The 57671-nt window shown below is 74.1% G+C and carries 46 protein-coding genes and 1 pseudogene (2 of these 47 running past the window's edge); 11 read left to right on the plus strand and 36 right to left on the minus strand.

Features of this window, described 5'->3' with window-relative positions:
• From ACZ3J7_RS30255 to nrdR, 9 genes are all read right to left on the minus strand, one after another.
• A protein-coding gene (locus ACZ3J7_RS30255) for an Ig-like domain-containing protein (protein ID WP_465626578.1) crosses the window boundary here: on the minus strand, positions 1-2766 show its 5' portion. 345 nt of this gene lie to the left of the window's left edge; only the first 2766 of its 3111 coding nucleotides appear in the window; the start codon lies at positions 2764-2766; its stop codon lies beyond the left edge, outside the window.
• Between the two features lie 205 nt (positions 2767-2971).
• Positions 2972-3952, minus strand: a complete 981-nt coding sequence (locus ACZ3J7_RS30260) for a carbohydrate ABC transporter permease (protein ID WP_465626580.1) — start codon at positions 3950-3952, stop codon at positions 2972-2974.
• Positions 3949-4974 carry a carbohydrate ABC transporter permease gene (locus ACZ3J7_RS30265; protein ID WP_465626582.1) on the minus strand — a complete coding sequence of 342 codons (1026 nt, stop codon included), beginning with the start codon at positions 4972-4974 and terminating at the stop codon, positions 3949-3951. The genes ACZ3J7_RS30260 and ACZ3J7_RS30265 overlap by 4 nt, the downstream gene beginning before the upstream one ends.
• Positions 4975-5071: 97 nt before the next feature.
• Positions 5072-6454 (minus strand): ABC transporter substrate-binding protein, encoded by a 1383-nt coding sequence (locus tag ACZ3J7_RS30270; RefSeq protein WP_465626584.1) that lies wholly within the window; start codon positions 6452-6454, stop codon positions 5072-5074.
• Positions 6455-6635: 181 nt separating this feature from the next.
• Positions 6636-7202: a Clp protease N-terminal domain-containing protein gene (locus tag ACZ3J7_RS30275; protein ID WP_465626586.1), complete on the minus strand. Its 567-nt coding sequence runs from the start codon at positions 7200-7202 to the stop codon at positions 6636-6638.
• A gap of 1 nt (position 7203) precedes the next feature.
• Positions 7204-7434 carry an RNA polymerase subunit sigma-70 gene (locus ACZ3J7_RS30280; RefSeq protein ID WP_465626588.1) on the minus strand — a complete coding sequence of 77 codons (231 nt, stop codon included), beginning with the start codon at positions 7432-7434 and terminating at the stop codon, positions 7204-7206.
• Between the two features lie 60 nt (positions 7435-7494).
• The gene (locus ACZ3J7_RS30285) at positions 7495-8253 is read right to left on the minus strand and encodes an SDR family oxidoreductase (protein ID WP_465626590.1); all 759 of its coding nucleotides are present in this window, start codon (positions 8251-8253) and stop codon (positions 7495-7497) included.
• Between the two features lie 371 nt (positions 8254-8624).
• A complete protein-coding gene (locus tag ACZ3J7_RS30290) occupies positions 8625-11513 on the minus strand; it encodes a vitamin B12-dependent ribonucleotide reductase (protein ID WP_465626592.1) in 2889 nt (962 codons plus the stop codon).
• A gap of 216 nt (positions 11514-11729) precedes the next feature.
• Entirely contained in the window at positions 11730-12212 is a 483-nt protein-coding gene (gene nrdR, locus ACZ3J7_RS30295; RefSeq protein ID WP_465626594.1) for a transcriptional regulator NrdR, read from the minus strand.
• Between the two features lie 492 nt (positions 12213-12704).
• Between nrdR and lexA the strand changes: the two are divergent.
• Positions 12705-13376: pseudogene (gene lexA, locus ACZ3J7_RS30300) on the plus strand (transcriptional repressor LexA); the annotation flags it as partial.
• 52 nt (positions 13377-13428) lie between these two features.
• Here lexA and ACZ3J7_RS30305 read toward each other — a convergent pair.
• The 5 genes from ACZ3J7_RS30305 to ACZ3J7_RS30325 are packed head-to-tail and all read right to left on the minus strand — an operon-like array spanning position 13429 to position 21078.
• A complete protein-coding gene (locus tag ACZ3J7_RS30305; RefSeq protein WP_465626596.1) occupies positions 13429-15519 on the minus strand; it encodes an ATP-dependent DNA helicase in 2091 nt (696 codons plus the stop codon).
• 12 nt (positions 15520-15531) lie between these two features.
• Positions 15532-17310, minus strand: coding sequence for an IucA/IucC family protein (locus ACZ3J7_RS30310; RefSeq protein ID WP_465626598.1), 1779 nt, complete (start codon positions 17308-17310; stop codon positions 15532-15534).
• Entirely contained in the window at positions 17291-18667 is a 1377-nt protein-coding gene (locus tag ACZ3J7_RS30315) for a lysine N(6)-hydroxylase/L-ornithine N(5)-oxygenase family protein (RefSeq protein WP_465626600.1), read from the minus strand. Before ACZ3J7_RS30315 ends, ACZ3J7_RS30310 begins: the two co-directional genes overlap by 20 nt.
• Positions 18668-18673: 6 nt before the next feature.
• Positions 18674-19210, minus strand: coding sequence for a GNAT family N-acetyltransferase (locus ACZ3J7_RS30320; RefSeq protein WP_465626602.1), 537 nt, complete (start codon positions 19208-19210; stop codon positions 18674-18676).
• Positions 19211-19227: 17 nt separating this feature from the next.
• Positions 19228-21078, minus strand: a complete 1851-nt coding sequence (locus ACZ3J7_RS30325) for an IucA/IucC family protein (protein ID WP_465626604.1) — start codon at positions 21076-21078, stop codon at positions 19228-19230.
• Between the two features lie 180 nt (positions 21079-21258).
• Between ACZ3J7_RS30325 and ACZ3J7_RS30330 the strand changes: the two genes are divergently transcribed.
• Positions 21259-22395, plus strand: coding sequence for a trypsin-like serine peptidase (locus ACZ3J7_RS30330; protein ID WP_465626606.1), 1137 nt, complete (start codon positions 21259-21261; stop codon positions 22393-22395).
• A 73-nt stretch (positions 22396-22468) separates the two neighbouring features.
• Positions 22469-23620 carry a trypsin-like serine peptidase gene (locus ACZ3J7_RS30335; protein ID WP_465626608.1) on the plus strand — a complete coding sequence of 384 codons (1152 nt, stop codon included), beginning with the start codon at positions 22469-22471 and terminating at the stop codon, positions 23618-23620.
• A gap of 88 nt (positions 23621-23708) precedes the next feature.
• Here the strand turns inward: ACZ3J7_RS30335 and hflX are convergent, their stop codons facing one another.
• From hflX to miaA, 5 genes are all read right to left on the minus strand, one after another.
• Positions 23709-25208 carry a GTPase HflX gene (hflX, locus tag ACZ3J7_RS30340; RefSeq protein WP_465626610.1) on the minus strand — a complete coding sequence of 500 codons (1500 nt, stop codon included), beginning with the start codon at positions 25206-25208 and terminating at the stop codon, positions 23709-23711.
• A gap of 1 nt (position 25209) precedes the next feature.
• On the minus strand, positions 25210-27492 hold the full coding sequence (locus ACZ3J7_RS30345) for a RelA/SpoT family protein (RefSeq protein WP_465626612.1): 2283 nt from the start codon (positions 27490-27492) through the stop codon (positions 25210-25212).
• 176 nt (positions 27493-27668) lie between these two features.
• Positions 27669-28556 carry a diaminopimelate epimerase gene (gene dapF / locus ACZ3J7_RS30350; RefSeq protein ID WP_465626614.1) on the minus strand — a complete coding sequence of 296 codons (888 nt, stop codon included), beginning with the start codon at positions 28554-28556 and terminating at the stop codon, positions 27669-27671.
• Positions 28557-28598: 42 nt separating this feature from the next.
• The gene (locus ACZ3J7_RS30355) at positions 28599-29084 is read right to left on the minus strand and encodes a hypothetical protein (protein ID WP_465626616.1); all 486 of its coding nucleotides are present in this window, start codon (positions 29082-29084) and stop codon (positions 28599-28601) included.
• Between the two features lie 252 nt (positions 29085-29336).
• Positions 29337-30317, minus strand: coding sequence for a tRNA (adenosine(37)-N6)-dimethylallyltransferase MiaA (gene miaA, locus ACZ3J7_RS30360; protein ID WP_465626618.1), 981 nt, complete (start codon positions 30315-30317; stop codon positions 29337-29339).
• A 107-nt stretch (positions 30318-30424) separates the two neighbouring features.
• Between miaA and ACZ3J7_RS30365 the strand changes: the two genes are divergently transcribed.
• On the plus strand, positions 30425-30646 hold the full coding sequence (locus tag ACZ3J7_RS30365; protein WP_014138444.1) for an antitoxin: 222 nt from the start codon (positions 30425-30427) through the stop codon (positions 30644-30646).
• Positions 30647-30701: 55 nt separating this feature from the next.
• On the opposite strand, the gene ACZ3J7_RS30370 is transcribed toward ACZ3J7_RS30365, so the two are convergent.
• Both ACZ3J7_RS30370 and miaB read right to left on the minus strand, forming a co-directional pair.
• Positions 30702-31394, minus strand: a complete 693-nt coding sequence (locus ACZ3J7_RS30370) for a class III extradiol ring-cleavage dioxygenase family protein (RefSeq protein WP_465626620.1) — start codon at positions 31392-31394, stop codon at positions 30702-30704.
• Between the two features lie 63 nt (positions 31395-31457).
• Positions 31458-32948, minus strand: coding sequence for a tRNA (N6-isopentenyl adenosine(37)-C2)-methylthiotransferase MiaB (miaB, locus tag ACZ3J7_RS30375; RefSeq protein WP_465626622.1), 1491 nt, complete (start codon positions 32946-32948; stop codon positions 31458-31460).
• A 73-nt stretch (positions 32949-33021) separates the two neighbouring features.
• Between miaB and ACZ3J7_RS30380 the strand changes: the two genes are divergently transcribed.
• Positions 33022-34047 (plus strand): TAXI family TRAP transporter solute-binding subunit, encoded by a 1026-nt coding sequence (locus tag ACZ3J7_RS30380; RefSeq protein ID WP_465626624.1) that lies wholly within the window; start codon positions 33022-33024, stop codon positions 34045-34047.
• A 29-nt stretch (positions 34048-34076) separates the two neighbouring features.
• On the opposite strand, the gene ACZ3J7_RS30385 is transcribed toward ACZ3J7_RS30380, so the two are convergent.
• Entirely contained in the window at positions 34077-35510 is a 1434-nt protein-coding gene (locus tag ACZ3J7_RS30385) for a sensor histidine kinase (protein ID WP_465626626.1), read from the minus strand.
• Between the two features lie 6 nt (positions 35511-35516).
• Positions 35517-36269 carry a response regulator transcription factor gene (locus ACZ3J7_RS30390; protein ID WP_465626628.1) on the minus strand — a complete coding sequence of 251 codons (753 nt, stop codon included), beginning with the start codon at positions 36267-36269 and terminating at the stop codon, positions 35517-35519.
• A 407-nt stretch (positions 36270-36676) separates the two neighbouring features.
• Here ACZ3J7_RS30390 and ACZ3J7_RS30395 point away from each other — a divergent pair, with 407 nt between their 5' ends.
• The 5 genes from ACZ3J7_RS30395 (at position 36677) to ACZ3J7_RS30415 (ending at position 41758) form a co-directional block, all read left to right on the plus strand.
• Positions 36677-37459 (plus strand): amino acid ABC transporter ATP-binding protein, encoded by a 783-nt coding sequence (locus tag ACZ3J7_RS30395; RefSeq protein ID WP_465626630.1) that lies wholly within the window; start codon positions 36677-36679, stop codon positions 37457-37459.
• A gap of 75 nt (positions 37460-37534) precedes the next feature.
• On the plus strand, positions 37535-38446 hold the full coding sequence (locus ACZ3J7_RS30400; RefSeq protein WP_465626632.1) for a glutamate ABC transporter substrate-binding protein: 912 nt from the start codon (positions 37535-37537) through the stop codon (positions 38444-38446).
• 56 nt (positions 38447-38502) lie between these two features.
• A complete protein-coding gene (locus tag ACZ3J7_RS30405) occupies positions 38503-39153 on the plus strand; it encodes an amino acid ABC transporter permease (RefSeq protein WP_465626634.1) in 651 nt (216 codons plus the stop codon).
• On the plus strand, positions 39150-39977 hold the full coding sequence (locus tag ACZ3J7_RS30410) for an amino acid ABC transporter permease (RefSeq protein ID WP_465626636.1): 828 nt from the start codon (positions 39150-39152) through the stop codon (positions 39975-39977). Before ACZ3J7_RS30405 ends, ACZ3J7_RS30410 begins: the two co-directional genes overlap by 4 nt.
• Before the next feature lie 107 nt (positions 39978-40084).
• Complete coding sequence (locus tag ACZ3J7_RS30415; protein WP_465626638.1) at positions 40085-41758, plus strand: FAD-dependent monooxygenase; 1674 nt, start codon at positions 40085-40087, stop codon at positions 41756-41758.
• Between the two features lie 38 nt (positions 41759-41796).
• Here ACZ3J7_RS30415 and rny read toward each other — a convergent pair whose 3' ends face one another.
• The 8 genes from rny to ACZ3J7_RS30455 form a co-directional block, all read right to left on the minus strand.
• Entirely contained in the window at positions 41797-43200 is a 1404-nt protein-coding gene (gene rny / locus ACZ3J7_RS30420) for a ribonuclease Y (protein WP_465626640.1), read from the minus strand.
• Positions 43201-43364: 164 nt separating this feature from the next.
• Complete coding sequence (locus ACZ3J7_RS30425; RefSeq protein ID WP_465626642.1) at positions 43365-44363, minus strand: regulatory protein RecX; 999 nt, start codon at positions 44361-44363, stop codon at positions 43365-43367.
• A gap of 4 nt (positions 44364-44367) precedes the next feature.
• Complete coding sequence (gene recA, locus ACZ3J7_RS30430; RefSeq protein ID WP_465626644.1) at positions 44368-45468, minus strand: recombinase RecA; 1101 nt, start codon at positions 45466-45468, stop codon at positions 44368-44370.
• 276 nt (positions 45469-45744) lie between these two features.
• Positions 45745-46614 (minus strand): hypothetical protein, encoded by an 870-nt coding sequence (locus ACZ3J7_RS30435; RefSeq protein WP_465626646.1) that lies wholly within the window; start codon positions 46612-46614, stop codon positions 45745-45747.
• A gap of 35 nt (positions 46615-46649) precedes the next feature.
• The gene (locus ACZ3J7_RS30440) at positions 46650-47183 is read right to left on the minus strand and encodes a SigE family RNA polymerase sigma factor (RefSeq protein WP_465626648.1); all 534 of its coding nucleotides are present in this window, start codon (positions 47181-47183) and stop codon (positions 46650-46652) included.
• A 46-nt stretch (positions 47184-47229) separates the two neighbouring features.
• The gene (locus tag ACZ3J7_RS30445; protein WP_465626650.1) at positions 47230-48654 is read right to left on the minus strand and encodes an AI-2E family transporter; all 1425 of its coding nucleotides are present in this window, start codon (positions 48652-48654) and stop codon (positions 47230-47232) included.
• A gap of 34 nt (positions 48655-48688) precedes the next feature.
• A complete protein-coding gene (locus ACZ3J7_RS30450; protein WP_465626652.1) occupies positions 48689-48883 on the minus strand; it encodes a DUF3046 domain-containing protein in 195 nt (64 codons plus the stop codon).
• Between the two features lie 38 nt (positions 48884-48921).
• Positions 48922-50517 carry a S8 family peptidase gene (locus tag ACZ3J7_RS30455; protein ID WP_465626654.1) on the minus strand — a complete coding sequence of 532 codons (1596 nt, stop codon included), beginning with the start codon at positions 50515-50517 and terminating at the stop codon, positions 48922-48924.
• Between the two features lie 149 nt (positions 50518-50666).
• On the opposite strand from ACZ3J7_RS30455, the gene ACZ3J7_RS30460 reads away from it, so the two are divergent.
• Positions 50667-55268 carry an ATP-dependent helicase gene (locus tag ACZ3J7_RS30460; RefSeq protein WP_465626656.1) on the plus strand — a complete coding sequence of 1534 codons (4602 nt, stop codon included), beginning with the start codon at positions 50667-50669 and terminating at the stop codon, positions 55266-55268.
• 12 nt (positions 55269-55280) lie between these two features.
• On the opposite strand, the gene ACZ3J7_RS30465 is transcribed toward ACZ3J7_RS30460, so the two are convergent.
• From ACZ3J7_RS30465 to rimO, 5 genes are all read right to left on the minus strand, one after another.
• Positions 55281-55523: a hypothetical protein gene (locus tag ACZ3J7_RS30465; RefSeq protein WP_465626658.1), complete on the minus strand. Its 243-nt coding sequence runs from the start codon at positions 55521-55523 to the stop codon at positions 55281-55283.
• A gap of 52 nt (positions 55524-55575) precedes the next feature.
• Complete coding sequence (locus ACZ3J7_RS30470; RefSeq protein WP_030457965.1) at positions 55576-55944, minus strand: helix-turn-helix domain-containing protein; 369 nt, start codon at positions 55942-55944, stop codon at positions 55576-55578.
• Between the two features lie 305 nt (positions 55945-56249).
• On the minus strand, positions 56250-56735 hold the full coding sequence (locus tag ACZ3J7_RS30475) for a CinA family protein (RefSeq protein ID WP_465626660.1): 486 nt from the start codon (positions 56733-56735) through the stop codon (positions 56250-56252).
• Complete coding sequence (gene pgsA, locus ACZ3J7_RS30480) at positions 56728-57360, minus strand: CDP-diacylglycerol--glycerol-3-phosphate 3-phosphatidyltransferase (RefSeq protein ID WP_465626662.1); 633 nt, start codon at positions 57358-57360, stop codon at positions 56728-56730. The genes ACZ3J7_RS30475 and pgsA overlap by 8 nt, the downstream gene beginning before the upstream one ends.
• Positions 57357-57671 carry the 3' portion of a 30S ribosomal protein S12 methylthiotransferase RimO gene (rimO, locus tag ACZ3J7_RS30485; RefSeq protein ID WP_465626664.1) on the minus strand. 1167 nt of this gene lie beyond the right edge of the window, so the window shows 315 of its 1482 coding nt (coding positions 1168-1482); its start codon lies beyond the right edge, outside the window; the stop codon is at positions 57357-57359. Before rimO ends, pgsA begins: the two co-directional genes overlap by 4 nt.

Below are 57671 nucleotides of genomic sequence, written 5' to 3' on the forward strand. Positions count from 1 at the left end.
GTGCACGTTGAGCGAGGTCAGCGCGATGCCGGAGGCCCCGGTGGTGATCTTGGAGCCGTTGAGGTGGTTGGAGTCGGTGTCGTCGAGCTGGCTGCCGACGGCGCTGTTGCCGATGGTCTGCGGCGGCGCGCCGGCGGTGGTGAAGGCGGCGGTGTAGGCGGCCGTCTGGGTGTTGCCCGCCAGGTCCTTCACGTTGGCGATGCTCAGCGTGTAGCCGGTGCTGAGCGAGAGCGCGGCGCTCGGGGTGAAGGTGACGGTGTTGGTGGCGGCGTCCAGCGAGACGGTGCCGGCCACCGCGACGGCGCCGGTGGTGGTCTTCAGCGTGACGTTGGTGGCGTTGACGGTGCTCGCCTGGACGGGCTCGCCGAACGAGGCCTTCACCGGGGCCGTGGCCGAGACGCCGGTGGCGCCGTTGGCCGGCACCGAGCCGGTGACCGTCGGCGGGGTGGTGTCGGTGCCGTAGGTCGCGGTGTAGGAGGCGACGTTGCCGTCGAAGAAGGCGTACGCGACGCCGTGGATGGTCTCGATGCGGTAGCTGACGTTGGTGGTGCCCTGCTTGATGCCGGTGAGCGTGCCGCCCGCCGAGTTGACCGGGACCATGGCGCGCAGGCCGTTGGCGCCGCCGGTGATGCTGAAGCTGAGCGTGTTGGCGCTCCAGCTCAGGCCGGAGAACGCGGAGCCGTTGCGGGTGTCCAGCCAGGTGAGCAGCTGGCGGCCGGAGACGACGGGGGCGCCGTGCGCCTTGGCCGAGGCGATGACCTGGTCCGAGGCGGTGGAGGCGGCGTAGTCGGTGTGGATGTTGGCGGTGAGGACGGTGTAGTAGCCCTTGGAGTTGTAGGCGTTGTCCAGCAGCGTGTTGACGGTGCCCGGCATGGACTGCCCGGACTCGTCGGTGAGCTGGGTGGTGGCCTGGTACTCGTTGATGGTGCTGCCGTCGCTGTCCGCGTACTTCATCGGCAGGCCGGTGCCGTTGAAGTAGCCGGGCCGGTCCTGCACGAAGCTGGCCGGGTAGTAGTAGTAGTCGGTGTCCAGCCGGATGCCGTTGGCCAGTTTGGTCTTGGCCTGGGTCGCCCAGTCGTCCCACTCGACGCAGTGGGTGCGGGTGCTGTCCGGGTTGGGCAGCGAGGTGTACTTGGCCTTCCAGGCGCCGATCTGGGTGGCGTAGACGTTCTGCAGGTCGGTGGGGGTGCCCCACGGCGTGCAGTTGGTGGTGACGTGCGTGCCGATCTCGAAGCCCTGGTCGGAGTAGGCCTTGGCCTGGGCGTCAGTCAGCGGGTCGTTGGTGTAGATGTAGGACGAGGCGCGCACGCACTCCCAGTTGGCGACGTTGCAGCCGACCGGGCTCTGCGCGACGTAGCCGTCGAAGCGGCCGCCGGTGCCGCCGATGCCGTGGTCGTCACCGGTCATCACCACGACGGCCTTGACGTCCCGCGGGAAGTACCAGAACTTCGGCAGCGGCTTCTTGGCGGCGTCCATGCTGGTGATCAGGTTGGCGAGCAGGCGCTGCTGCTCGTCGGCGATCGGGATCTGCGCCTTGTCGAGGTTGTTCCAGTTGAGCTGTCCGCCGGTGCCGAAGAACATCTCGCTGGCCTCGATGCCGTCGACGTTGTCGCGCTGCTGGCCGCCCCAGGCGATGTTGCCCTGGCGGGTCTGCACGACGGACTTGGCGAGGTCGAAGGTGAACGCGGCGGCCTGGCCGGTGCCGACGGTGCGCAGCGTGACGGCCGGGTTGGTGGTGGCCACGGCGACGTCGCTGTACAGGGTGGCGACGGCGGTGGCGCCGTTCAGCGCGTACTTGTCCGCGGTGCCGTGGAAGCCGATGGTGTCCGGGGTCAGCCCGGCGCCGGGGGCCGCGGTGGTGTCGATCTTCAGGTAGGCGTCGGCCAGCGTGTCGGTGCTGCTGGTGAGGCCGAGCAGCCCGGCGAGCTGCTTGTCGGGCCGCATCGCGACGAGCCGGCCGCCGCCGTTCACCCAGGTGGTGAACATGGTGGTCTGGGCGGCGGTGAGCTGGTTCTCCGCGAGCAGGACCACGTCGTACGAGTTGAGCGTGGTCGCGGTGACGGTGCTCAGGTCGGCGGTCTTGTAGTAGTTCAGGCCCTCGGCCTTGAGGATCTCGCCGTAGTAGGTGCTGTACGGGTTGGCCGAGTTGGTGACCAGCAGGATCGGGCCCTCGTTGCCGGGTCCGCTGCCGGGGGTGCCGCCACCGCCGCCGGACGGCGTGTAGGTGGCGTAGATCGAGTAGTTCAGGTTGCCGGTGGAGACGGCGCCGAAGCTGCTGGGCCAGGTGCCGTAGGCCGTGCCGCCGGTGGAGTAGCCGCTCTGGCCGCCGGTGGAGTAGTTCAGGTTGTTGACCGCGGCGGAGACGCCGTTGGAGTTGTACGCCAGCCAGTACGGCGTGTTCGGCGCGAGCGTCGCGGCGACCGGCAGGGTGTTCCAGGAGTGCGCGGTGAGCGTGCCGGCGGCCGATGAGCCGAGCAGCGGACCGGGCTTGCCGGCCACGTCGCCGTAGACCGCCACCTGGTACTGGTCGTTGGGCGTGGAGCCGACGGCCCCGACGTACACGCTGACGCTGTTGACGGTGCCGCCGCTGGCGCCCGTCACGAAGCGCGAGGTGTTGATGTAGTTGGAGTCACCGGAGTCGGTGGCGGTACCGACGGTGTTGTTGCCGAGGACGGCGGTGACCGCGTGCGCCGCGGGTGCCACCATCAGTCCGCTCGCCGCGAGCATGCCCACGAGCAGCCCGGCGATTCGTTTTCTGAGCCTCACGCCAACCCCCCAAGGTCGGATGACCGGATCAACGGCAGAAGTTGCCGCCCTCCGTCCTACCGGCTCCGACCCCGGCGCGTCCCCAGAACCCTCACATCACAGCCACGACTTCCGGCCAACTAGGAGCCGAACGCTCCGCATCCGACCTGTTTGTCCGCGCTCGTTCAAGGAGGGCGGGCGGCCGGACCGCCCCTCCGCGGTCCCGTCAGCCCTTGACCGACCCGGCCAGCAGGCCGCGGACGAAGTAGCGCTGCAGGGCGAAGAACACCGCCAGCGGGATCAGCATCGACAGGAAGGCGCCCGCGCTGAGCAGCTCCCAGCGGCTGCCGTTGGAGCCGGAGAGCTGGGCCAGCTTGGAGGTCATCGGCGCGACGGTCGGGTTGCCGCCGGCGAAGGTGAGCGCCACCAGCAGGTCGTTCCACACCCACAGGAACTGGAAGATGGCGAACGAGGCCAGCGCGGGCGCGCTCAGCGGCAGCACGATCGACCGGAAGATCTTGAAGTGCGAGGCCCCGTCCACCACCGCCGCCTCCATCAGGTCGCGCGGCAGCTGAGCGATGAAGTTGTGCAGCAGGAAGATCGCCAGCGGCAACGCGAACATGGTGTGCGTCAGCCAGACCGGCAGGTAGGTGTCCTTCAGACTGAGCGCCGGGATCACCGTCACCGACCCCAGGTGCGCGCCGCCGGAGAACAGCCGCAGCAGCGGGATCAGCGACATCTGCAGCGGCACCACCTGCAGCGCGAAGACCACGAAGAAGATCGTGTCGCTGCCCCTGAACCGCACCCAGGCCAGCGCGTACGCCGCCATCGCGGCCAGCACCAGCGGGAAGACCGTGGCCGGGACGGCGATCGCCACCGAGTTGACCAGGTACGGCATCAGGCCGCCGGAGGTGCCGAAGGAGTTGTCGAACAGCACCGCCCGGTAGTTCTCCAGGCCGAGGTCCGGGTGGACGAAGGCCTCCCACCAGCCGGAGGAGACCACGTCCTGCTTCGGGCGCAGCGAGGTGACCAGCAGGCCGACGGTCGGGATGGTCCACAGCACCGCGACGGCGATCACCAGGGCGCTCGCCAGCGGCGAGCCGAACGCCCGGCGGACGGCCTTGACGGGCGGCAGGTCGGGTCGGGGCGCCTTGCCGGGGGCCGGTTCCCCGGCGAGCGCGGGGGCGTCGGTGGGCTCGGTGCTCATCGGGTCGCACGCTCCTTGCGCAGCAGGGCGATGTTGTAGACCACCAGGGGGGCCACCGCGAGGAAGAGGATCACCGCGAGGGCGCTGCCGCGGCCGGTGTTGTACTGCTCGAAGCTCTGCGAGTACATCTCGTTGGCCAGCACCTGGGTGCCGAAGTTGCCGCCGGTCATGGTGCGGACGATGTCGAAGGCCTTCAGCGTGATGATCATGATGGTGGTGAGCACCACCACCAGCGTGGTGCGGATCATCGGCACGGTGACGTGCAGGAACAGCCGCAGGCCGGTGGCGCCGTCGAGCCGGGCCGCCTCGGTGATCTCGTCCGGGATGGCCTTGATCGCGGCGGACAGCACCACCATGGCGAAGCCGGTCTGCACCCAGACCATCGCGGACATCAGCAGGAAGTCGTTCAGCGGCTGGCTGAGGATCCAGTTCGGCGGGTCGTCCCAGCCGAGCGCGACCACGACCTGGCTGAGCAGGCCGACCTGGTTCTGCCCGCTGCCGCGCGACTCGTACAGCAGCTTGAAGATGAGCGAGGCGGCCACCAGCGAGACCGCCATCGGCATGAAGATCAGCGACTTGTAGACCGCCTGACCACGCATCCGGTCGACCAGCATGGCCAGCAGCAGGCCCAGCCCGGTGGCGGCGAGCGGGGCCACCACCAGCCAGAGCAGGGTGTTCAGCAGCACCTCGTGGATCGGCGAACTGGTCGCCGCCCAGCCGTAGTTCCTCCCGCCGACGAACGTGGTCGAGTCCGCGTCGTAGAAGCTCAGGTAGACGGTGCGCAGCAGCGGCACCACCAGGCCGGTGAGCAGCAGGACGGCGGCGGGGCCGAGCATCAGGGCGATCGCCAGCGGGCGGGAGAAGCGTCCGGTGGCGCGGCCGGCCGCGAAGAAGACGACGAGCAGGATGCCGAGGAAGCCCAGCACGGCGCCCGCGGTGTTGCCGAACTTGATCGCCGCGTCCTGCCACAGCGAGTCGGCGAGGTGGAGCGCCGGCCCGGCGGACCGGGGGTCGGTGGGCATGGCGGTGGGTCCTTCCTCGGGGCACGGGAAGGGCAGCGCGGGCGGACCCGCGCTGCCCGGTGGCGTCCGGCTGCCGTCGTCGGCCGCCGCCGTCGGCCTACGGCCAGGCCGCGTCGATGTCGGCGGCCGTCTTCTGGATCGACTGGCCCTCGGCGAACCAGGCGGTCAGCGCCTTCCACTCGGCGCCCGAGCCGACGGCGGCGGGCATCAGGTCGGAGCCGTCGAACCGGAAGGTGGCCGCGGGGTCGGTGAGCGACTCGGCGGACAGCTTGTCGATCGGGTCGGTGTACAGGCTCTTGTCCACGCCCTGGTTGGCGGAGACCCAGCCCGGCGAGACCTTGACCCGGCTGCTCGCCCACTCGGAGCTGGACAGGTAGTTCTGCACGGCCTGCACCTCGGGCCGGTCGGAGAACGCGGCCAGGAACTCGCCGCCGCCCTCGACCGGGCTGTTGACCTGCGGGTTGACCGCGGGCAGCTGGAAGGCGAAGACGTCGCCGTCCGGCCCGATGCTGGTGCCCTTGGGCCACTGCGCGCGGTAGAAGGAGGCCTGCTGGAGCATCCCGCACTTGCCGCTGAGGATCGGGGTGCCGGCGTCCTGGAAGGTGGTGGTGGCGATCGTCTTGACGTCGCCGAAGCCCGCGTTGACCCAGGCCGGGTTCTGCATCCAGTCGGCGACGGTCTTCATCGCGGTGGTGATCTTCTCGTCGGAGAACTTCACCTTGTGGCTGACCCACTGGTCGTAGACGTCGCCGCCGTACGAGCCGAGCACGACCTCCTCCAGCCAGTCGGTGGCCGGCCAGCCGGTGGCGGTGCCCGAGCCGATGCCGCCGCACCAGGGCTTCATCTGGCCGCCGGCCCGGGCGATCCTGTCACTGAGCGCGACCAGTTCGGCCCAGGTCTTCGGGACCTCGTAGCCGGCTGCCTTGAACGCCTTGGGCGAGTACCAGACCAGCGACTTCATGTTGGCGCTCATCGGCGCCGCGTAGAAGGTGCCGTTGACCGAGCCGTACTCCTTCCAGACCGGCGACCACTTGTTCTCGTTCTCGACGGTCTGCTGCGGCGGCTTGACCACCTTGCCGGACTTCACCATCTGGGCGAGCAGGCCGGGCTGCGGGACGATCGCCAGGTCGGGGGCGTTGCCGCCGGCCACCCGGACCGGGAGCTGCGACTCGAAGTCGTTGGAACCCTCGTAGCCGATCTTGATGCCGGTACAGGTAGTGAACTCGGCCCAGGACTTCTCCAGCGAGTCGGACTCGGGCGAGAGGATCGAGGCGTACATCGTGACCGTGGTCCCGGAGTGCCCCGCGTACGCCTGGTACTTGGCGCAGTCACCGGTCAGCGCGGCGCTGGAGCCGCCCCCGCCGCCACCGCCGCCCCCGCCGTCGGAGGAGCTGTTCGAACAGGCGGCCGTCAACGCCAGTGCCAGCACGGCCGGTACGGCGAGCAGCCGACGGCGACGGGCGGTCACGGGGGTGGTCAATGCGGTCCTCCTTGCCAGGGCATGGGCATGCCAGCCATACGACAGAAACACTGCGCTGTACCGGAGATGTGGATCTGTACCCAGCGATCGCTGGCTCAAAGACGTTAACTCACCGGTACCCCCAGGCCAAGGAGCGCGTTCGACCTTCATCGGGCAGCGCCCCAGTTGTGACCACTCCGTGCTATGAGGCCTCCCGGAGCCCGCCCACCAGCGAAGCTTCCGTCGCGCGCTCCAGTTCGGCCAGGTCGACGCCCTGTTCGCGCAGCACCCGGACGGCCGTTCCGCCGCCCTCGCGGAGCAGGCCGAGCAGCAGGTGGCCGGTCTCGATCCGGCGGGCCCCCAGCCCGGTGGCCGCGCGCAGGGTCAGCACCATCGCCCGCCGGCCGTGCCCGGTGAACCGGGGTCCGCTCCAGCGGGAGCGGCGGGCCGGCGGCGGGGCGTCCAGCGCGCCGGTGCCGAAGGTGTGCTCGACGGCCGCGCGGACCGCGTCCAGGTCGATGCCGATCGCGGCCAGCGCGGCGGCGTCGCGCTCCGGCCCGGAGCCGCCCAGCACGCGGAGCACCGCGCGCCGCCCGCCGTCCAGGTCGAGCCCCGCGTCGCCGAGCAGCCGGGCGACCGGGTCCTGCGGCCGGGCGAGCAGGCCGAGCAGCAGGTGCTCGGTGCCCAGGTGGTCGTGGCGCATCCGCCGGGCCTCCTGGCCGGCCAGGGTGACCGCCCGGCGGGCCTCCTCCGCGAACCGTTCGAACATGTCAGTCCCCTCCCCGTCCGGCCGCCCGTCGGGCGTGCTTCTTGTGCACGGCCTGCCGGGTGACCCCCAGGCAGACCGCGATCTCGTGCCAGGACCAGCCCCTGCTCCGGGCGTTGCCGACCTGCAGGTCCTCCAGTCGGTCGGCCAGGTCCCGCAGGGCCCGGACCGCGCGCAGGCCGGTGGCCGGATCGCCGCCGCTCGCGTCGGCCGCGAGCCGTGTCGTCTCGCTCATGGTGTCAACATAGGTTGACGCGAGGGGGTGTGTCAACCACGGTTGACACACCGGCCGGGGTCAGGCCGGGTAGCGCTCCGCGAGGAACTCGGCGAAGGTGATCCGGCCCGCCCGGCGCTCCGGCACCAGGTTCCCGCCCGCCCGCAGCGCCTTCACCGACCGGCCGGGCAGCGGCGCCCGCAGCACCGGCCGCCGCCGGCCCCGGGCTCGCAGGAACTCCGCCGCCAACGCCTCCACCGGACGCGCCTCGGGCCCGCCGAAGTCGTCCGCCCGCCCGGCCGGGGCCGCCTCGGCGAGCTGCGCCAGCCGCTCCGCGACGTCCCGCACGTCGACCGGCTGGAACGCCACCCCGCGCGGCACCACCAGCACCGGGGCCTTCGACAACCCCTCCAGCATCCGCGCCAGCAGGTCGTGGAACTGGGTGGCCCGCAGCACCGTCCACCCCAGGCCGGAGCCGGCGACCAGTCGCTCGCACTCCGCCTTCGCCCGGTAGTAGCCGAGCGGCACCCGGTCCACCCCGACGATCGACACGTACAGCAGGTGCGGCACCCCGGCGCCGCGGGCCGCCTCCACCAGGCGGCGGGTGGCCTCGACGTCCCGCCCGCCGTTGGTGGTCGCGCAGTGCACCACCGTCCCGGCGCCGGCCAGCGCCGCCTCCAGCCCGCGGCCGGTCACCAGGTCGCCCACCGCCCAGCCGTGCTCCCCCGGCGTGTGCGCCTGCCGGCTCAGCACCCGCACCGGGCAGCCGCGCGACAGCAGCCGGCCCACCACGGCGCTCCCCAGGGTTCCCGTCCCGCCCGTCACGAGTATCGGCCGCATCGCGTTCACCCCTCTGCTCCGCCACTCCCCCCAGCGTGCCCGGCACCGGCGCACCCGGCAGCCCGGCCCGCGCGGCCGGGGGAACGGCGGTTCGGAGCTCACGGCCCTCGGCGAGCTCCTCCTGGGACGGCCCGGCCGGGCCCGGCAGCCGCTCCCCCGGGCCCCTCCCCCCTGGCGCCCGCCCTCCGGACGCTCCCGCGCCGGCTCCCCCGGGTGCACCGGCAGCGACGGGTGCGGTCGGGCGGCGGCGCCTCGCGGCCGCCCGACGTCCCGGTCGTCGACCCGGCGGCACGGGCGGCCCTCCGGCACGGCGCGGGGCGCCCACCGCAGTGCGGTGGACGCCCCGGGCGTCGGTCGGTGCCGGCGGTGCGTCAGCTGCAGCCGCTGGTGGAGCCGCAGCCCTCGCAGAGGTAGCAGCTGCCCGCGCGGCGCATCTTGGTGCCGCAGGAGAAGCAGAGCGGGGCGTCGGCGTTCAGGCCGAGCCGGATCTCGGCGAGTTCGGTGGAGTTGTGCGCGGCCGGGGCCGCCTTGGGCTGCTCGACGAGCGGGAGGGCGACGTGCGGCCTCTCCGCGGCGAGCGGGGCGGACTGGGCGAGCGACTCGATCTCGACCTCGTCGTCCTCGGTCGGCTCGTAGGAGCCGGTCTCCAGGTGCCGGGTGCGCTCCTCGACGGAGTGGATGCCCAGCGCGGAGCGGGTCTCGAAGGGCAGGAAGTCGAGGGCGAGGCGGCGGAAGATGTAGTCGACGATCGACTGGGCCATCCGCACGTCCGGGTCGTCGGTCAGGCCGGCCGGTTCGAAGCGCATGTTGGTGAACTTGGCGACGTACGTCTCCAGCGGGACGCCGTACTGCAGGCCGACCGAGACGGCGATGGAGAAGGCGTCCATCATGCCCGCGAGGGTCGAGCCCTGCTTGGACATCTTCAGGAAGACCTCACCGAGGCCGTCGTCCGGGTAGGAGTTGGCGGTCATGTAGCCCTCGGCGCCGCCGACCGTGAAGGAGGTGGTGATGCCGGGGCGGCCCTTGGGCAGGCGCTTGCGGGTCGGCCGGTACTCGACGACCTTCTCGACCGCGGGGGCCGGGGCGGCGACCGGGGCCGCGGCGGTGGTCGCCGCCGGGGTCTTGGTCTTGGCGGAGAGCGGCTGGCCGACCTTGCAGTTGTCGCGGTAGATGGCCAGCGCCTTGACGCCGAGCTTCCACGCCTCGAAGTAGATCTCCTCGACGTCCTCGACGGTGGCGTTCTCCGGCATGTTGACGGTCTTGGAGATGGCGCCGGAGATCCACGGCTGGATCGCGGCCATCATCCGGACGTGGCCCATCGGGGAGATCGACCGCTCGCCCATGGCGCAGTCGAACACCTCGTAGTGGGCGGCCTTGAGGCCGGGCGCGTCGATGACGTTGCCGTGCTCGGCGATGTGCGCGACGACCGCCTCGACCTGCTCGTCCTGGTAGCCCAGGCGCTTGAGGGCGCGCGGGACGGTGCCGTTGACGATCTGCATCGAGCCGCCGCCGACCAGCTTCTTGAACTTGACCAGGGCGAGGTCCGGCTCGACGCCGGTGGTGTCGCAGTCCATCATCAGGCCGATGGTGCCGGTCGGGGCGAGCACCGAGGCCTGCGCGTTGCGGAAACCGTTCTGCGCGCCCAGGCGGACCACGTCGGCCCAGGTGTCGTTGGCGACCGCCCACACCGGGGTGTCCAGGTCGTCCAGCGGGGCGACGGCGGCCGAGGCGTCCGCGTGCTGCTTCATGACCCGCTGGTGCGGGGCGGCGTTGCGGGCGTAGCCGTCGTACGGGCCGACCACGGCGGCGAGTTCGGCCGAGCGGCGGTAGGCGGTGCCGGTCATCAGCGAGGTGATCGCGCCGGCCAGGGCGCGGCCGCCGGCCGAGTCGTAGGCGTGGCCGGTGGCCATCAGCAGGGCGCCGAGGTTGGCGTAGCCGATGCCGAGCTGCCGGTAGGCGCGGGTGGTCTCGCCGATCTTCTCGGTCGGGAAGTCGGCGAAGCAGATCGAGATGTCCATCGCGGTGATGACCAGCTCGACGACCTTGGCGAAGTTCACCGCGTCGAAGGAGTCGTCGTCGCGGAGGAACTTCATCAGGTTGAGCGAGGCCAGGTTGCAGCTGGAGTTGTCCAGGTGCATGTACTCGGAGCACGGGTTGGAGGCGTTGATCCGGCCGGACTCGGGGCAGGTGTGCCAGTGGTTGATCACCGAGTCGTACTGGATGCCCGGGTCGGCGCAGGCCCACGCGGCCTCGGCCATCTTGCGGAACAGGCCCTTGGCGTCGACGGTCTCGATGACCTCGCCGGTCATCCGGGCGCGCAGGCCGAAGGTGCCGCCGTTCTCCACCGCGGTCATGAACTCGTCGTTGACGCGGACCGAGTTGTTGGCGTTCTGGTACTGGACGGAGGTGATGTCGTCGCCGCCCAGGTCCATGTCGAACCCGGCGTCGCGCAGCGCGCGGATCTTCTCCTCCTCCTTCACCTTGGTCTCGATGAAGGCCTCGACGTCCGGGTGGTCGACGTCCAGCACGACCATCTTGGCGGCCCGGCGGGTCGCCCCGCCGGACTTGATGGTGCCGGCCGAGGCGTCGGCGCCGCGCATGAAGGAGACCGGGCCGGAGGCGTTGCCGCCGGAGGAGAGCAGTTCCTTGGAGGAGCGGATCCGGGACAGGTTCAGGCCCGCGCCCGAACCGCCCTTGAAGATCATGCCCTCTTCCTTGTACCAGTCGAGGATCGAGTCCATCGAGTCGTCGACGGCCAGGATGAAGCAGGCCGAGACCTGCTGCGGCTGCTGGGTGCCGACGTTGAACCAGACCGGCGAGTTGAAGCTGAACACCTGGTGGAGGAGGGCGTGGGTCAGCTCGTGCTCGAAGGTCTCGGCGTCGTCCGGGGTGGCGAAGTAGCCGTGCTTCTCGCCGGCGGCGCGGTAGGTGAGCACCACCCGGTCGATGATCTGCTTGAGGCTCCACTCGCGCTGCGGGGTGCCGACCGCGCCGCGGAAGTACTTGCTGGTGACGATGTTCACGGCGTTGACCGACCAGAAGTCGGGGAACTCGACGCCGCGCTGCTCGAAGTTGATCGACCCGTCGCGCCAGTTGGTCATCACCACATCGCGGCGCTCCCAGGTGACCGCGTCGTAGGGGTGCGTCCCGGGGGTGGTGTAGATGCGCTCCAGCCGCAGCCCGGCCTTGGGGCCCTTGGCTCCCTTGGCGGCCTTGTCCGACTTCGACCCTCGTGCGGACCCGCTCGTGGTGTCTGTCACTGCTCCTGCTCCTCCTCCTGGGCAAACGCCCGAAGTGCCCGGAAAAGTCCGGGCACGACTGGTTCGTTCCGTCCGTGCGCGGGCATGGGGGAACCCCACCTCGACGCACGGGCACTACCGGTGACTACTGGTGACTGCTGGAAAACGTTGAAACGTTGAAACGCTGAAAGGCTGAAACGTCGAAATGCGGGACGGGACGTCCGGCGCGGGCGTCGGCTAGGACACCGGCACCGGCACCGACTCGGGGACCGCGGGCCGGCCGGAACGCAGCTCCGCGATCGCGGCCTCGAAGTCCTCGAGGTTGTCGAACGCGCGGTAGACGGAGGCGAACCGCAGGTACGCCACCACGTCCAGTTCCTTCAGGGGGCCGAGTATGGCCAACCCGACGTCGTGCGTCGAGAGTTCCGCGCTGCCGTTGGCCCGCACGCACTCCTCGACCCGCTGGCCGAGCTGGGCCAGCGCGTCCTCGGTGACCGGGCGGCCCTGGCAGGCCTTGCGGACGCCGGAGATCACCTTCTCGCGGGAGAAGGGCTCGGTGACGCCGCTGCGCTTGATCACCATCAGGGTGGCGGTCTCGACGGTGGTGAACCGGCGGCCGCAGTCGGGACACTGCCGGCGGCGGCGGATCGAGCTCCCGTCGTCGCTGGCCCGACTGTCCACGACTCTGCTGTCCGGATGCCGGCAGAAGGGGCAGTGCACCTGGAACTCCCTCCCTGCGACCTGACGGCGAACAACTCGCAACACTCTACCCGAACACAACACCTGTGCCCGATCGAGGAGACTAGCCACTAGATCTAGTAGCTGGCGCGGCGCCACGCCGAGTGAACGAGCGGTTTCGAGGACAGGTCACGGGGCGACGCCATAGACTGTCCGAGTCGAACAAGCAATCGACTTACACCCGGAGTCTTGATCAAGTCAGCCAACCTCGAATAAATTCACTCGAACGTGTGTTTGGCGCAACCTTTCGATAGAGGGGCCAGTTGAGCTGGGCAGATGGAGCACCAGCCCGACGAGAGGGTCGCCGCGATGTCCACCCCCAGCGCCACCGGCGTCATGCACACCGCCGAAGCCAAGACCGCCATCCCGGTGCAGGAGCGTTCCGCGCGCACCACTGACCAGGAGAGCATGGACCAGCCCATGAGCCGTAGTCAGCCGATCGAGGAGACCCCGCTCGGTGCGCCCGTCCCCGTCGCCCGCTCGCTCCCCGGCCGCCCCCCCGGCATCCGCACCGACGAGGCCGGCTTGACCGAGCGGCAGCGCCGGGTGATCGAGGTCATCCGGGACTCCGTGCAGCGGCGCGGCTACCCGCCGTCCATGCGCGAGATCGGCCAGGCCGTCGGCCTGTCCTCGACCTCCTCGGTCGCGCACCAGCTGATGGCCCTGGAGCGCAAGGGCTTCCTGCGCCGCGACCCGCACCGTCCGCGCGCCTACGAGGTGCGCGGCGTCGAGGTGGCCCGTCCGGCGGCGACCGAGACCTCGGGCCGGCCGTCCACCTCGTACGTGCCGCTGGTCGGCCGGATCGCGGCGGGCGGGCCGATCCTGGCCGAGCAGACCGTCGAGGACGTGTTCCCGCTGCCGCGCCAACTGGTCGGCGAGGGCGAGCTGTTCGCGCTGACGGTGAAGGGCGACAGCATGGTCGAGGCCGCGATCTGCGACGGCGACTGGGTGACCGTCCGCAAGCAGCCGGTCGCCGAGAACGGCGACATCGTCGCCGCGATGATCGACGGCGAGGCGACGGTCAAGCGGCTGAAGCGCGAGGACGGCAAGATCTGGCTGATGCCGCACAACGCCTCGTACGAGCCGATCCCGGGCGACAACGCGACGATCCTGGGCAAGGTGGTGGCGGTGCTGCGCCGCCTCTGAACGACGGCGCGCGAGGGGGCCGGTCCCGGGCGGGACCGGCCCCCTCGCGCGCTCAGCGCGGCTTGACCGGCGGGGCGGCGGCGTCGATCGCGGCGAGCGAGCGACGGACCTGGTTGCGGTCGGTGGTGTACCAGAAGTCCGGCATGGAGGCGCGGAAGAAGCCGCCGTAGCGGGCGGTGGCCAGCCGCGGGTCGAGGACGGCGACGATGCCCTTGTCGTCGGCGGCCCGGACCAGCCGGCCGGCGCCCTGCGCCATCAGCAGCGCGGCGTGGGTGGCGGCGACCGCCATGAAGCCGTTGCCGCCGCGGGCCTCGACGTCCTTCTGCCGGGCGCTCATCAGCGGGTCGTCGGGGCGCGGGAAGGGGATCCGGTCCATCACGACGAGCTGGCAGGCGGAGCCGGGCACGTCGACGCCCTGCCAGAGCGAGAGGGTGCCGAACAGGCAGGTCTCGGCGTCGGCGGCGAAGGCCTTGATCAGCTCGCCCAGGGTGTCCTCGCCCTGCAGCAGGATCGGCACGTCGAGCCGGTCGCGGAGCTTCTCCGCGGCGGTCTGGGCGGCCCGCATCGAGGAGAACAGGCCGAGGGTGCGCCCGCCGGCCGCGCCGATCAGCTCGGTGAGCTCGTCCAGCATCTCGGGCCGGTCGGGCTCCCGGCCGGGCGGCGGCAGGTGCTTGGCGACGTAGAGGATGCCCTGCTTGGGGTAGGTGAACGGGGAGCCGACGTCGAGGCCGCGCCAGTACGGCGGGGCGTCCTCGCCGCTCTCGGCGGCGGGGCCGTCGGGGGTGCGGTGGTCGGGGAGCCGGGTCTCGCCGGGCAGGCCGAGCGAGGCGGCGACGCCGTTGAAGTCGCCGCCGAGCTTGAGGGTGGCGGAGGTGAGGACGACCGAGCGGTCCCGGTAGAGGTTCTCCCGGAGCAGGCCGGAGACCGACAGCGGGGCGACCCGCAGCGAGGCGGTGCCCGGGCCGAAGCGGTCGGAGCGCTCGATCCAGATCACGTCGTACTCGGAGCCGGTGAGCAGCCGGTCGGCGGTCTCGTGCAGCGTCTCGGCGGAGGCCATCGCCTGCTTGCGGACGGCGTCCTCGTCGGTGAGGCCCTTGTCCCGGGTCTCGCCGAGCGAGGTGATCACCTGGCGGCAGGCGTCCCGGATCCCGGCGACGGCGTAGCCGAGGTACTCGGGCAGTTCGTCGACCTGGCCGGGCTGGGCGGTCTCCATCAGGCCGTGGAAGTTCTCGGCGGCGGCCTGGAGCGCGTCCACCGCCTTCTCGTTGGCCAGCTTGGCGGCGCGCTTGACGGCCCGGTTGACCGCGCCGACGGTGAGTTCGGCGGTGGCGGCGCCGGTGACCCGGTTCACCAGCTCGTGCGCCTCGTCGATGATCAGCAGGCCGTGCTCGGGCAGCACGGGGGCGCCCTCGATCGCGTCGATCGCGAGCATCGCGTGGTTGGTGACCACGACGTCGGCGAGCTTGGCGCGCTCGCGGGCCTGCTCGGCGAAGCACTCCTCGCCGTAGGCGCAGCGGGAGGCGCCCAGGCACTCCTTGGAGGTGACGGCGAGCTGGGCCCAGGCCCGGTCGGAGACGCCGGGGGTGAGGTCGTCGCGGTCGCCGGTCTCGGTCTCCTCGGCCCAGTCGCGCAGCCGGAGCACGTCCTGTCCGAGCTTGCCGGTGGGGCCGCCGAGCGCGTCGACCGGGTCGAACAGGCCCTCGCCCTCGTCGCTCGGGGTGCCCTCGTTGGCGCGGTGCAGGCACAGGTAGTTGGAGCGGCCCTTGAGCATGGCGAACAGCGGGCGGCGGCGCAGCACCGGGTGCAGCGCCTCGACGGTGCGCGGCAGGTCGCGCTCGACGAGCTGGCGCTGCAGGGCGAGCGTCGCGGTGGCGACGACCACCCGGTCGCCGTGGGCGAGCGCGGGCACCAGGTAGGCGAGGGACTTGCCGGTGCCGGTGCCGGCCTGGACGAGCAGGTGCTCGCCCTCGTCGACGGCGGCGGAGACCGCCTCGGCCATCCGGACCTGCCCGGGCCGTTCTATGCCGCCGACGGCGGCGACGGCGGCGTGCAGCAGCTCGGGGAGGCGGGAGGCGGGGGCCGGCGCGGGGGGCTCGGCCGTCTCCGGGCCGCCGGGCGGGGGTGCGGTGGTGTCGTTCGTCATGACGCCCCCAGCCTACGGGGCGGGACTGACAACCCGGGACGCCTGGGCGGGTAGCCGGACGGCCGCGTGCAGCGGGTTGTCGACCCGGCCGTGCACCGCGGCGTGCGGGCGGTCGGGGCGGTCCCGGTAGCCGTCCAGCAGCAGCCGGTTGCGGTTCAGGCAGAGCCGGTCGATCCGGGGCGCGAACAGGTCGAACAGCTCGTGCCGGTCGGCGAGTTCGGGGAAGCGGCGCTGGCAGGCGCGGATCCGGTCGGCCAGCAGCTCCCAGAACTCCCGCTCGGGCAGGCCGAGCTGGGACTCCATGAGCGGGGCGAGGTAGCGGTAGACGCCGATGAACAGGCCGGAGTGCAGGAACTGGCAGAGGTAGTCCGGCCCCTCCCGGTTGAGCACCCCGGCGACGTCGGCGGGCAGGTCGGCGAGTTCGGGCAGCGGCTGGTCGCTGAGGTTGACGTCGTCGACGAAGTCCTTGACCGCGAGCCGGACCGGCACGTCGTCCCGGTCGAAGACCACGATGGCGTTCTCGCCGTGCGGGGAGAACACCAGGCCGTACCGGTACAGGAAGTGCAGCAGCGGCGGCAGCATCGCGGCGAACAGCCGGTCGGCCCACTCCCGGGGGGCCAGGCCGGAGCGGGTGACGAGTTCGGCGGTCAGCGCCCGCCCGTCCGAGCCGGTCTGCAGCAGCGCGGCGAGGGTGCGGGCGCGCTCGCCGGGCTCCAGGTGGCGGCCGAGGGGTTCGCGCCAGATCGCGCCGAGCAGTTCCTTGTACTGGTAGGGCGCGTCGGGCAGGTCGCGGTACAGCGGGTGCTCGACGGTGACGGAGGCGATCTCGCCGAGCAGCACCACCCGGCACTCGTCGCGCAGGTAGGGGTCCTCGTCGCGCAGCCGGTGGATCCAGGCGGTGACGGCGGGCGCGGCGAGCGCGCGCTCGGTGGGCAGGCCGCGCCAGACCAGGGTGTTGAGGACGGAGAGCGGCAGCTTGACGGTGCACCGGTCGGGGCGGCTGAGGTTGAAGAAGGAGCGGATCGACTGCTGCGGCAGCCGCAGGTCGCCGTCGGTGGGCAGCGGGACGATCCGGCCGTCGGCGATCCACGGCGCGAACAGGCCGACCACGGTCTCGTCCCACTGCCAGGGGTGCACCGGCAGCAGGTGGAACTCGTCGGCGCGCTCGCCGAGCTGGGCCCGGAAGGCGGGGTCGAGCTCGGTGTCGTAGATGGTCGGGTCGCCGCGGAACTCGGCCAGGCTGCGGTGCACGGCGAGCCAGGGCAGGGTGCGCGGCAGCCGGGCCTCCGGGGTCCAGCCGGCCGCGTCGGTGGCGGAGAAGCCGAGGCGGCCCTTGTTGGCGACGATCCACGGGTGGCCGGTCTGCCGGCCCTCCAGGGCGACGTGGTCGAGGTCGGCGAGTTCGGCGGCGGTCAGCGCGGTGGCCCGCAGGTGGGCGTCGGCGATCAGGGTGGCGGTGAGCTCGCGGACCAGGTGGCCGGTGGTGTCGCCGCCCAGGCCGAGCACGTGCCGGGCCTGCTGGAGGAAGCGCAGCGGGTCGTCGCCGCCCTCGATCGACGCCGCCTCGACCCGCCAGCCGCCGTACGCGCCCCGGCGGGCGGTGAAGCGGTAGTCGGCGTCGGGCAGCCGCAGCAGGTAGCGGCCGCCGCCCTCGGCCCGCGGCTCCAGCAGCTCCTCGTAGGAGAACTCGCCGAGCAGTTTGGCGAGCAGGTCGCGCCCGGCGGCCCGCCAGTGCTCGGTGGTGAGCTGCGGCGGCAGGTGGAGGACGGGGTCAGCTGCTGGCTGCGGCACGCTCGGTTCCTTCCTGGGGTCGCGGGAGCGCCACGGGGGCGGGTGGTGCGAAGGTGGTCCAGGCGGTGCGGTGGGGCAGCGGGTGCAGGGTCTTCCCCGCGACGGCGTTCAGGATCACGGCGGCGCGGTGCGCGCCGAGCCCGAGGTCCGGGGTCCCGACACCGTGAGTGTGCAGCTCGGCGTTCTGGACGTACAGACCGCCGGTGAGTTCCGGCCGGGTGGCGACCCGGTGGTCGAGGTCGACCCGGTAGCGGCCCTGCTCGTCCCAGTCGACCAGGTCGGCGATCGGGTCGAGCGCGGCGGGGCGGACCGCCCGGTAGCCGGTGGCCAGCACCACGGCGTCGGTGCGGACCAGGTGGCGGCGGCCGGAGTCGGTGTGCCGGCAGTGCAGTTCGAGGCCGCCGCAGGGGCCCCGGCCGGCCTCGGTGACGGCGGTGCCGGGGAGGATCTCGACCGGTTCGGCGTCGATCGGGCGGCCCACGGTGCGCTCGTACAGGTGGTCGTGGATCTCGGCCAGGGTCTCGGCGCTGGCGGCCTTGTGCAGCTGCCACTGGGCGGGGACGAGGGCGTCGCGGACGTCGGCGGGCAGGCCGTGGAAGTACCGGGTGTAGTCGGGGGTGAACTGCTCCAGGCCGAGTTTGGAGTACTCCATCGGGGCGAGCGCCCGGCTGCGGGTGAGCCAGCGCAGCCGGGTGCCGTCGCCGGCCCGGTGGCGCAGCAGGTCGAGGAAGACCTCGGCGCCGGACTGGCCGGATCCGACCACCGTGACGTCCCGGGCCGCGTCCAGCTCGTGGCGCCGGGTCAGGTAGTCGGCGGAGTGCAGCACGGCGGGGTGGCGGCGCAGCGGGGCGAAGGCCTCGGGGCGGGCGGGTTCGGTGCCGGTGCCGAGGACGAGGTTGCGGGCGCGGTGCGTGCGGCCGGCCGCGTGCACCAGGTAGTGCCGCTCCTCGGCGTCCCAGTGGACGGCGGTGACGGAGCTGCCGAAGCGGCAGGCGGGGATCCGGTGGGCGGCCCACCGGCAGTAGTCCTCGTACTCGCGGCGGGGCAGCTGGAAGCGCTCGCTGAAGTAGAACGGGAACAGCCGCTGCTTCTCGCGCAGGTAGTTGAGGAAGGACCACGGGTTGGTGGGGTCGACCAGGGTGACCAGGTCGGCCAGGAACGGGACCTGCATCCGGGCGCCGTCGACGAGCATGCCGGGGTGCCAGCGGAACTCGGGCCGGGCGTCGAGGAACAGCGCGCTGACGGTCTCGGCCCGGTCGGCGAGCGCGGCCAGCGAGAGGTTGAACGGGCCGATGCCGACGCCGATCAGGTCGTACGGCTCGGGCGGCCGGCCCGCCGTGTCGTCGTGGGAGGTCATGTCGTCCTAGGTGGCGGCGGGGGTGTCGGCGCGTCGGCGGATCATCAGGGCGGCGCGCTTGTCGGGCAGGTCGAGGTCGGCGGCGCGGGTGAACCCGGCCCGGGCGAAGGCCCGGACGGAGGGCGTGTTGCGGACGTCGGGTTCGGCGAGCACCCGGGTGCAGCGGGGTTCGCGCTCCAGCAGCCGGGCGGCGGTGGCAGCGAGCAGCGGGGCGGCCAGGCCCCGGCCGCGGGCGGCGGGGGCCAGCAGCAGGTGCACGCCGAGGTCGTGCGGGCGGGCGGGGTAGTGCGCGGCCAGCGGGTCGAGGTCGGCCCGGTAGAGCTCGAAGTAGCCGGTGGGCACCGAGTCGAGCAGGGCCAGCACGGGGCGGCTGCGGCCGTCGCCGTCGAGCTGGGCGGCGAGGTGGGCGGCGGTGGTGGCGGGCGGGCCCGCGAGGGCCCACCAGCGGTCGGTGTCCGGGTCGTTCATCCAGCCGGCGAGCAGGTCGAGGTCCGTCCCGGGGTCGACCGTCCGCAGGACGAGTCCACCGGCGGGGGTGGGCATCGTCCCGGTCTCCGGGATCACGCCCGGGCCACCGGGTTGTCGATCTCGACGTACACCGACTGGGTCTCGACCGGGCCGACCAGTTCGTCCAGGCCGTGCAGCCGGGTGAGCAGGTTGGCCTTGCAGCGCAGGGTGGGGGCGTCCAGCAGGTGGGCGGGCAGCGCGGAGCCGGTGGCGGTGGCGGCGGGGCCGGCCAGGAAGCGGCGCAGCGCGGCGAGCAGCAGCTGTTCGTCGGCGAGGCCCTGGGAGCCGAAGGCGCCGATCAGGCCGAGCACGTGGTTGATGCCGAGGTAGTAGGCGAAGCGCTCGTCGGCGACCTGGTCGGGCACGAAGGTGTCGCTGTGCGCGCCGAGTCCGGGGAGCCGGGCCCGCAGCCGGTCGGCGTGCGAGGCGCGGAAGTAGTAGCCCTGGTTGTCGCGGTAGCGGCCGCCGACGGGCCAGCCGAGGGTGTCCAGCAGGACCAGGCTGTTCTGCTGGTGGGCCTCCAGGGCGATGCCGGCCCGCCCGTCCAGCCAGAGGACCGGCAGGACCACGGCGTCCAGGTAGCGGAGGAACCACTCGGTGGCGACGGTCGGCCCGGGGCGGCCGGTGCGGGCGGCGAGCTCGCCGATGGTGTCCGACAGCTGCGAGCCGGGCCGACCGGGGCCGACGGGTTGTTCGGCGACCAGTCCGGCCACGCAGAGCGCCCGGTCGGCGGGGCCGAACGGCATCTGCCGCAGCACGGTGTCCAGGCCGTTGGGGTCGGCCAGCGCGGGGTGGTCGACGCCGATCCAGGCCGGGTCGCGGACGATGTCGAAGCCGGGGTGGGCGGCCTTCCACCGGTCGGACAGGCCGGACTCCAGCAGCCGGTGCACCTCGGCGCCCCGGTGCAGCTCCTTGCGCAGGTTCTCCCGGCGGGAGTTGGTGATCCGCAGGCCGAGCGAGAGCTTGAGCATCCACGGGGTGCCGGGGCGGCAGACGGTGCGCACCGAGCTGGTGGGGTGCCAGGGCTCGCCGTGCTGGCCGAGGTCGGTGAGCAGGCCCTGCTCCAGCAGGTCGGCGACGGCCGGGCGCAGCGCCAGTTCCCGGGCCTGCCAGGGGTGCAGGGGCAGCACGGCGGTGTCGGCGGGCGTGGTGCGGCCGTACAGCTCGGCGGTGAGCCGTTCGACGGGGGTGCCGGTGGCCGAGTCGCCGGCCAGCAGCGAGCGGTGCACGGCCCACCAGTGCAGCCGGAAGCTGCCGTGCAGCTCCGGGGAGTACGCGGCGGACTGGGCGGGGCCGAGGCCGTCGCGGCTCTTCGGGGTGGGGTGCAGCGGGTGGCCGAGCAGCAGCGACTGCTCGGCGCGCAGGAACGGGTCGGCGGGCGCGGCGGGGACCGTCCGGCGGTGGGCGAGGATCTCGGCGGTGCGGCCGACCGAGTCGGCCACCCGGGCGGTGAGGTCGGCGAGTTGGCCGGGTTCGGGGCGGCCGGTGGCGCCGGCCACCAGGGCGGCGACGGTGACCGCGTCGACCGGGTGCTCGGCGGCGCCGGTGGAGACGGTGGCCGGGCCGAAGCGGTGCCAGCCGCAGGCCGACCAGTGCCGGACCGGTGCGGAGAGCTGCGCGGCGCCGCCGAGCACCGGGATCCGCAGCAGGTCGCCGTCCGGGCGCTCGGCCGCGGTCTCCCGGGCCCAGCAGCGCAACAGGCTCTCGGTGGCGGCGTGTTCGGCGGCGACGGCCGGGTCGGGGTCGAGCAGCGGATCCGGGGTGGGGTGCCCGGCCGTCGGCCGGACGGCCGGGGGAACGCCGGTGAGGGTGCTGGCCAATTCCGCTCCTTGAGCCGCGTGACTGCCTTCAGGCTTCAGGTAAGGGTTACCTATCCCCCGGGGTCGGGCACAAGATCGGCTCACTCGTTCCGGTGGTTTTCGGGTGATCCCTCACCCTTGGGTGTGAGGCCCCGGCATCCTGACGGACCGTCACCATCACGGTTCGATGACCGGACGCCAACGGCGGGGCACCGGCCGTCCGGCGCTCCGGGCCCGGATGGGAGACTGTCCCCGGGGAGACGTTCCGTTACTTGGGGGTTGCCGGTGAGGGCACGGGGGGTGGTGGCCGCGCTGTCCGCGGCCGCCCTGGCGGTCGGGGGCGCGAGCGCCTGCACGTCGAACGGCGGCGACGGCGGCGGGAACCCGCGCAGCTTCGCCGAGCTGAGGCAGTGGGGCGCCGGCGAGTGGGACCGCTGGGCGCAGCGCCACGGCTTCCACAACCAGGTGGTGCCGGGCCTGTGGAGCGCCGAGAGGATGGACCAGGCGCCCCCGCGGCAGCCCGCCCCGGCCCCGGAGCCGTCCGCACCGGCGTCGGCTCCGGCATCGGCGTCGGCGAGCACGTCGGTGAGCGCACCGACGGGCACCGCGGCAACGGGCACGCCGACGGGCACCGCGCCGTACGCGCCGCCGCCGGTGGTCGCGCAGCCGGTGCCGCGCCCGTACACCAGCTACCCGGCGTCCGGGAAGGTCTTCATGACCGCGCCGAACGGCGGCACCGGCCAGTGCTCGGCCACCGTGGTCGCCGACCCGGCGCACCCGGGCAGGAGCGACCTGGTGTGGACGGCCGCGCACTGCGTGCACGAGGGCAGGGGCGGCGACTGGTACCGGAACCTGGTGTTCGTGCCGGCCTACAACAGCTCCGGCGCGGCCAGCGACCACCGGAGGGCGACGCTCGCCGAGGTCGCCCCGCTCGGGCAGTGGTGGGCCGACAAGGTGATCACCTCGCCGCTGTGGACCACCGAGGGCACCAGGGGCGGGGACGCCGCGAACCAGTACGACTTCGCGGTGGTCAAGGTGCGCGGCCCGGCGGGCGAGACCCGTTCGCTGGAGGAGGTGATCGGCACCGCCGTGCCGGTCTGGTTCGACGCCCCGCGCGAGCGGTTGGCGATCCAGGCCTGGGGGTACCCGGCGGTCGCGCCGTTCGACGGCCAGGAGCTGGAGCGCTGCGACTCCGGCCGGCCGGGTTCGCGCAGCTTCGACCCGGCCCGGCCGCCGATGCTGGTGATCGGCTGCACCATGACCGGCGGCGCCTCGGGCGGCGGCTGGTTCGCCGACGGCCCGGACGGCCGCCAGCGGCTGGTCAGCAACACCTCGATCGGCAGCTCGGCGCACACCGCCCTCAACGGCCCCTACCTGGAGGGCGTGGCCCGCCAGGCGCTGGCCTACCTCTCGCGGCAGTGACCCCTCCCTCCCGGGGCGGCGCGGCCCGCCGCTCCCGGTCCACTCCGACACGACTAGCACGGGGGAAACACCCATGACCGACCAGCACCGCCCGTCCCGCCGGTTCCGGAGGGCGGCCGCGGCCGCCCTGGTGACGGTGCTCGCCGTCAGCACCGCCGCCTGCTCCGGGAAGGAGCCGCGGCCGGCCGCCGCGTCCTCGGCGGCCGGTGACTCCGCGAAGGACTCGGTGGACGTCGCCGACCTGCAGAAGTACCTCTCCGACGTGCAGAGCTGGACCGGGGACGACTGGAAGAAGTGGGCGTCCCAGAACGGCTTCAAGCCGGAGGACATCGAGGCGATCCGGAGCTACTGGAACAAGAAGACCCCTTCCGACCCGTCCAAGGGCACCCAGATCTCGACCGACGAGAAGGCGCCCGGGGTGCGCGACGTGGTCATCCCGCCGACCATCCCGGCCCGGCCCCAGCAGCACCCGTACGGCACGGACACCGCGGTGCTCGGCAAGATCCGGTTCGCGACCAGCGAGGGCGACGCGGTCTGCTCCGGCACCGTGGTCTCCGACCCGGACCACCCCGGCAAGAGCAACCTGGTGTGGACCGCCGCGCACTGCGTGCACGACGGCAAGGGCGGCAAGTACTTCACCAACTTCATGTTCGTGCCCCACTACAACCGCACCGGCGTCAGCAGCAACGGCAACCGGAGCGCCAGCTGGGCCGAGGCCGCGCCGCTGGGCCAGTGGCTGGCCGTCGACATGCTGGTGATGCCGCAGTGGGTGAAGGAGGGCACCATGCGGGGCACCGCGGCCAACCAGTTCGACTTCGCGGTGGTCCGGGTGACCAACATCGACGGCTCCAAGCGCTCGCTGGAGGAGACCGTCGGCGGCTCGGTGCCGATCCTGTTCGGTGCCAAGTCCGCGGACGTCACCGCGCCGAAGGCGTACGGCTACCCGGCCGGGAAGCCGTTCGACGGCCAGGAGCTGGAGCACTGCGACTCCGGCGTCAAGCTCACCCCGTTCGTCTTCGACCCCTCGCGCCCGCCGATGATGATGATGGGCTGCAACATGACCGGCGGTTCCTCCGGCGGCGGCTGGTTCACCCAGCAGAACGGCAAGCGGATGCTGTTCTCGAACGTCTCGATCGGTGACAACGGCAGCCACTGGCTGGCCGGACCGAGCCTCGGCCCGGACGCCAAGAACATGTTCGAGGGCTTCCTCGCCAAGGCCAAGTAAGGCCGGACCGGGCCGGACGACGCGAGAGGGCGGCCCACCCCCGCGGGGGTGGGCCGCCCTCGGCGTCCCGGCCGGGTGTCCCGGCCGGTCAGGCCGTGACGACCGCGTACCGCTCCAGCTCGGCGGCCAGTACGGACGCGACCTTGGCGTGCAGCAGGGTGCCGTCGGCCGTGTGCTCGGTGGAGAGCAGCTCGCCCTCCGCGTGCACCCGGGAGACCAGGTCGCCGCGGGTGTACGGGACCAGGACCCTGACCTCCACCGCGGGGCGGGGCAGTTCCCGGTCGATCAGGGCGAGCAGTTCCTCGATGCCCTGGCCGCTGCGGGCCGACACCACGATGGCGTGCGGCTCGCGGCGCAGCAGGCGCTGGAGGACCAGCGGGTCCGCCGCGTCGGCCTTGTTGATCACCACGATCTCCGGCACGTTCTGCGCGTCGACCGAGACGATCACCTCGCGGACGGCGGCGAGCTGGGTCTCCGGCTCGGGGTGCGAGCCGTCCACCACGTGCAGGATGAGGTCGGCGTCGGCGACCTCCTCCATGGTGGAGCGGAACGCCTCGACCAGGTGGTGCGGCAGGTGCCGGACGAAGCCGACGGTGTCGGCCAGCGTGTAGAGCCGGCCGCTCGGGGTCTCGGCCCGGCGGACGGTCGGGTCCAGGGTGGCGAACAGGGCGTTCTCCACCAGGACGCCGGCGCCGGTGAGCCGGTTGAGCAGCGAGGACTTGCCGGCGTTGGTGTAGCCGGCGATGGCCACCGAGGGGACCTGGTTGCGCCGCCGCTCCTGCCGCTTGGTGTCGCGGCCCTTCTTCATCTCGGCGATCTCCTTGCGGAGCTTCGCCATCTTCTCGCGGATCCGCCGCCGGTCGGTCTCGATCTTGGTCTCACCGGGACCGCGGGTGGCCATGCCGCCGCCCGAGCTGCCGGAGCCACCGCCACCCATCTGCCGGGACAGCGACTGGCCCCAGCCGCGCAGGCGCGGCAGCATGTACTGCATCTGCGCGAGCGAGACCTGCGCCTTGCCCTCCCGGGACTTGGCGTGCTGGGCGAAGATGTCCAGGATCAGGGCGGTGCGGTCGACCACCTTGACCTTGACCACGTCTTCGAGGTGGATCAGCTGGCCCGGGGTGAGCTCACCGTCGCAGACCACGGTGTCGGCGCCGGTGGAGGCGACGATGTCGCGCAGCTCCTTGGCCTTGCCGGAGCCGATGTAGGTGGCGGCGTCGGGCTTGTCGCGGCGCTGGATCACGCCGTCCAGGACTTCGGAGCCGGCCGTCTCGGCGAGGGCGGCGAGCTCGGCCATCGAGTTCTCCGCCTCCTCCAGCGTGCCGTCCGTCCACACGCCGACGAGGACCACGCGCTCCAGGCGGAGCTGGCGGTACTCGACTTCGGTGACGTCCTGCAGTTCGGTGGAGAGGCCGGCGACGCGGCGGAGCGCGGCGCGGTCCGTGCGGTCGTACTGCTCTCCGTCGTGGTTGCCGAGGCCCTCGTCGATCGCCGCGAGGTCCTCGTCCATCAGGGCTTCCGCCTTGAGGTCGGCGAGTCGGCTGGCGGACTCGCTCGATCGGGTGCGGCTGTCGAACGTGGAGGTCATTTCATCCTTGGGTTGATCGGATCGTGCTCTCGGACAACACGGCGGAGCCGCCGTGAATTCCCCATGATGGTTGCACGTCCGCCGCGTCCGGGTCATCCCTTTTACCAGGGGTCCCCTCGGCCCCGGCACCCGCCCCCGCCGCTCCGTCCGCCCCGGCCTCCGGCACGCCGGGCCGGTAGACGTCGTACACGCCGGACACCCGGAGCATCGCCCGCATCACCGCGGGCAGCGCCGCGGCGTCCGGCAGCTCCAGGGTGTAGCTGTGCCGGGCCCGCAGCTGGCGGGGCGGCTCGACCTCGGCCGAGAAGATCGACACGCCCTCGCCGGAGATCGCCTCGGTCAGGTCGGCGAGCAGCCGGGGGCGGTTGAGCGCCTCGGCGTGCAGGGTGGCCCGGTAGCCCCACTGCGGGGCGCCGCCGGGCAGCCAGCGGACCTCGACGGGGCGGCGGCCGCCGCCCAGCGTCCGGGCGCCGGTGGGGCAGCCCGCCCGGTGCACCGCGACGGCCCCGCCGCGCAGCACGATGCCGGTCACCTCGTCGGGCGGTACGGGCGTGCAGCAGCGGGCCAACCGGACGGCGGCGCCGGGCAGTTCGGGCGCTTCGGCCGGCGCGGCGGCCCCGGTCGCCCCGGTCGTCCCGGCGGCGGGCGGCGCGGGGGGCGCGGCCGGGGCCGGGGCGGCGGCCTGCTCGGGCAGTTCGGCGACGGCCGGACGGGCGGCCAGCCGCCGTTCGACGGCGAGCCGGGCGCCGGGGGTGCGGAGGTAGTCGAGCCACTCCGGGTCGGGCCAGCTGTCCTCGCCCTCGGGGGCGGTGAGCAGGCCCAGCACGTCGCCGTCGCGCAGCTGGGTGGAGAGCGCGGCGAGCCGTCCGTTGACCCGGGCGCCGATACATCGGTGGCCGGTCTCCTCGCCGATCAGGTAGGCGGCGTCCAGGCAGCTGGAGCCGGCCGGCAGGTGCAGGGTGGCGCCGTCCTCGGTGACGGCGGTGATCTCGCGGTCGTCGCGCAGGTCGGCGGTGAGCGCGGACCAGAAGGCGTCCGGGTCGGGGGTGTCCTGCTGCCAGTCGAGCAGCCGGGCCAGCCAGCCGGGGCGGGCCGGGTCGGTGCGGTCCTCGGGGTCGTCGGCGGCCTGCTGCCGGTCGGTGCGCGGGTCGCCGAGGGCGACCACGCCGGTCTCGGCGACCTCGTGCATCCGCCGGGTGCGGACCAGCACCTCGACCACCTCGCCGCCGGGCAGCGCGACCGCGGTGTGCAGCGACTGGTAGAGGTTGAACTTGGGGGCGGCGACGAAGTCCTTGAACTCGCCGGGCAGCGGCGTCCAGCAGGTGTGCAGTTCGCCGAGCACGGCGTAGCAGTCGGCGTTGTCCTCGACGACCACCAGCAGCCGCCCGAAGTCGGCGGGCCGCAGTCCGGCGCCGTCCGGTCCGGCGCCGCGCTTGATCGTCACCCGGTGCAGCGAGACCAGGTGCCGGGGGCGGACGGTGACGGCGGCCGGGATGCCGGCCTCGGCGAGCTGGCGGCCGAGCTCGGCGGCGAACGGGGCGAGCACGCCGTCCGTCCAGCCGGCGGCCACCGCGCCGGTGCGCTCGTACTCCTCGGGGTGCAGGGTGGCGAAGACGATGTCCTCCAGCTCGGCCTTCACCACCTGGATGCCGAGCCGTTCGGCGAGCGGGATCAGCACGTCCCGGGTGACGTTGGCGATCCGGACCTGGCTGGCCGGCCTCATGTGCCGGATGGTGCGCATGTTGTGCAGCCGGTCGGCGAGCTTGATCACCATCACCCGGACGTCGTCGCCGGTGGCGACCAGCATCTTGCGGAAGGTCTCGGGCTCGGCGGCGGCCCCGAAGTCGACCTTCTCCAGTTTGGTGACGCCGTCGACCAGGTACGCGACCTCGGGCCCGAAGTCCTCGGCGACCTGTTCCAGCGTCACCTCGGTGTCCTCGACGGTGTCGTGCAGCAGCGAGGCGACCAGCGTGGTGGTGTCCGCGCCGAGCTGGGCGAGGATCATCGTCACCGCGAGCGGGTGGGTGATGTACGGCTCGCCGCTCTTGCGGGTCTGCCCCCGGTGGCTCTCCTCGGCGAGGCGGTACGCCCTGGTCAGCAGTGGTACGTCGGCCTGCGGGTGGTGCACCCGGTGGGCCTGGACGATCGGTTCGATGGCGTCGGGCACGGGGGTCCGCCCGGTGGCGAGCAGCGCCGCCCGGCCGGCCCGGCCGAGTGCCGCGCGGCTGAACCGGCTCGCCTGCTGCTTGGACGGCGAACCCGCCAACTCGGAGCGGATGGTCATCTGCACCTCCGGCAGCAACACCGGAGCGACGGCCGACCCGGTGGTCCATGCTACCGAGCAGAGCACGTTGCGCGAGCCCCCGCTTCCCCTCTGTCATCCGGATCACCCGAACGGGCGGATTAACCGGGGAGCCGTATGGGAAGCGGGAGCTGACCGCGCGTCGCGCTGACCTGCCGTCAGGCGAGCACGCCCTCCGCCACGATCACGGCCGGCCCAGTCATCTCGATCCGGCCGTCCGGGAACTCCTCGATCACCAGCCGCCCGCCGGGCACGTCCACCGTGTAGCGCGCCGCCTCGCCGGTGGCCGCCGGGTCGACGCCGTCGCGCCGGATCGCCGCCACCGCGACGGCGCAGGCGCCGGTGCCGCAGGAGCGGGTCTCGCCGGAGCCGCGCTCGTGCACCCGCATCGCGACGTGCCGCTCGCCGCGGTCCACCACGAACTCCACGTTCACGCCCTGCGGGTACGCGCCCGCGGGGGCGGTGGCCGGGGCGTCGTGCAGCGGGCCCGCGTGCGCCAGGTCCTCGACGAAGGCGACGGCGTGCGGGTTGCCCATGTTGACGTTCAGCGCGGGCCAGCTGCGCCCGTCCACGGTGACGGTGACGCCGTCCGGGCCGGGGAAGACGGCGCGGCCCATGTCCACGGTGACCTCGCCCGGGGTGCCGTCCGGGGCGTCCTCGGCGATCCGCACCCTCTTCACGCCGCCGCGGGTGGCCACCGCCAGCTCGCCCGGCTCCGCGTGCCCGGCGTGCACCAGGTAGCGGGCGAAGACCCGCACCCCGTTGCCGCACATCTCGGCGATCGAGCCGTCCGCGTTGCGGTAGTCCATGAACCACTCGGCCTGGCCGGCCATCCCGGCCGCCGCGGGCTCGGCCGCCGAGCGGACCACCCGCAGCACCCCGTCCGCGCCGATCCCGGCCCGCCGGTCGCACAGCTCGGCGACGGTGGCCGCCGACAGGTCGATCCGCCCGTCCGGGTCGGGGACGATCACGAAGTCGTTCTGGGTGCCGTGCCCCTTCAGGAAGGCCGTCCCACTGATGCCGCTGGTACCGCTGCGCTCGCTCACACCGCCGATGGTAACGAAGCCCGCCGGCACCCGGCCGGGGGACTAACCGCGCAGGTGGACGACCCGCCAGACGGCGAGCGCGACGGCCAGCGCGGCCAGCAGGGTGTAGGCCACGATGGCCTTCCAGCCGGCCCGCTCGGCGCTGCCCCGGCGCGGCACGCCCGGCCACTTGTAGCCGGCCCGGCGGGCGGCCATCGCGCCCCAGCCGACCGAGGCGGCGGTGATCAGCAGGCCGAGCATCCCGATCATCGCGGTCGCGCCCTCGGTGCCGAAGGCCAGCGGGAAGGCGAACATCAGCGAGCCGAACATCACCGTCGCGGCGATCGGCAGGATCTGCCACCAGCGCAGTCGGCGGCGCGGCCGGATGTCCCGCTCGTGGACCACCCCGGGGGTGGCCGCCAGGTCGTCGATCGCGGGCAGCGCCACGGCGTACGAGGTGGTGGGGACGGCGAGCTCCGGAAGGGTCTCGGACCCGTCGGGGACAGCGCCGAGCAGCTCATCGGTTTCGGGGCCGGTACCCGTTGACACGCGGCCTCCCCTGACGGCTCGACACGAGCTCCGGGGCTCGCGGGCGGTGAGGCCGGCCCGCGTGCCGGGCCTCGGTGCTACCGATGATGGCACGTACCAACACCCCGGCAGGGGGTCGCACGGCATGATCGGGTGATCCGATGCCAGGACGTGATCCCGCCGTGACCGCCGGTGCCCTCTGCACCTGCGTCTGCCGGTGCAGACGCCGCGAGCCTGGCCGGATCCCGCCGTCCGGGCGCCGGAAAGCGCCGGTCAGCCCGGTTCGCCGGGTTCCTCCGGACGGTCGATCAGTTCCAGGGCGCGCGCCAGCAGCTCGACCGGGTCGGCGCCCTCGGGGCGGTCCAGCCAGTGGATCCGGGCGTCCCGGCGGAACCAGGACTCCTGGCGCCGGGCGAACCGCCGGGTGGCCCGGACGGTCTCCTCCTTCGCCTCCCGCTCGGTGCACTCCCCCGCGAAGAACGCCAGCACCTGCTGGTAGCCGAGCGCCCGGCTCGCGGTCAGGCCCTCGCGCAGCCCGGCCCGCTCCAACTCCCGGACCTCGTCCAGCAGCCCGGCCTCCCACATCCGGTCCACCCGCAGCTCGATCCGCCGGTCCAGCTCGGGGCGCGGCACCCGGACGCCGATCTGCACCGCCGCGTACACCGCCCGCTGGGTCGGCAGGCTGGCGGTGAACGGCCGCCCGGTGAGCTCGATGACCTCCAGCGCCCGCACCACCCGGCGCCCGTTGCTGGGCAGGATCGCCTCCGCCGCGGCCGGGTCGAGGCCGGCCAGGCGCCGGTGCAGCACGCCGGAGCCGACCCGCTCCAGCTCCTCCTCCAGCCGGGCCCGGACCGCCGGGTCGGTGCCGGGGAACTCCATCTCGTCGACCGCCGCCCGCACGTACAGGCCCGAGCCGCCGACCAGCACCGGCAGCTGCCCGGCCGCCAGCTGCCGGTCCATCTCGGCCCGCGCCAGGATCTGGTACTCGGCCACCGAGGCGGTCTCGGTCACCTCCCACACGTCCAGCAGGTGGTGCGGGACGCCCGCCCGCTCCTCCGGGGTCAGCTTGGCGGTGCCGATGTCCATGCCCTTGTACAGCTGCATCGAGTCGGTGTTCACCACCTCCCCGCCGAGCTCGCGGGCGATCGCCACCGCCAGGTCGGACTTGCCGGCCGCCGTCGGGCCGACCACCGAGACCACCTTGGGCAGGACGTCGTCGGGGCGCGCAGACTGGGAAGAAGAGGAACCGCTCACGCCACCAGTCTCGCAAAACCCGGGCACCTCCCGTGTCGCGCCGTCGTTACGGGGGAGGATCAGCTGTGTCCGTACCGAAATGACCCGAATCGCGAGGAGCGCACTCCATGGGCCTGATGGACAACCTCAAGGGCAAGGCCGAGGAACTCAAGGAGAAGGCCAGCGAGCTGGCCGGCAAGCACGGCGACAAGATCGACAGCGTGGTGGACAAGACCGGCGAGGCGATCGACAAGGCCACCAAGCACAAGTACTCCGACAAGATCGTCAAGGGCACCTCGGCGACCAAGCACGCCCGCGACGACTTCGCCGCCAAGCCCAAGGACGACTGACGACCGGCTGCCCCGAACGCCCTCCCGACCGCTCCCCGGGCCGCCCGCGCGCCGCTCAGCGCCAGGAGGCCACCAGGTAGCCGACGCCGTAGGGGGCGTCCTCGTAGCGCAGCTCGCCGCCGAGCCCGGCGCCCTCCGCCGCGCCCGCCAGCACCTGCCACGGGGCGCGCCCCTCGGCCATCAGTTCGGCCGAGAGCCCGGCGTCCAGCGCGGCCAGCGCCGCCACGTCCGCCCCGGCCAGCGCGAGCGCCACCGCGCGGTCGTGGCCCTCGGCCCGCTCGTCCAGGTACCCGGGGGCCTTCACCGAGCGCCGGGCGCTGCCGTCGCCGAGCACCAGCAGGCCGACCCGGTCCGCGAGTTCGGCCAGCCCCCGGCCCAGCCCGAGCAGCCGCTCCGGCGCCGTGTCCGGCCGCACCGCGACGGCGTGCGTCGGCACCCGGACGCCCGCCTCCTCCAGCAGCCACGCCCCCACCGTCAGCGCGGGCGGCAGCTCCGGGCCGTCCACCCCGCCCAGCGGCAGCCGCACCGCCTTCGCCACCCCGTAGCGGCGCAGCGAGCCCGCGCCGCCCTCGGTCCACACCCCGGCCCGCTCGCCGGCGCCGACCACCACCACCAAGTCCGCCCCGGCCAGCTCCCGCACCGCCGCCAGGCACGCCTCGCGCAGCCGCGCCGTCTCACCGGCGGCCCCGGCGGCCACCTCCGGCACGAGCAACGGCGGACACGGGCAGACGGCGGCGGCAGCAAGCATGGCGATCACTCTACGCGCCCGGGCGCGGCGGCCGGGGGCGGTGCGCCCGCCCGGCGGCGGCCGTCAGCAGGTGCCGCAGCCGTCGCCGCCCGGCACCGCCGCCGGCGCGGGCGCGCCGATCGTCGGCAGCCCGAGCATCACGCCGGCCGGCTTCGCCGCGGGCGCCGCCTGCCGCTTCTCCCAGGCGTCGCCCGCCCGGGTGCGGCGGACGGCCCGCACCGGGCCCTCGGCGAGGAGGTGGTGCGGGGCGGCGTAGGTGATGCCGACGGTGACCACGTCACCGGGCCGCACGCCGCCCTCGGGGCGGCTGAAGTGCACGAGCCGGTTGTCGGGGGCGCGTCCGGAGAGCCGGTCGGTGCGGTCGTCCTTCTTGCCCTCGCCCTCGGCGACCAGGACCTGCAGCTCGCGGCCGACCTGCTTCTTGTTCTCCTCCCAGGAGATCTCCTCCTGGAGGGCGACCAGCCGCTCGTAGCGCTCCTGGACGACGGCCTTGGGGATCTGGTCGTCCATCTCGGCGGCCGGCGTGCCGGGTCGCTTGGAGTACTGGAAGGTGAAGGCGTTGGCGAACCGGGCCTCGCGGACCACGTGCATGGTCTGCTCGAAGTCCTCGTCGGTCTCGCCGGGGAAGCCGACGATGATGTCGGTGGAGATCGCGGCGTCGGGCATCGCGGCCCGGACCTTCTCGATGATGCCGAGGAAGCGTTCCTGCCGGTAGGAACGGCGCATCGCCTTCAGGATCCGGTCGGAGCCGGACTGCAGCGGCATGTGCAGCTGGTGCATCACGTTGGGCGTCTCGGCCATCGCGGCGATGACGTCGTCGGTGAAGTCGCGCGGGTGCGGCGAGGTGAACCGGACCCGCTCCAGGCCCTCGACCCGGCCGCAGGCGCGCAGCAGCTTGCCGAACGCCTCGCGGTCGCCGAGGTCGGAGCCGTACGCGTTGACGTTCTGCCCGAGCAGGGTGACCTCGACGACGCCCTCGGCGACCAGCGCCTCGACCTCGGCGAGGATGTCACCGGGGCGGCGGTCCTCCTCCTTGCCGCGCAGCGCGGGGACGATGCAGAAGGTGCAGGTGTTGTTGCAGCCGACCGAGATCGCGACCCAGGCGGCGTACGCGGACTCGCGCCGGGTGGGCAGGGTGGAGGGGAAGGTCTCCAGCGACTCGAGGATCTCGACCTGGGCCTTGCGCTCGACGGCGGCGCGCTCCAGCAGCGCGGGCAGGTGGCCGATGTTGTGGGTGCCGAAGACGACGTCGACCCAGGGCGCCTTGCGGACGATGGTGTCGCGGTCCTTCTGGGCGAGGCAGCCGCCGACGGCGATCTGCATGCCGCGGTTGGCCTGCTTGGCGGGGGCGAGCCGGCCGAGGTTGCCGTACAGCTTGTTGTCGGCGTTCTCGCGGACCGCGCAGGTGTTGAAGACCACCAGGTCGGGGTCGCCGTCGCCGGCGGCCTTGGCGTAGCCGGCCTCCTCCAGCAGCCCGGACAGGCGCTCGGAGTCGTGGACGTTCATCTGGCAGCCGTAAGTGACGACCTTGTAAGTTCGCAAGCTCTCCTCCATACCCACAGAGCCAAGGGTACGGGCACCCGGGAGGGCCTCCCGCCGGGCGGTGGGGGCTGGCAGTATCCACGGCATGGCTGCTGCGAACCTCCCGTCCCGTGCCCGTGCCGCCGCCCGCGCCGCGCTGCGCGGCCGGCTGCTGCGGCTGGCCGCGGTGCTACTGCTGGTGGCCGGGGGGCTGGGCGGCTGGTGGGTGTCCTCGGCCCGCTCGGTGCCGGGCCCGCACGGCCGGGTGGCGTTCGCGACCGGGGTGAACGGCGGGGTGTACGACCGCTACGGGGAGCTGCTGCGGGACTACCTGGGCCAGCACCTGCCGGGGCTGCGGCTGCAGCTGGACAACTCGGTGGGCTCGGTGGACAACCTGGAGCGGCTGGTCGGCGGGCGGGACGACTTCGCGGTGGCCACGGCGGACGCGGTGGCCGCCTTCGCCGGCCCGGACAAGCCGAAGCTGCGGGCGATCGCCCGGCTGTACGACGACTACATGCAGCTGGTGGTGCCGGCCGGGTCGCCGGTGCACTCGGTGGCGGACCTGCGGGGGCTGCGGGTCGGGGTGGGGCCGGAGAAGTCGGGGGTGAACCTGGTCACCCGGCGGCTGCTGGAGGCGGCCGGGCTGGACCCGGACCACGGCGTGCGCGGCTCGACGACCAACGTCACCGAGGCCGCCGACAAGCTGCAGAAGCAGGAGCTGGACGCGTTCTTCTGGTCCGGCGGCCTGCCCACGACGGCGCTGTCCGACCTGTCGGAGCGGATGCCGATCCGGATCGTCCCGATGGGCGAGCTGTCCGACCCGCTGCACCGGCTGGCCGGCCCGGGCATGGACGCGTACCGGGCGGCGACCATCCCGGCGGACGCCTACCCGGACGTCGAGCCGGAGCGGACGGCGGTGCCGACGGTGGCGGTGCCGAACCTGCTGGTGACCCGGGCGGACGTGGACCCGGCGCTGGTGGAGGCGCTGACCCGGGCGGTGATCGACAGCCGGGACGACATCGGCCGCCAGGTGCACGCCGCGCAGCTGGTGGACCTGCGCACCGCGGTGTACACCGACCCGCTGCCGCTGCACGACGGCGCCAAGCGCTACTACCTGTCGGTCAAGCCGTAGGGCCGGCGGGCCCGCCGGCCGGCCCCGGGTCAGTGGCGCGGGCGCCGCCGGGGCACCGCGAGCCGCACGGTCAGGCCGTTCGGCTCGGCGGGCGCGAAGCCGAGGCCGCCGCCGCCGGCCAGCAGCAGGGTGCGGGCGATGGACAGGCCGAGGCCGGAGCCGTCGACGTTCTGGTGCCGGGGGGAGCGCCAGAACCGGTCGCCGACCCGGTCCAGCTCCTCGTCGGTGAGGCCGGGTCCGGCGTCGGTGACGGTGGCGGTGACCTCGTCCTTGCCGATCTGCAGGCCGACCCGGACGGTGCCGCCGGCCGGGGTGAACTTGAGCGCGTTGTCCAGGACGGCGTCCAGCGCGCTGCCGAAGCCGATCGGGTCGGCCCAGGCGTGCGCCAGCGGCGGGCCCTCCCAGCACAGCTCGACGCCGCGCTGCCCGGCCAGCGGCCGCCAGGCGTCGACCCGGGCCCGGACCAGGGCGACCAGGTCGACGGGTTCGGGTTCGGGCCGGGAGCCCTCGGCGGTGGCCAGGCCGAGCAGGTCGTCCAGCACCCGGGCCAGCCGGGCGCCCTCCTCGCGGACCGCGACCAGTTCCTCCTCGTGGCCCTCGGGCAGGTCGAGGCCGATCAGCTCGACCCGCAGCAGCAGCGCGGCGAGCGGGTTGCGCAGCTGGTGCGAGGCGTCCGCGACGAAGGCCCGCTGCTGGTCGATGGCGAGCACCACGTGGTCCGCCATGTCGTTGAACGAGCGGGCCAGCCGCCGCAGTTCGGGCGGTCCGCCGCTGGGGGCGACCCGGGCGCCGAGCCGTCCGGTGGCGATGTCGTGGGTGGCCCGGTCCAGGGTGCGGACCGGGCGCAGCACCCAGCCGGTGAGGCGGACGGCGAGCAGGATGGCGACGATCATGGCCAGCGCCTCGCCGCCGGCCAGCACCATCCAGCGGTGCAGGACGCGCGAGCGCAGGCCGCCGGTGGGCGACTCGGTGAGCACCACGGCGACCACGTCGCCGTCGCGGACCACGGGCAGCGCGACGGTCAGGGTGCGGTCGGGGGTCCACGGCCAGACCTGCGGCGGGTTGTGGCTGCGGCGGCCGGCCAGCGCCTCGTGGTAGGCCTGCTCGCCGGGGCCCTCGACGGGGGGCCGCCAGTCGCCGGGGGCGACGGCGACGGCGCTGCCGTCGCGCTGGAAGACGCCGATCCGGGCGCCGTACAGCTCGTGGTAGCGGTCGACCTCGCTGGTCAGGGCGTGCAGCCGGCCGGCGTCGCCGGGGCCGGGCTGCGGGTCGCCCTTGACGGCGGCGGTGTTGGGGCGGCCCTGGGTGGGCAGGTCCTGGGCGAAGCGGGCGGCGTCGTCGATCCGGTCGACGACCACCTTGGACTGCTCGGAGGCGGCGATCAGGTAGGCCAGCGGCACGCCGAGCGCGGCCAGCACGCAGGCCATCAGGGCGATCAGGATGCCGAGCAGACGGTTGCGCACGTGCGGTCAGCGCTCCGCGGCGTCGTCGGGACCGTCCGGTGCGGCGTCCGGTGCGGCGTCCCCGGGCTGCTCGGGGGCGATCCGGTAGCCGACGCCGCGCACCGCCTCGACCAGGCCGGGCAGCCCGAGCTTGGTGCGCAGCGAGCCGACGTGCACCTCCAGGGTGCGGCCGTTGCCCTCCCAGCCGGAGCGCCAGACCTCGCTGAAGATCTGCTCGCGCCGGTAGACCACGCCGGGGCTCTGGGCGAGCAGCGCCAGCAGGTCGAACTCCTTGCGGGTGAGCGGGACGTCGCGGCCCTCGACCGAGACCCGGCGGCGCTCGCGGTCGATCTCGACGCCGCGGGAGGCCAGCGGGCCGGTCGGCTCGGGGCCGCCGTCCTCGCCGGCCCGGGGGGCGCCGCGGCGGGCCACCGCGTGGATCCGGGCCAGCAGCTCGCCCATGTCGTAGGGCTTGACCACGTAGTCGTCGGCGCCGAGGTTGAGGCCGTGGATCCGGGAGCGAATGTCGGCCCGCGCGGTCACCATGATCACCGGGACGCCGCTGCCCGCCCGGATCCGGCTGCACACCTCGAAGCCGTCCCGGTCGGGCAGCCCGAGGTCGAGCAGCACCACCCGGTACGGGTCGCTGCCGTCCGGGACGAGCGCGTCCAGCGCCTCGTGCCCGCTGCGGGCGTGCCGGACCTGGAAGCCGTGCCGGCCCAGCACCGCGACCAGGGCGGCGGCCACGCGGTCGTCGTCCTCGACCAGGAGCAGGCGCATCGGGTTCCCTTCCGACGGTGGGGGGTGCGGGCTCGGTACGGCCCGGTTCGAACGCGTACGGCCTTCCCGCGCCGGGGCGGGCGCCACGGCCGGCGGCGCGCCGCGCCGCACACCGGGATCGGGCCATCCTGGCATCCATGCCCCTCCGGCGTCACCCGGTCGGCCGACCGGTCCGCTCCGCCGCCCCGCCGGGCGTCCGCGACGCCGCGACTACCTGGCGTAGCCGAACCGTGATCCTCAAGTTCAGCTCAGATCGGCTGACGAGACGTCGTGTACCTGCCTAAAGTCGCCCCGTCCGGGGGCCGCGGGCTCCGCCGGCTCCGGCTCCCGGACATCAGACGGACCATCACCGGCTCTGCGGCCCCTGCGAGTTGGCCCGGGTTCGGAGGACGAGGGAGCGAGCCGCGATGACCGAGAACAGCGCCGACCTGCGGAAGGCGGAGGCCGGCCCGGCCGCTCCGCTGGTGTCGCTGCGCGGGGTGAACAAGCACTTCGGCGCGCTGCACGTGCTGCAGGACATCGACCTGGACATCGCCCAGGGCGAGGTCGTGGTGCTGATCGGCCCGTCCGGTTCCGGGAAGTCCACGCTGTGCCGGACGATCAACCGGCTGGAGACCATCGACTCCGGCACGATCGAGGTCGACGGCCGCCCGCTGCCCGCCGAGGGCCGCGAGCTGGCCCGGCTGCGCGCCCAGGTCGGGATGGTGTTCCAGTCCTTCAACCTGTTCGCGCACAAGACCGTGCTGCAGAACGTGGTGCTGGCCCAGGTGAAGGTCGGCCGGGTGCCGCGGGCGCAGGCCGAGCAGACCGCCCGCGAGCTGCTGGAGCGGGTCGGCGTCGCCGCGCAGGCCGACAAGTACCCCGCCCAGCTGTCCGGCGGCCAGCAGCAGCGGGTGGCGATCGCCCGCGCGCTGGCGATGGACCCCAAGGTGATGCTGTTCGACGAGCCGACCTCGGCCCTCGACCCGGAGATGGTCAACGAGGTGCTGGAGGTGATGCGCTCGCTCGCCGCCCGCGGCATGACCATGGTCGTGGTGACCCACGAGATGGGCTTCGCGCGCTCGGCCGCCAACCGCGTCCTGTTCATGGCGGACGGCCGGATCGTCGAGCAGAACACCCCCGAGGCGTTCTTCACCGCGCCGCGCAGCGACCGCGCCAAGGACTTCCTTTCCAAGATCCTGCACCACTGAGCCCGACCTTGATCTAGCGTCAGTTCGAATTTGCCCGGAGCCAGCGATGGCCCCTACCGAGGAGAGAACGACCGCATGAAGGCCCGTCGTACCGTAGCCGCCGCCCTGTCCGTGCTCGCCCTGACCGCGGTCGCCGCCTGCGGCAAGGACGGATCGCCCAACTCGGACGCCGGCAAGGGTGGTTCGGCCGCCCCGCAGCTGCCGGTCTACCAGGTGAACGCCGACGCCAAGCTGGACGGCTCGAAGACCTGGACCACCGCCAAGAGCCGCGGCAAGCTGGTCATCGGCGCCAAGTCCGACCAGCCGTTCCTCGGCTTCGAGGACGTGCAGACCGGCAAGCGCAACGGCTTCGACATCGAGATCGCCAAGATGATCGCCGCCGACCTCGGCTTCTCGGCCGACCAGATCGAGTTCAAGACGATCAACTCCAGCGCCCGCGAGACCTCGCTCTCCGGTGACCAGATCGACTACTACGTCGGCACCTACTCGATCACCCCGAAGCGCAAGGAGCAGATCGACTTCGCCGGCCCGTACTACATCGCCGGCCAGTCCCTGCTGGTGAACAAGGACAACACCGCCATCACCGGCCCCGAGGCCACCAAGGACAAGTCGGTCTGCACCGCCGCCGGCTCGACCTCGGTCGCCGGCATCCAGAAGTACGGCGCGAAGGTCACCACCTTCGAGAGCTACTCGCTGTGCGTGGAGAAGCTGCTGACCAAGGAGGTCGACGCGGTCACCACCGACGACTCGATCCTCAAGGGCTACGCGGCCAAGAACCAGGGCCAGCTGAAGGTCGTCGGCACCCCGTTCTCCGAGGAGCGCTACGGCGTCGGCCTGAAGAAGGGCGACGCGGTGCTGCAGAAGGCGGTCAACGACGCCCTCAAGAAGCACGAGGACAACGGCGACTGGAAGAAGGCGTACGACGCGACCCTGGGCCTGTCCGGCTCGGCCGCGCCCGCCGTCCCCGCGCTGGACCCCGTCGCCTGACCCGCCGTCCCTGACGCACCACCCCTGAACGACACCGAGAAAGGAGGGCCGCCGGCATGGGCATACTGTTCGAGAAGGACAACTTCTCGCTGTTCGTCCGCGGGTTCCTGGGGACGATCGAACTCAGCGCGCTCAGCGCCCTGTTCGCGCTGCTGCTGGGCGTCCTGCTGGCGGCCTTCCGCGTCTCGCCGGTCCCGGTGCTGCGGGGCTTCGGCACCGCCTGGGTGACGGTGTTCCGCAACACCCCGCTCACCCTGCTGTTCTTCGTGGTGACCTTCATGCTGCCGCGGCTGGAGCTGCACATCAGCAGCTTCACCGCCGCGGTGGCCGCGCTCAGCGTCTACACCGGCAGCTTCATCTGCGAGGTGCTGCGGGCCGGCATCAACACCGTGCCGCTGGGCCAGGCCGAGGCGGCCCGCTCGCTGGGCATGGGCTTCGGGCAGACCCTGCGCCTGGTGGTGCTGCCGCAGGCCGGCCGGGCGGTGATCGCCCCGCTGGGCTCGGTGTTCATCGCGCTGCCGCGCAACTCGGCGGTGGCCGGCGCGTTCAACGTCTTCGAACTGTTCAGCGTCCAGAAGACCTGGACCGAGGACTCCGCCCCGATCTTCGTCAGCTTCTTCTGGCTGGCCCTGGCCTACCTGGCGATCGGCTTCACGATCAGCTCGGTCCTCTCCCTCCTGGAGCGTCGCGTGGCGGTGGCCCGATGAACTCCCGCTCCGCCTCCGTGCTGTACGACGTGCCCGGCCCGCGGGCCCGGCTGCGCTACCGGGTGCTCGGCGTGCTCGGCGTGCTCGGCATCGCGGGACTGCTCTGGTGGATCGTCGCCACCCTGGCCGACAAGGGCCAGTTCGACGGCTGGCTCTGGCAGTCCTTCGAGTACACCAACGTCCAGCAGCGGATCCTCGACGGCGTCCTCGCCACCCTGAAGGCCTTCGCGCTGGGCGCGGTCGGCTCGCTGGTGCTCGGCGTGCTGCTCGCCGTCGGCCGGCTCTCCGACCACCGGCCGGTCCGGGCCGTCTGCACCGCGGTGGTCCAGTTCTTCCGGGCCATGCCGCTGCTGATCATGATCTTCGCGCTGTACACGGCGGTGTTCACCGCCGAGCCGCTCTGGGCGCTGGTGATCGGCCTGTCCGTCTACAACGGCTCCGTGCAGGCCGAGATCATCCGCTCCGGCATCAACGCCGTCCCGCGCGGCCAGAGCGAGGCCGCGTACGCCCTGGGCCTGCGCAAGACCCAGGTGATGACCCTGGTGCTCGTCCCGCAGGCGGTCCGGGCGATGCTGCCGGCGATCATCGGCCAGCTGGTCGTCACCCTGAAGGACACCTCGCTCGGCTACATCATCACGTACCCCGAGCTGCTGTTCGTCGGCAAGTGGATCGCCTCGAACTCCGACGGCTACCCGTACATCCCGGTCATCCTGGTGATCACCCCGCTCTACATCGCGCTGTGCCTCGCCCTCAGCGGCCTGGCCCGCTGGATCGAGTCCCGCGGCCGCCGCGGCGCGAAGGCCCGCGGCGCAGCCGCTGCTTGACGGACACCCAGGTGATCTGTTGCATTGCTCTTCGTGACACCACCTGGGACCTCCCACCCGGCATATGACGCCCCGGCGGCCGACGCCGCCCGCCCGAAGGCCCCGGCATGGACGCGGTGATCATCGTCGGGGCCGGGCCGGTCGGGCTCGCCCTGGCGCTCGCCCTGGCCCGCAACGAAGTCCCCAGCGTCGTCCTGGACGAGGGCACCGGCGTCAGCCCGGAGAGCCCCCGCACCGTCGTGCTCGGCGGCGACACCGCCGCCTTCCTCGGCCGGATCGGCTACACCCGGGTGGTCTCCGACTCCGCCCGCTGGGACGCCTTCACCGTCTGGCGCCGCCGCGCCGAGGTGCTGCGCCTGCCGCTGGACGGCGAGCCCGTCCTGCACCTCGCCCAGCACCGCCTGCAGCGCGGCCTGCGCGACGCCGTCGCCGCGACGCCGCTGATCCGCCTGCTGCCCCGGCACCGGGTGGTCGAACTCGCCCAGGACCGCGACGGCGTGACCGTCCGCACCGACTCCGGCGGCGAGGAGGCCTGGTGGCGCGGCAGCCACCTGGTCGGCTGCGACGGCGCCCGCTCCACCGTCCGCAGACTGCTCAAGGTCCGCTTCCCCGGCCGACCCGCCGTCGACCGGCACGCCGTCGCCACCGTCCGGGTCGACCTGCCCTTCCCCGGCGAGGCCCGGCTGCACCGCGAACCCCCGTGGCGCGGCGACCGCGAGGCCTCCGCCCGCCCGCTGCCCGACGGCCTGTGGCGGCTCGACTGGCGGCTGCCCCCCGGCCGCCCCCAGCCCACCGAACCGATCGACCCGCACGCCACCTGGCCCGGCATCGTCACCGGCGACACCCTGCTTACCCGGGTCACCTCCGCGCTCACCGGCTGGTGCGGCGAACTCCCGCCCCACCAGCTGCTCGCCGCCGCCGACCACACCTACCAGCAGCGGCTGGCCGCCCGCTTCCGCACCGGCCGCGGCTTCCTGGCCGGCGACGCCGCCCACCTGCACGGCGCCCTCGGCATGCAGAACCTCGCCGACGGCCTGCGCGACGCCGACAACCTCGCCTGGCGGCTCGCCCTCGCCTGGCACCTGCCCCCCGCCGGCGACCGCGCCGACCGCGCCCTGCTCGACGGCTACGAGGCCGAGCGCCGGAGCGCGGTCGGCGCCCGGCTGCGCGCCGTCGACCAGAGCATGCCGCTGCTGCGGCCGCTGCGCGGCTGGGCCGAGACCCGGCGCTCGCTGCTCTCCGGCTCCTTCCGCAAGCACGCCCCGCTGCTCGCCGACGGCCAGCTCGGCACCGGCCGCTTCGGCGGCGCCCCCGCCTACCCCGCCGCGCCCTCCGGCGTCGTCCCGCGCGTCCCCGAGCAGCGCGGCTCCGGCCGCGGCACCGCCCTGACCGAGCAGCTCCCGGCCACCGCGCCCGGCGTCCTCGTCCCCGACCTGCCGGTGGTCACCGCCGACGGCGCCGCCGACACCCTCCGGGCCCGCCTCGGCGGCCCGTTCCTACTCGTCCTGGTCGCCCCCGGCACCACCGTCTGGTCCGCCGAGCACTGGGTCGGGGCCGGCCTGATGCCCCGCCTCGCCGACCTCGCCGCCGCCCTCCCCGTCCCCACCGAGGTCCTGGTCACCGACTCCTACCCCGGCGCCACCCCGCACACCGTCCTGCTGATCCGCCCCGACGGCCATCTCCTCGGCACCACCCCCGGCCTCCAGCCCGAGACCCTGCACGCCCTCACCGCCCCCCTCACCCCCAAGCCGGGCCTGGAGCAGCAGGAAGCCAAGGGCTGACCCCCACCACCCCGGGGGCGCCCTCCGCCGCGCGCCCCCTACCGGGCGACCTCCGTCGCCCGCGACTCGCGCACCACCGTGATCCGGATCTGTCCCGGGTAGGTCAGCTCCTCCCGGACCTGCCGGGCGACCTCGCGCGCGATCTCCTGCGCCCGGACGTCGTCGACGGCCTCCGGCTGCACCATGACCCGGACCTCCCGGCCGGCCTGCATCGCGTACACCTTGGTGACGCCGTCGTGCGCGAGGGCGATCTCCTCCAGCCGCTCCAGCCGGCGGACGTACGCCTCGACCGACTCCTTGCGCGCGCCGGGCCGCCCGGCCGAGCAGGCGTCGGCGGCCTGGGTGAGCACGGCCTCCACGGTCTTCGCCTCGATCTCGCCGTGGTGCGCCGCTATGGCGTGCACGACCTCCTCCGCCTCGCCGTGCCGGCGCGCGAACTCGGCGCCGATCGCGGCGTGGCTGCCCGGCACCCGGTGGCTGAGCGCCTTGCCGATGTCGTGCAGCAGCGCGGCCCGGCGCACCGTCTCGGGGTCGACGCCGAGCTCGGCGGCCATCATCCCGGCCAGGTGCGCGGACTCCACCAGGTGCCCGAGCACGTTCTGCCCGTACGAGGTGCGGTAGCGCAGGGTGCCGAGGGTGCGGACGAGTTCGGGCGACATCTCGCCGCTCGCCCCGATCCCGACGGTGAGCAGCGCGTCCTCGCCGGCCCGGACGCACAGCCGCTCGACCTCGGCCCGGCTGCGTTCGTGCGCCTCCTCGATCCGCGCGGGGTGGATCCGCCCGTCGACCAGCAGCGCCTCCAGGGTGAGCCGGGCGCTCTCCCGGCGGACGGGGTCGAAGCAGGAGAGCTGGACCAGTCCGGGGGTGTCGTCGACGATCAGGTTGACGCCGGTGACGGCCTCGAAGGCGCGGATGTTGCGGCCCTCGCGGCCGATCACCCGGCCCTTCATGTCCTCGCTGGGCAGCCGCAGGGTGGTGACCACGGTCTCGGCGGTGTGCTCGGCGGCGAGCCGCTGGATGGACGCGGCGATGATCTCCCGGGCCCGGCCCTCGCCCTCGGTGACCGCCCGCCGTTCGATCTCCCGGACGGTCAGCGCGGCCTCCCGGCGGGCCTCCGACTCGGCGGCCCGGACGATCTCCTCCCGGGCCTGGTCGGCGGTCAGCCCGGCGGTGCGCTCCAGCAGCAGGCGGTTCTCCGCGTCCTGGCCGGCGAGTTCGGCCCGCACCCGCTCGGACTCGGCGGCGCGGGCGGCGAGTTCGTCCTCGTGCTGGTGGAGGCGGTTGAGCTCGGACGTCAACCGCTCCTCGCGGCGGTCGAGTTCGGCCCGGCGCTGGCGGAGCATCAGGAACCCGGCGGCCAGCACCAGCACCAGGGCACCGATCAGCACCCCGGCGGCCGGCAGCAGGGAGGAACCCGTTTCGGTGCCCTGAGCGATGCCCATCCGGCCACTCCCCGTCCTGCTCACGCTGCCGCTGAGGCGACCTCCGCGATCGTCCTGCCACTGAGTGTGAGGCTAAGCCGAGGTTACGAAACGGTCAAGATGCGATCGAGAATTGGCCCCGACGATCTGATCAGCAGTCATCGCACCGCACCGAACGGACAGCCTCACTCCCACCGGTCCTCCTCGTCCTCCCCTTCCGACCCTTCCGCTCCCTCCGCGTCCAGCGCCTCCCGGACCACCCGGAACGCCAGCCCCTCCGCGTAGCCGCGCCGCGCCAGTACCCCGACCAGCCGCCGGATCCGGACGTCCCGCGCCAGTCCGGCGGTGGAGCGCACCTTGCGCGCGACCAGGGCCCGGGCGGCCTCGGACTCGTCCTCCTCGTCGACCTGCAGCAGGGCCCGCTCGGCGGCCTCCCCGGCGACGCCCTTGGTGCGCAACTCCTGGGCCAGCGCCCGCCGGGAGAGCCCGCGCACCGCGTGCCGGGACTCCACCCAGGCCTCGGCGAAGGCGGCGTCGTCGATCAGCCCGACCTCCTCCAGCCGGTCCAGCACCCGCTCGGCGACCTCGTCCGGGATCTCCTTGCGGCGCAGCGCGTCGGCCAGCTGCTTGCGGGACTTGGCGGCGCCGGTGAGCAGCCGCAGGCAGACGTCCCGGGCCCGGTCGGCCGGGTCGCCCTCCGGTTCGGCCGCCCGCCCGCGCCGCCCCTCCCGGCGCGCCCCGGGCTCCCGCGCCGCGCCCGCGCCGTCGCCGTCCGCCCGCTCGGCCTTCGCCCGCCGCCGGGCGCGCGGCCGCTCCTCGGCCGGCGGCGACGGCGCGGCGGCCGGCAGCTCCCCCAGCGCGCTGCGCCGGCGCCGCCGCCCGCCGGCCAGGTCGGACGCCCGCATCATCCCGGGCAGTTCGCCGACCGGCCCGTCCGGCGGCTCCCCCGCCGCGGGCTCCTCGGCCGCGGGCTCCTCGGCGACCGCCGCGAACCAGTCCGGCGGACCGGTCGGCGGCTGCTCCTCATCCGCCGCGGCCGCGAACCAGTCGGGCGGACCGTGGTCGTCCCCCCGGCCGTCGCCCGCGCGGTCGTCCCCGTCCCGGCCGTGGCCGTGAACGCCCGCACCGGGCCCGTCCTCGGACGGGCCCGGTGCCGGGTGGCCGTGCTGCTGGTGCGGTGTCAACGGATCAGCTCTTGGCGGCGGCCGCCGTCTTCTTGGCCGCGGCCTTCGCGGGGGCCGCGGCGGCCGGGATCTCCACGGCGGGGGCGGCGTCGCCCTCGGCCTCGGGGGGCTTCGGGCCGATGCCCAGCTTGCCCTTGATCTTGGCCTCGATCTCGTCGGCCAGCTGCGGGTTGTCCTTCAGGAAGTTGCGGGCGTTCTCCTTGCCCTGGCCGAGCTGGTCGCCCTCGTAGGTGTACCAGGCGCCGGACTTCCGGATGAAGCCGTGCTCGACGCCCATGTCGATCAGGCCGCCCTCGCGGCTGATGCCCACGCCGTAGAGGATGTCGAACTCGGCCTGCTTGAACGGCGCGGCCACCTTGTTCTTGACCACCTTGACGCGGGTGCGGTTGCCGACCGCCTCGGTGCCGTCCTTCAGGGTCTCGATGCGCCGGATGTCGAGGCGGACCGAGGCGTAGAACTTGAGCGCGCGGCCACCGGTCGTGGTCTCCGGCGAACCGAACATCACGCCGATCTTCTCGCGCAGCTGGTTGATGAAGATCGCGGTGGTGTTCGACTGGTTCAGCGCACCGGCGATCTTGCGCAGCGCCTGGCTCATCAGGCGGGCCTGGAGGCCGACGTGCGAGTCGCCCATCTCGCCCTCGATCTCGGCGCGCGGCACCAGCGCGGCCACCGAGTCGATGATCACCAGGTCGATCGCGCCGGAGCGGATCAGCATGTCGGTGATCTCCAGCGCCTGCTCGCCGGTGTCCGGCTGGCTGACCAGCAGCGCGTCGGTGTCGACGCCGAGCTTCTTGGCGTACTCGGGGTCGAGCGCGTGCTCGGCGTCGACGAAGGCGACGGTGCCGCCGGCCTTCTGCGCGTTGGCGGCCAGGTGCAGGGTCAGGGTGGTCTTGCCGGAGGACTCGGGGCCGTAGATCTCGACCACCCGGCCGCGCGGGATGCCGCCCACGCCGAGCGCCACGTCGAGCGCGGTGGATCCGGTGGAGATCACCTCGACCGGCTCGTTCGCCTTCTCTCCGAGCCGCATCACCGAGCCCTTGCCGAACTGCCGCTCGATCTGGGCGAGTGCGGCCTCCAGGGCCTTCTCGCGATCCGTTCCTGCCATGGCTTCCACCCTCGGGTTCTGTCCTGTGCGCTTCATCGTCATCGACGCTAGCGCGTCCCACCGACAATCGGCCCCGGACGGGCTCGGCCTGTGGAAAACTCCGCGCCGAAGAGTACAAAGAACGTGTGTTCGATTCCAGTCTCGCACCTCACGCCCCCCGCCCCCGGCCGCCGCGCCGCCACCGGCCGGATCCCGCCGCGCCCCGGGAACGACGGCACCCGGGAACGACGGCGGCCCCGCCCCCGTGACGGGGCGGGGCCGCCGGGCGGCCGCCCGCTACTCGGTCAGCAGCCGCAGGCCCGCGTTCGGCAGTTCGGCGCCGCCGCTGTCGTACAGCCGCCAGGAGACCGCCTTCACCCCGGGCCGCTCCGCCACCACGAGCCGGCGGTACGGGGAGTCCCCGACGGCGACCGGCCCGGGTTCGGTCACGGTGCCGTCCGCCCAGGTCACCCGCACCCGGTCGACGCCCGGGCCGAGCGCCAGCACGGCGAGCGTCACCGGCAGCGGGCCGGGCCGGGAGTCCTTGTTCCGGGGCCCCATCACGACGGCGCTGAACGCGTCCGCCAGCTGCGGGTCGAGGTGCCCGGGCGCCGCGTAGCCGCCCTGTTCGTCGTCCTTCTGCCGGACGCCGTCCAGCGTCGCGTACGTGTTGACGACGTCCTCCCCCGGCTGCCAGTACTGCCGGACGTACGCCTCGGTCGGCGGCTCCAGCGCGGGGTCGACGGCGTGCCGCTCCTGCCAGACCGCCATCGCCTGCTCGTACGCCCGCTCCTGCGGGGCGACCGGCCAGAGCGCTTCCCAGAGCTGCCACTCCCGGCCGTCGACGACGCCCTGCCCGATCAGCACCCGGACGGGCGCGAGCGGGTCCCGGACGGCCGCCGGGGCCGAGGCGGACGGGGCGGCGGCGGGCGCGCCGCCGAGGGCGGCCGGGCCGATCCCCCGGGTGCCGGTACCCCCGCCCGGGGCGCCGTGCAGTCCGGCGGCCGCGCCGGTGCCGAGCACCGCCACCGCGGCCAGCGCGAGCGCGCCGACGGCGGTCCGGCGGCGGCGCCTGATCCGCCGCCCGCCGGCCACGATGCCGTCGACCGGCACCGGTCCGACCGGCACCTCCGCCGCCGCTCCCGCGAGCCCGAGCTCGACCCACATCGTGCCTTCGCCCCGCGTTCCCTCGCCGGTCCCGGTCACACCGCACCCCCGATTCGTGTCATGTCCCGCAGTTCCCGCAGACCGGCGCTCCGGCGCAGTCTGGCTATCCCCTTGGCCGCGTGGCTGCGCACGGCCCCGGCCGAGCAGCCCATCGCGGCGGCGGCCTGGCTGTCGCTCAGGTCGTCCCAGTGCCGCAGCACCACGGCCTGCCGCTGCCGGGCGGGCAGCGTGGCGAGGGCCGCCATCAGCTCCCGGCGCTGGTCCGACCTGGCGTAGCCGTCCTCGGCCCCGGCCGTGTCGGGCACGGCCTCCACCAGCACCTCGGGCGCGCGGCGGCGCCAGCGTCGGGCGTGCTGGTTGACCATGATCCGCCGCACGTAGGCGTACGGGTCGTCGGCCCGGCGCACCTTCGGCCAGGCCGCGCAGGTCCGCTCCGCGACGGACTGCGCCAGGTCCTCGGCCGCGTGCCGGTCCCCGGTCAGCAGGTACGCCGTGCGCGTCAGCCAGGGCCAGGCCCCCACGATGAACGCCCGGAAGTCCTCGTCCGGATCGCTCCGTTCCCCTCTCATGACCACCTCCTTCACCCGTACAGAGCCCGGAGGGGCCGCGAACCGCTTACTCGGCGGGCGGATCCTCCCGGTCCCGGCCCCCGCCCGCGCCGCCCGAACCGCTCCCGCCGGCGCCGTTCCCGCCCGCGCCGCCCACGCCGCCCGCGCCGTTCCCGCCGGAGACCATCCGCCGCAGCCGCCGGACGGTGTGCCGGCGCCGCTCGCGCCGCTCCTCGCCGCGGTCGATCCGCGGGTCGTCCTCGACCTCGTAGCGGCGCACGTACGTCCCGACGAAGCCCTGCAGGGTGGCGGCGACCGGGATGGCGATCAGCGCGCCGACCGCGCCGAGCAGGGCGGCGCCGGCGATCACCGAGCCGAACGCGACGGCGGGGTGCACGTCGACCGTCTTGGCGGTGATCCGCGGGTGCAGCAGGTAGTTCTCGATCTGCTGGTAGACGGTGACGAAGACCAGCACCCACAGCGCGTCCACCGGCCGCACGGTCAGCCCGACCAGGACGGGCAGCGCGCCCGCCAGGTAGGTGCCGATGGTCGGCACGAACTGCGACATGACGCCGACCCAGACCGCCAGCGCCGCCGCGTACGGCAGGCCGATGGCGGCGAAGAACGCCCAGTGCGCGAAGGTGGAGATCAGCGCGAGCAGCGCCCGGGAGTAGAGGTAGCCGCCGGTCTTGGCGAGGGCGATCTCCCAGGCCCGGAGCACCTCGCCCTGCTTGGAGGGCGGCAGCAGCGAGCAGACGGTGCGCCGCACCCGGGGGCCCTCGGCGGTGAAGTAGAAGGTGAACAGGCCGACGGTGAACGCCTGGAACAGGCCGCCGACGACGGTGCCGGTGACGCCCCAGACGTTGTCGGCGGCCTGCTGGGCGTACTTCTCGATGGTGCCGGAGTCCTTGAGCACCTGGTGCTGGAGCTGGTCGAGCGACAGGTCGGTGTGGAAGGTGTGGTTGACCCAGGTGATCAGGTCCTGGAGCAGCTGCGGCAGCCGCCCGGCGGTCTGGGTGATCTGGTCGACCAGCAGGGTGCCGAGCGCGGTGAGGAAGCCCGCCACGGCGAGGCCGAGGCCGATGAAGACCAGGAAGGTGCCCAGCCCGCGGCGGACCCCCCGGGCGGCCATCCGGTCCACGGCGGGCTCCATCGCCAGCGACAGGAAGAACGAGACCAGCAGCATCACGAACAGGTCGATCAGCTGGTGGAAGGCCCAGTCGGCGAGCTGGAACAGGCCGACGCCGAGCAGCGCCAGCAGGATCGCCCGGGGCAGCCAGCGGGGCATCGCGCCGCCGCCGAGCTCGGCCCGGCGCAGCAGCCGGGCGGCGGCCGTGCGCACGGTCTCGGCGTCCTCGGCGTCGGCGGCCTCGATCGCGTCGGCGGCCCGGGCGGTCGTGCCGGGGCCCAGGTCCGGGTTCGGGTCCGGGCTCGGGCCGGGGGCGGTGGGGCCGGGGGCGGTGGGGTCGGGGTTCTCTGCGCTGCTCGCCACCGGGACAGTCTCACCCACGCCGGCGCGAATAATCTCACCTCAGCTGTGCCGACACCCCTTGCGTGACGCAGACCACCCGCCAGACGTCCTTGGCCTCCCAGCCCGCGTCCAGCGCCTGCCGGACGGTGCGGCCGCCGAGCTCGCCCATCACGTGGTCCTGGGCGAAGGACTCCGCGTACGCCTCGCCGAAGTGCTCGTGCATCCGTCGCCAGAACTCGGTCAGCCTCATGCGCCCCAGTATCGGGCACCGGCGCCGGGGCCCGGGCGTCAGCCCGCGGGGAGGGCGAGGATGCCGGCGCCGTAGTAGTCGCGGTCCTGGCAGCCGAGCGGCAGGGTGCGGGTGCAGCCGTCCGCGGCGGCGGCCCGGGCGAGGGCGGCGGTGATCCGTTCCGGGCCCCAGTCGGGGTGCCGGGCGGCGACCACGGCGACGGCGCCGGTGACGTGCGCGGCGGACATCGAGGTGCCGGCCAGAGCGGCGTACCGGCCGCCGGGCCAGTCGGAGACGATCGCGCCCCGGTCGCCGCCGTCGGGGTCGCCGCCGGGGGCGGCGAGGGAGACCTTGCCGCGGCCGTGGTTGCTGTAGGGGGCGGGGCGGCCGTCGCGGTCGACGGCGGTGACGGTGACCACGCCGGGCAGTTCGCCGGGCAGCCGGATGCACTCGGTGCCGAGCCGGCGGTCCTGCGGCGGTCCCGAGGTGCGGTCGTTGGGGCTGCGGCGGTCCTCGCGGCCGGCGTTGAGGTCCTGTCCGTCGTTGCCGGCCGAGGCGACCACCACGGCGCCCTTGTGCTGGGCGTAGGCGACGGCCCGGCCGACGGCGGCGGCGAGGGCGGCCTGGTCGGCGTCCTGGGGGCAGTTGTACTTCCACGGGTCGGCGAAGTAGCTGTCGTTGACCGCCCGGGCGCCGTGGTCGGCGGCCCAGAGCATGCCGCAGACGATGTTCTCGGCGTAGTACTGGCCGAGCGGGCCGAGCAGCCGGACGGCGGCGATCCGCACGCCGGGGGCGACGCCGGTGACGCCGCGGCCGTCCCGGGCGGCGCCGACGATCCCGGCGACGTGGGTGCCGTGGCCGCTCTCGTTGATCGCGGAGTCGGGCCGCCAGGCGCCGTCCCGCGAGTCGGGGCGGCCGTCGGCGCAGGACGCGGAGGCGGCCGGGTCGACGGCGGCGCGCAGGTCGGGGTGGGTGTCGTCGACGCCGGAGTCCAGCACGGCGACGGTGACCCCGGCGAGCTGCCGGGGGGTGGGCAGCGGGCCGGCCAGGTCGGCGGACGGCTCGTCGGCGCGGTCCTCGACGGGCGGGCGCAGCAGGGCGGCGGTCCGTCCGGCGGGGCGGTCGAGGGCGCCGATCATGGCGAGGTTCCAGTCGGTCCGCTCGCCGGGGTCGGGCACGGTGGGGGTGGAGTCGTCGGCCCGCTCGACGGTGTCCGCGGCGGGCGCGCCGTCGGTCGCGGGCGGGTCGTCGGCGCGGGTGTCGGCGTGCGGGTCGAAGCCGGCGCCGGCCAGCGGCCGGGGCGGCGAGGGGACGGGGACGGTGCGGGTGGCGCCGACGGCGGCTATCCCGGGCCGCCGGCGGAGCTTCTCGGCGAACTGCGGTCCGGCGTAGGCGAGCACCGCGCCGATCTGCGGGTAGTCCTGGACGACCTCGCCGCCGAGCGCCCGGGCCTGCTCGCCGGCGTGCTCGGCCCCTTGGGCGTCGACCCGCTCGTCCAGCACCAGGTAGCTGAGGTAGGTGCCGCCGTTGCCGGTGACGTAGGGGACGGCGCCGCCGAGCAGCAGTCCGGTGAGCAGCGTCGCCCCGAGCACCCGGACGCTGCGGCGCCGGCGGGTGGCGGGGGTGCTGCTGTGGGCCTGGCTCACCTGCTCCATCGCACGGTCTCCGCTCGTCAGGCAGGGCCGGACCCGGGGATCGGGTCCGGTTCCTCACGATATGAGCGATTTGTACGATTTGCTTCACGGGGTTGGGTCAGACGGTGACCGTTCCGTGACCTGTCAGCGTGTCGGGGCACCATGGGTGCATGGCCATCTCCAACGCTGACCCGCTGCAAGGCTTCGCCCCGGCCACCCGGGCCTGGTTCTCGGGGGCGTTCGCCGCGCCCACCGAGGCGCAGGCCCGGGCCTGGTCGGCGATCGGGTTGGGGACGGACGTGCTGGTGGTCGCCCCGACCGGCTCCGGCAAGACGCTGGCGGCGTTCCTCTCGGCGCTGGACCGGCTGGCCGCCACCCCGCCCCCGGCGGACCCGAAGCGCCGCTGCCGGGTGCTCTACGTCTCCCCGCTGAAGGCCCTCGCGGTGGACGTCGAGCGCAACCTGCGCTCCCCGCTCGCGGGCCTGCGGCAGGCCAGCGTCCGGCTCGGCCTGCCCGAGCCCGAGGTGCAGGTCGGGGTCCGCTCCGGCGACACCCCGGCCGCCGACCGCCGCCGCTTCGCCACCCACCCGCCGGACATCCTGATCACCACCCCCGAGTCGCTGTTCCTGCTGCTCACCTCGGCCGCCCGGGAGTCGCTGCGCGGCGTCGACACGGTGATCCTGGACGAGGTGCACGCGGTCGCGGGCACCAAGCGCGGCGCGCACCTGGCGCTCAGCCTGGAGCGGCTGGACGAGCTGCTGGACGCCCCGGCCCGCCGGATCGGCCTGTCGGCCACCGTCCGCCCGGTCGAGGAGGTCGCCCGCTACCTCAGCCCGCGGCGCGGCGCGGCGATCGTCCGGCCCGGCGGCGACAAGCGCTTCGACCTGTCCGTGGTGGTCCCCGTCCCGGACCTGGCGGACCTGCCCGCCGCGCCCGCCGAGGAGGACGACCCGCAGCGGCAGTCCTCGATCTGGCCGCACGTCGAGGAGCGGATCGTCGACCTGGTCCAGGCGCACCGCTCGACCATCGTGTTCGCCAACTCCCGCCGGCTGGCCGAGCGGCTGTGCAACCGGCTGAACGAGATCGCCCACGAGCGGGCCGCCGGCGCCCCGCTGCCCAGGGCGCACGCGCCCGCCGAGCTGATGGGCGGCTCGGGCGCGGCCGCGGGCGCCCCGGCGGTGCTGGCCCGGGCGCACCACGGCTCGGTCTCCAAGGAGCAGCGGGCCCTGGTGGAGGAGGAGTTGAAGGCCGGCCGGCTGCCCGCCGTGGTGGCCACCTCCAGCCTGGAGCTGGGCATCGACATGGGCGCGGTCGACCTGGTGGTGCAGGTCGAGTCCCCGCCGTCGGTGGCCTCCGGCCTGCAGCGGGTCGGCCGGGCCGGGCACCAGGTCGGCGCGGTCTCCCGGGGCGTGTTCTTCCCCAAGTACCGCGGCGACCTGGTGCAGTCCGCCGTGGTCACCGAGCGGATGCGCGACGGCCGGATCGAGGCCCTGCGGGTGCCCCGCAACCCGCTGGACGTGCTCGCCCAGCAGCTGGTCGCGATCACCGCCCTGGACACCTGGGACGTCGACGAGCTGCTCGCGCTGTGCCGCCGGGCCGCCCCGTTCGCGACCCTGCCGCGGTCCGCGTTCGACGGCGTGCTGGACATGCTGGCCGGCCGCTACCCGTCCGACGCCTTCGCCGAGCTGCGCCCCCGCCTGGTCTGGGACCGGGTGGCCGGCACCGTCACCGGCCGCCCCGGCGCCCAGCGCCTGGCCGTCACCTCCGGCGGCACCATCCCCGACCGCGGCCTGTTCGGCGTCTTCATCGCGGGAGCGGACCCGAAGAAGGGCGGCGGCCGGGTCGGGGAGCTCGACGAGGAGATGGTCTACGAGTCCCGGGTGGGGGACGTCTTCACCCTGGGCACCACCTCCTGGCGGATCGCGGAGATCACCCACGACAAGGTGCTGGTCACCCCGGCCCCCGGCGTCCCGGGCCGGCTGCCGTTCTGGAAGGGCGACACCCTCGGCCGTCCGCTCGAACTCGGCCGCGCGGTGGGCGCGTTCGTCCGCGAGGTGGGCGCGCTGGAGCCCGCCGCGGCCACCGCCCGGCTGCGCGCGGCCGGGCTGGACGACTGGGCGGCCGGCAACCTGCTCGCCTACCTCGCCGAGCAGCGCGCGGCCTGCGGCCACCTGCCCGACGACCGCACCATCGTGGTCGAGCGCTTCCGCGACGAGCTCGGCGACTGGCGGATCGTCGTGCACTCCCCCTTCGGCGCCCAGGTGCACGCCCCGTGGGCGCTGGCGATCGGCGCCCGGCTGCGCGAGAAGCACGGCCTGGACCCGCAGGTGATGCACGCCGACGACGGCATCGTGCTGCGCCTGCCGGACGCCGACCTGCTGGCCGACTTCCCCTCCGCCGCGCCCGCGGCGGCCGCCGACGAGGCGCCGGTCGGCGCGGACGCCGCGGTCTTCGAGGCCGACGAGGTCGAGCGGCTGGTGACCGACCAGGTCGGCGGCTCCGCCCTGTTCGCGGCCCGGTTCCGCGAGTGCGCCGGCCGCGCCCTGCTGCTGCCCCGCCGCAACCCCGGCAAGCGCACCCCGCTGTGGCAGCAGCGCCAGCGCGCCTCCCAGCTCCTGGAGGTGGCGGCCGAGTACGGCTCCTTCCCGATCGTCCTGGAGGCCGTCCGCGAGTGCCTGCAGGACGTCTTCGACGTGCCGGGCCTGGTCGAGCTGATGGGCGACCTGGCCTCCCGGGCCGTCCGCCTGGTCGAGGTCACCACCCCCGAGCCGTCCCCGTTCGCCCGCTCGCTGCTGTTCGGCTACGTCGCCCAGTTCCTGTACGAGGGCGACTCCCCGATCGCCGAGCGGCGGGCCGCCGCCCTGGCGCTGGACTCCCGGCTGCTGTCCGAGCTGCTCGGCCAGGCCGAGCTGCGCGAACTGCTCGACCCGCAGGTCCTCGCCGAGCTGGAGGCCGAACTGCAGCGGCGCACCCCCGAGCGCCGGATCCGGGACGTCGAGGGCGTCGCCGACGCGCTGCGCCTGCTCGGCCCGCTGGCCGAGGCCGAGCTGGTCGAGCGCGGCGCCGAACCGCTCTGGGCGCTGGAGCTGGAGGCCGCCCGCCGGGCGATCCCGGTCCGGATCGGCGGCGTGCTGCGCTGGGCCGCGATCGAGGACGCCGGACGGCTGCGCGACGCCCTGGGCACCCCGCTGCCGGTCGGCGTGCCCGAGGCGTTCACCGAGCCGGTCAAGGACCCGCTGGGCGACCTGCTGGCCCGCTACGCGCGCACCCACGGCCCGTTCACCGCCCCGGAGGCCGCCGAGCGCTTCGGCCTGGGCAGCGCCGTCGTCACCGGCACCCTGCAGCGGCTGACCGCCGCGGGCCGCCTGGTCCAGGGCGAGTTCCGGCCGGACGGCTCGGCCACCGTCCCCGAGTGGTGCGACGCCGAGGTGCTGCGCCGCCTGCGCCGCCGCTCGCTGGCCGCGCTGCGCCAGGAGGTGGAGGCCGTCCCGCCGAAGGCGCTGGCCGCGTTCCTCCCGCAGTGGCAGCACCTGGCCGGGCACCGGCTGCGCGGCGCGGACGGCCTCTACCGGGTGGTCGAGCAGCTCCAGGGCACCGCGCTGCCCGCCTCCGCGCTGGAGAAGCTGGTGCTGCCGGCCCGGCTGTCCGACTACTCCCCCGCGCTGCTGGACGAGCTGATGGCGGCCGGCGAGATCGGCTGGTCCGGCGCGGGCGCGCTGCCCGGCAAGGACGGCTGGGTCAGCCTGCACCTGCCGGAGAACGCCCACCTGCTGCGCCCCGAGCCGCTGCCGTTCACCCCGGGCCCGGTGCACGCCGCCCTGCTGGAGGCGCTGACCGGCGGTTACGGCGCGTTCTTCCGGCAGCTCGCCGAGCGCGTCCCGGACACCCCGGACGCCGAGATCGCCGACGCCCTGTGGGACCTGGTCTGGGCCGGGTGCGTCACCAACGACACGCTGGCCCCGCTGCGCGGCCTGCTGGGCTCCGGCCGCACCGCGGGCGCCACCGCGCACCGCGCACCGCGCGCCACCCCGCGCGGCCGCTACGGCGGCGCGGCCCGCGGCCTGGCCCGCCCGGCCTCCCGGACCGGCCCGCCGACCGCGGCGGGCCGCTGGTCGCTGCTGCCCGCGTTCGCCGCCGACCCGACGGTGCGGGCCGCCGCCCGGGCCCAGGCCCTGCTGGACCGGCACGGCGTGCTGACCCGGGGCGCGGTCGGCGCCGAGCGCGTCCCGGGCGGGTTCGCGGGCGTCTACCGGGTGCTGTCGGCGTTCGAGGAGCGCGGGAAGGCCCGCCGGGGCTACTTCGTCGAGGGCCTGGGCGGCGCCCAGTTCGCGATGGACGGCGCCGCGGACCGGCTGCGCTCGGTCAGCTCCCGGCTGGAGCGGTCCACCGGCGACGAGTGGTCCGCGCAGGCCGCGGACCGGACCCCGCAGGCCCTGGTGCTGGCGGCCGCCGACCCGGCCAACGCGTACGGGGCGGCGCTGGCCTGGCCCGATCCGCCGGCCGACACGGCGGCCGCGCACCGCCCCGGCCGGAAGGCCGGCTCGCTGGTCGCCCTGGTCGACGGCGAGCTGGTGCTGTACCTGGAGCGCGGCGGGAAGTCCCTGCTGTCCTGGGCGGCCGACGGCCCGGCGCTGGCGGCCGCGCTGGGCGCGCTGGCCGGGCCGCTGACCATCGAACGCGTCAACGGCCACCCGGCCCTCACCAGCCCGCTGGGCCCCGACCTGGAGGCGGCCGGTTTCCACCCCACCCCGAAGGGCTACCGGCTCCGGTAGCGGCGCCGGGGTTCACCCGCCCGGGGGAGGGTCCTGGGGCCCGGGCGGGCCCGGGCGCGCGGGCTCCGGCCGCCCGTCCTCCGCGGCGGGCGGCTTCGCGTGCACCGGGATCAGCCCCATCCCCCACCAGCCGGCCGCGAGCATGCCGAGGGCGGCACCGCCGTTCGTCGCGGTGCCGCCCACCAGCAGCAGTATCAGGCCCAGGCCGCCCAGTGCCGTCGCACCGAGCAGCAGCGCACGTCGCGCACTCCGCATCGCGGCCCTCCTTCACCCGGCGCCCCGCGGTAGCGGGGCGGTCGAGGTCCGGTCAGGCCGCCACCACGTCCATCGCCGCCTTGGGCGAGATGGAGCCGGACCGGTCGACGCCGGGGGCCGGCAGCGGAACCGGTTCGAGAACCGGCCTCAGCAGATCACCCTCCGAGAGGGTGGCCATCGCCGCAAGTTCGGCGAGCGACAGTTCGTCGCTGACCTCCCGCATGACCTCCGACATCCGCACGTCGAGCGCGTCGCAGATGGCGGAGAGCAGTTCGGAGGACGCCTCCTTCTGCCCGCGCTCGACCTCGGAGAGGTACCCGAGCGAAACCCTGGCGGCCGCCGACACCTCGCGGAGTGTGCGGCCCTGGCGCTGGCGCTGCCGACGCAGCACATCGCCAAGCAGGCGACGGAGCAGGATCATCGGTGCCTCCCTCCTCGGACTGCGGATCGAGATGTCACGACCCCACCGTACCGCCTTGCCAGCATCCCGTGCGGGGACCGGGGTCGTGTTCACTGTGGGCTGCAAGGCGCCCCCTCCCTGATTCTTCCCCTTCCGGGCCGTCGAACCACCCGTGAAGGGCGGATGTCCGGCTCCGGACGCGCGGGCGACCGACGAGGCTCCGCCGGGGGTCGGCCCCGCCGGAGCATCCGGTGTAACACGTCCCCCCGCCGGGTGTGGTGGGTTCGGGGGTTTTCGCCGCGCGGTGCCGGGCCTCCCGGCGGGGCTCAGCCCTCGCCGGGCGTCAGCCGGCGGAGCAGCAGCCCGAGCGCGGCGTCCACCGACCCGTGCCGGATCGTGTCACGCCCACCCGACAACCGGAGCGGGAGCGCTTCTGTTCCCGCCGGTCCGGCCACGGCGACGTACACGGTGCCGGCCGGCCGGCCGTCCTGCGGTCCGGGCCCGGCCACGCCGGTGGTGGCCAGCGCCCAGTCGGCGCCGAGCAGGCGGCGGACGCCCTCGGCCATCTGCCGGGCCACCACCGGGTGGACCGGGCCGTGCACGTCGAGCAGGCCCTCGTCGACGCCGAGCAGGGCGGCCTTCAGCTCGGTGGCGTACGCGGTGACCGAGCCGCGGAAGGCCGCGGAGGCGCCGGGGACGTCGACCAGCGCGGCGGCCAGCAGGCCGCCGGTCAGCGACTCGGCGACGGCCAGCGTGGCCCCCCGCTCGGTCAGCGCCGCCAGCACCCGGGCGGCCGGGCCCGCCTCACTCACCGCGCCGCTCCCCGGCGATGCCCGCGCGGCGCAGCCGGACGGCCTGCAGCACGTAGTCGAGGCCGGTGGCGAGGGTGAGGAGGACCGCGACGCCCATCACCACGGCGCGGGCGGTGGCCAGCGGCCCGGTCAGCACCAGGACGTACATGCCGACCGCGGTGCCCTGGGCGAGCGTCTTGAGCTTGCCGCCCCGGCTGGCCGGGATGACGGCGTAGCGGATCACCCAGAACCGCATCAGGGTGATGCCGAGCTCGCGGGCCAGGATCACCACGGTGACCCACCAGGGCAGGTCGCCGAGCAGGGACAGGCCGATCAGGCCGGTGCCCATGATCGCCTTGTCGGCGATCGGGTCGGCGATCCGGCCGAAGTCGGTGACCAGGCCCTTGCGGCGGGCCAGCGCGCCGTCGAACACGTCGGTGATCATCGCGACCGCGAAGGCCGCCCAGGCGAACGCCCGCCACTCGGGGTCGTGGCCGCCGTCGGCGAACAGCAGCGCGGCGAAGACCGGGACGAGCACCAGCCGGAACATGGTCAGCACGTTGGCGATGTTCCACACGCCGGGCTGCGGCGGGACGGCGGCCGGGGTCGGCCGGGTGGCGGCCGGGGCCCCCGGCCCCTTGGTCATACGTCGGCTCCGGCGAGCTCCGCGGCCTCGGCGGTCCCGTCCGCGTCGACCGCCTCGGCGACCAGGTCGACGCCCTCGGTGCCGATCACGATGGCCCGGTAGGACCGGCCGACCACCGCGTCCTCGACGCCGAGCAGGGTGGTCAGGCCGTCGGTCTCCGGGGCCTGGTGGGCGGCGCGGCCCTCCACGACGCCGTCCTCGACCGACTCGACCAGCACGGTGACCTCGCTGCCGATCCGCTGCTCGGCGCGCTGCGCGGTGAGCTCCTCGGCGAGCTTGGAGAGCCGGGCGACCCGGTCGTCGACGACGTC

The organism is Kitasatospora sp. NPDC015121 (assembly GCF_055562955.1).

Excerpts from the sequence above, each read along its gene's own strand:
- ACZ3J7_RS30260 (WP_465626580.1), bottom strand. The coding sequence starts at position 3,952 with ATGAGCACCGAGCCCACCGACGCCCCCGCGCTCGCCGGGGAACCGGCC.
- ACZ3J7_RS30265 (WP_465626582.1), bottom strand. The coding sequence starts at position 4,974 with ATGCCCACCGACCCCCGGTCCGCCGGGCCGGCGCTCCACCTCGCCGAC.
- ACZ3J7_RS30275 (WP_465626586.1), bottom strand. The coding sequence starts at position 7,202 with ATGTTCGAACGGTTCGCGGAGGAGGCCCGCCGGGCGGTCACCCTGGCC.
- ACZ3J7_RS30280 (WP_465626588.1), bottom strand. The coding sequence starts at position 7,434 with ATGAGCGAGACGACACGGCTCGCGGCCGACGCGAGCGGCGGCGATCCG.
- ACZ3J7_RS30285 (WP_465626590.1), bottom strand. The coding sequence starts at position 8,253 with ATGCGGCCGATACTCGTGACGGGCGGGACGGGAACCCTGGGGAGCGCC.
- ACZ3J7_RS30305 (WP_465626596.1), bottom strand. The coding sequence starts at position 15,519 with ATGACGAACGACACCACCGCACCCCCGCCCGGCGGCCCGGAGACGGCC.
- ACZ3J7_RS30315 (WP_465626600.1), bottom strand. The coding sequence starts at position 18,667 with ATGACCTCCCACGACGACACGGCGGGCCGGCCGCCCGAGCCGTACGAC.
- ACZ3J7_RS30320 (WP_465626602.1), bottom strand. The coding sequence starts at position 19,210 with ATGCCCACCCCCGCCGGTGGACTCGTCCTGCGGACGGTCGACCCCGGG.
- ACZ3J7_RS30335 (WP_465626608.1), top strand. The coding sequence starts at position 22,469 with ATGACCGACCAGCACCGCCCGTCCCGCCGGTTCCGGAGGGCGGCCGCG.
- hflX (WP_465626610.1), bottom strand. The coding sequence starts at position 25,208 with ATGACCTCCACGTTCGACAGCCGCACCCGATCGAGCGAGTCCGCCAGC.
- ACZ3J7_RS30345 (WP_465626612.1), bottom strand. The coding sequence starts at position 27,492 with ATGACCATCCGCTCCGAGTTGGCGGGTTCGCCGTCCAAGCAGCAGGCG.
- ACZ3J7_RS30365 (WP_014138444.1), top strand. The coding sequence starts at position 30,425 with ATGGGCCTGATGGACAACCTCAAGGGCAAGGCCGAGGAACTCAAGGAG.
- ACZ3J7_RS30370 (WP_465626620.1), bottom strand. The coding sequence starts at position 31,394 with ATGCTTGCTGCCGCCGCCGTCTGCCCGTGTCCGCCGTTGCTCGTGCCG.
- miaB (WP_465626622.1), bottom strand. The coding sequence starts at position 32,948 with ATGGAGGAGAGCTTGCGAACTTACAAGGTCGTCACTTACGGCTGCCAG.
- ACZ3J7_RS30380 (WP_465626624.1), top strand. The coding sequence starts at position 33,022 with ATGGCTGCTGCGAACCTCCCGTCCCGTGCCCGTGCCGCCGCCCGCGCC.
- ACZ3J7_RS30390 (WP_465626628.1), bottom strand. The coding sequence starts at position 36,269 with ATGCGCCTGCTCCTGGTCGAGGACGACGACCGCGTGGCCGCCGCCCTG.
- ACZ3J7_RS30395 (WP_465626630.1), top strand. The coding sequence starts at position 36,677 with ATGACCGAGAACAGCGCCGACCTGCGGAAGGCGGAGGCCGGCCCGGCC.
- ACZ3J7_RS30400 (WP_465626632.1), top strand. The coding sequence starts at position 37,535 with ATGAAGGCCCGTCGTACCGTAGCCGCCGCCCTGTCCGTGCTCGCCCTG.
- ACZ3J7_RS30405 (WP_465626634.1), top strand. The coding sequence starts at position 38,503 with ATGGGCATACTGTTCGAGAAGGACAACTTCTCGCTGTTCGTCCGCGGG.
- ACZ3J7_RS30410 (WP_465626636.1), top strand. The coding sequence starts at position 39,150 with ATGAACTCCCGCTCCGCCTCCGTGCTGTACGACGTGCCCGGCCCGCGG.
- ACZ3J7_RS30415 (WP_465626638.1), top strand. The coding sequence starts at position 40,085 with ATGGACGCGGTGATCATCGTCGGGGCCGGGCCGGTCGGGCTCGCCCTG.
- rny (WP_465626640.1), bottom strand. The coding sequence starts at position 43,200 with ATGGGCATCGCTCAGGGCACCGAAACGGGTTCCTCCCTGCTGCCGGCC.
- recA (WP_465626644.1), bottom strand. The coding sequence starts at position 45,468 with ATGGCAGGAACGGATCGCGAGAAGGCCCTGGAGGCCGCACTCGCCCAG.
- ACZ3J7_RS30435 (WP_465626646.1), bottom strand. The coding sequence starts at position 46,614 with ATGTGGGTCGAGCTCGGGCTCGCGGGAGCGGCGGCGGAGGTGCCGGTC.
- ACZ3J7_RS30440 (WP_465626648.1), bottom strand. The coding sequence starts at position 47,183 with ATGAGAGGGGAACGGAGCGATCCGGACGAGGACTTCCGGGCGTTCATC.
- ACZ3J7_RS30450 (WP_465626652.1), bottom strand. The coding sequence starts at position 48,883 with ATGAGGCTGACCGAGTTCTGGCGACGGATGCACGAGCACTTCGGCGAG.
- ACZ3J7_RS30455 (WP_465626654.1), bottom strand. The coding sequence starts at position 50,517 with ATGGAGCAGGTGAGCCAGGCCCACAGCAGCACCCCCGCCACCCGCCGG.
- ACZ3J7_RS30460 (WP_465626656.1), top strand. The coding sequence starts at position 50,667 with ATGGCCATCTCCAACGCTGACCCGCTGCAAGGCTTCGCCCCGGCCACC.
- ACZ3J7_RS30465 (WP_465626658.1), bottom strand. The coding sequence starts at position 55,523 with ATGCGGAGTGCGCGACGTGCGCTGCTGCTCGGTGCGACGGCACTGGGC.
- ACZ3J7_RS30470 (WP_030457965.1), bottom strand. The coding sequence starts at position 55,944 with ATGATCCTGCTCCGTCGCCTGCTTGGCGATGTGCTGCGTCGGCAGCGC.
- pgsA (WP_465626662.1), bottom strand. The coding sequence starts at position 57,360 with ATGACCAAGGGGCCGGGGGCCCCGGCCGCCACCCGGCCGACCCCGGCC.